This is a genomic window from uncultured Amphritea sp., from assembly GCF_937127095.1.
Lineage (GTDB): Bacteria > Pseudomonadota > Gammaproteobacteria > Pseudomonadales > Balneatricaceae > Amphritea.
Map to the genome: position 1 here is coordinate 1 of NZ_CAKZLP010000002.1, position 48,314 is coordinate 48,314.

46 protein-coding genes are annotated in these 48,314 nt (G+C 51.2%); 16 read left to right on the top strand and 30 right to left on the bottom strand.

Annotated features, from left to right (window positions below; genetic code table 11):
- The first annotated feature begins 817 nt into the window (after nt 1-817).
- The 8 genes from Q0499_RS00030 to Q0499_RS00065 all read left to right on the top strand — a co-directional run bounded on the left by Q0499_RS00030 (nt 818) and on the right by Q0499_RS00065 (nt 11,397).
- A complete protein-coding gene (locus tag Q0499_RS00030; protein ID WP_299194403.1) occupies nt 818-4,294 on the top strand; it encodes an indolepyruvate ferredoxin oxidoreductase family protein in 3,477 nt (1,158 codons plus the stop codon).
- Nucleotides 4,295-4,367: 73 nt separating this feature from the next.
- A complete protein-coding gene (locus tag Q0499_RS00035; protein WP_299194405.1) occupies nt 4,368-5,420 on the top strand; it encodes a Glu/Leu/Phe/Val dehydrogenase dimerization domain-containing protein in 1,053 nt (350 codons plus the stop codon).
- Nucleotides 5,421-5,565: 145 nt separating this feature from the next.
- The gene (locus Q0499_RS00040; protein WP_299194516.1) at nt 5,566-6,912 is read left to right on the top strand and encodes a sodium-dependent transporter; all 1,347 of its coding nucleotides are present in this window, start codon (nt 5,566-5,568) and stop codon (nt 6,910-6,912) included.
- Between the two features lie 202 nt (nt 6,913-7,114).
- Nucleotides 7,115-7,813, top strand: coding sequence for a thermostable hemolysin (locus Q0499_RS00045; RefSeq protein WP_299194408.1), 699 nt, complete (start codon nt 7,115-7,117; stop codon nt 7,811-7,813).
- A 3-nt stretch (nt 7,814-7,816) separates the two neighbouring features.
- Entirely contained in the window at nt 7,817-9,145 is a 1,329-nt protein-coding gene (locus Q0499_RS00050; protein WP_299194411.1) for an AMP-binding protein, read from the top strand.
- 77 nt (nt 9,146-9,222) lie between these two features.
- Nucleotides 9,223-9,894, top strand: coding sequence for an iron-containing redox enzyme family protein (locus tag Q0499_RS00055; protein WP_299194414.1), 672 nt, complete (start codon nt 9,223-9,225; stop codon nt 9,892-9,894).
- Nucleotides 9,884-10,651, top strand: coding sequence for an SDR family NAD(P)-dependent oxidoreductase (locus Q0499_RS00060; protein WP_299194417.1), 768 nt, complete (start codon nt 9,884-9,886; stop codon nt 10,649-10,651). The genes Q0499_RS00055 and Q0499_RS00060 overlap by 11 nt, the downstream gene beginning before the upstream one ends.
- A gap of 74 nt (nt 10,652-10,725) precedes the next feature.
- A complete protein-coding gene (locus Q0499_RS00065) occupies nt 10,726-11,397 on the top strand; it encodes a tetratricopeptide repeat protein (protein ID WP_299194420.1) in 672 nt (223 codons plus the stop codon).
- A gap of 117 nt (nt 11,398-11,514) precedes the next feature.
- Here Q0499_RS00065 and Q0499_RS00070 read toward each other — a convergent pair whose 3' ends face one another.
- Entirely contained in the window at nt 11,515-12,846 is a 1,332-nt protein-coding gene (locus Q0499_RS00070) for an ATP-binding protein (RefSeq protein WP_299194422.1), read from the bottom strand.
- Between the two features lie 4 nt (nt 12,847-12,850).
- Complete coding sequence (locus Q0499_RS00075; RefSeq protein ID WP_299194425.1) at nt 12,851-13,534, bottom strand: response regulator transcription factor; 684 nt, start codon at nt 13,532-13,534, stop codon at nt 12,851-12,853.
- A 331-nt stretch (nt 13,535-13,865) separates the two neighbouring features.
- On the opposite strand from Q0499_RS00075, the gene Q0499_RS00080 reads away from it, so the two are divergent.
- Nucleotides 13,866-14,630 (top strand): hypothetical protein, encoded by a 765-nt coding sequence (locus tag Q0499_RS00080; protein WP_299194428.1) that lies wholly within the window; start codon nt 13,866-13,868, stop codon nt 14,628-14,630.
- Between the two features lie 112 nt (nt 14,631-14,742).
- Here Q0499_RS00080 and Q0499_RS00085 read toward each other — a convergent pair whose 3' ends face one another.
- Entirely contained in the window at nt 14,743-15,351 is a 609-nt protein-coding gene (locus Q0499_RS00085; RefSeq protein WP_299194431.1) for a hypothetical protein, read from the bottom strand.
- A gap of 444 nt (nt 15,352-15,795) precedes the next feature.
- Here Q0499_RS00085 and Q0499_RS00090 point away from each other — a divergent pair, with 444 nt between their 5' ends.
- Nucleotides 15,796-17,949 carry a glutamine synthetase III gene (locus Q0499_RS00090; protein ID WP_299194433.1) on the top strand — a complete coding sequence of 718 codons (2,154 nt, stop codon included), beginning with the start codon at nt 15,796-15,798 and terminating at the stop codon, nt 17,947-17,949.
- A gap of 119 nt (nt 17,950-18,068) precedes the next feature.
- On the opposite strand, the gene Q0499_RS00095 is transcribed toward Q0499_RS00090, so the two are convergent.
- The 8 genes from Q0499_RS00095 to bioB form a co-directional block, all read right to left on the bottom strand.
- A complete protein-coding gene (locus Q0499_RS00095; RefSeq protein ID WP_299194436.1) occupies nt 18,069-18,674 on the bottom strand; it encodes a glutathione S-transferase family protein in 606 nt (201 codons plus the stop codon).
- 265 nt (nt 18,675-18,939) lie between these two features.
- Nucleotides 18,940-19,851: a putative metalloprotease CJM1_0395 family protein gene (locus Q0499_RS00100; protein ID WP_299194439.1), complete on the bottom strand. Its 912-nt coding sequence runs from the start codon at nt 19,849-19,851 to the stop codon at nt 18,940-18,942.
- Between the two features lie 172 nt (nt 19,852-20,023).
- Complete coding sequence (locus tag Q0499_RS00105; protein WP_299194442.1) at nt 20,024-20,269, bottom strand: hypothetical protein; 246 nt, start codon at nt 20,267-20,269, stop codon at nt 20,024-20,026.
- 129 nt (nt 20,270-20,398) lie between these two features.
- Complete coding sequence (bioD, locus tag Q0499_RS00110; protein WP_299194445.1) at nt 20,399-21,091, bottom strand: dethiobiotin synthase; 693 nt, start codon at nt 21,089-21,091, stop codon at nt 20,399-20,401.
- A gap of 5 nt (nt 21,092-21,096) precedes the next feature.
- Complete coding sequence (bioC, locus tag Q0499_RS00115) at nt 21,097-21,882, bottom strand: malonyl-ACP O-methyltransferase BioC (protein ID WP_299194449.1); 786 nt, start codon at nt 21,880-21,882, stop codon at nt 21,097-21,099.
- Nucleotides 21,879-22,643: an alpha/beta fold hydrolase gene (locus tag Q0499_RS00120; protein ID WP_299194452.1), complete on the bottom strand. Its 765-nt coding sequence runs from the start codon at nt 22,641-22,643 to the stop codon at nt 21,879-21,881. Before Q0499_RS00120 ends, bioC begins: the two co-directional genes overlap by 4 nt.
- Nucleotides 22,643-23,812: an 8-amino-7-oxononanoate synthase gene (gene bioF / locus Q0499_RS00125; protein ID WP_299194455.1), complete on the bottom strand. Its 1,170-nt coding sequence runs from the start codon at nt 23,810-23,812 to the stop codon at nt 22,643-22,645. Before bioF ends, Q0499_RS00120 begins: the two co-directional genes overlap by 1 nt.
- Before the next feature lie 48 nt (nt 23,813-23,860).
- The gene (gene bioB / locus Q0499_RS00130) at nt 23,861-24,907 is read right to left on the bottom strand and encodes a biotin synthase BioB (protein WP_299194518.1); all 1,047 of its coding nucleotides are present in this window, start codon (nt 24,905-24,907) and stop codon (nt 23,861-23,863) included.
- Nucleotides 24,908-24,991: 84 nt separating this feature from the next.
- Between bioB and Q0499_RS00135 the strand changes: the two genes are divergently transcribed.
- From Q0499_RS00135 to tsaA, 3 genes are all read left to right on the top strand, one after another.
- The gene (locus Q0499_RS00135; RefSeq protein WP_299194457.1) at nt 24,992-25,708 is read left to right on the top strand and encodes a ComF family protein; all 717 of its coding nucleotides are present in this window, start codon (nt 24,992-24,994) and stop codon (nt 25,706-25,708) included.
- A 119-nt stretch (nt 25,709-25,827) separates the two neighbouring features.
- Complete coding sequence (locus tag Q0499_RS00140) at nt 25,828-27,627, top strand: Na/Pi symporter (RefSeq protein ID WP_299194459.1); 1,800 nt, start codon at nt 25,828-25,830, stop codon at nt 27,625-27,627.
- 46 nt (nt 27,628-27,673) lie between these two features.
- A complete protein-coding gene (gene tsaA / locus Q0499_RS00145; protein ID WP_299194461.1) occupies nt 27,674-28,393 on the top strand; it encodes a tRNA (N6-threonylcarbamoyladenosine(37)-N6)-methyltransferase TrmO in 720 nt (239 codons plus the stop codon).
- A gap of 111 nt (nt 28,394-28,504) precedes the next feature.
- Here the strand turns inward: tsaA and Q0499_RS00150 are convergent, their stop codons facing one another.
- The 4 genes from Q0499_RS00150 to Q0499_RS00165 all read right to left on the bottom strand — a co-directional run bounded on the left by Q0499_RS00150 (nt 28,505) and on the right by Q0499_RS00165 (nt 31,244).
- Complete coding sequence (locus tag Q0499_RS00150; protein ID WP_299194463.1) at nt 28,505-29,122, bottom strand: DoxX family protein; 618 nt, start codon at nt 29,120-29,122, stop codon at nt 28,505-28,507.
- A 24-nt stretch (nt 29,123-29,146) separates the two neighbouring features.
- A complete protein-coding gene (locus tag Q0499_RS00155; protein ID WP_299194465.1) occupies nt 29,147-29,929 on the bottom strand; it encodes a putative DNA-binding domain-containing protein in 783 nt (260 codons plus the stop codon).
- Nucleotides 29,916-30,779 (bottom strand): DUF692 domain-containing protein, encoded by an 864-nt coding sequence (locus tag Q0499_RS00160; protein ID WP_299194468.1) that lies wholly within the window; start codon nt 30,777-30,779, stop codon nt 29,916-29,918. The genes Q0499_RS00155 and Q0499_RS00160 overlap by 14 nt, the downstream gene beginning before the upstream one ends.
- 75 nt (nt 30,780-30,854) lie before the next feature.
- A complete protein-coding gene (locus tag Q0499_RS00165) occupies nt 30,855-31,244 on the bottom strand; it encodes a hypothetical protein (RefSeq protein ID WP_363317754.1) in 390 nt (129 codons plus the stop codon).
- 234 nt (nt 31,245-31,478) lie between these two features.
- Here Q0499_RS00165 and Q0499_RS00170 point away from each other — a divergent pair, with 234 nt between their 5' ends.
- Both Q0499_RS00170 and bioA read left to right on the top strand, forming a co-directional pair.
- A complete protein-coding gene (locus Q0499_RS00170; RefSeq protein WP_299194470.1) occupies nt 31,479-32,453 on the top strand; it encodes an SLAC1 anion channel family protein in 975 nt (324 codons plus the stop codon).
- A gap of 98 nt (nt 32,454-32,551) precedes the next feature.
- Nucleotides 32,552-33,841, top strand: coding sequence for an adenosylmethionine--8-amino-7-oxononanoate transaminase (bioA, locus tag Q0499_RS00175; protein ID WP_299194473.1), 1,290 nt, complete (start codon nt 32,552-32,554; stop codon nt 33,839-33,841).
- Nucleotides 33,842-33,974: 133 nt separating this feature from the next.
- Here the strand turns inward: bioA and cysM are convergent, their stop codons facing one another.
- From cysM to rpoE, 13 genes are all read right to left on the bottom strand, one after another.
- Entirely contained in the window at nt 33,975-34,871 is an 897-nt protein-coding gene (gene cysM / locus Q0499_RS00180) for a cysteine synthase CysM (RefSeq protein WP_299194476.1), read from the bottom strand.
- Between the two features lie 170 nt (nt 34,872-35,041).
- Nucleotides 35,042-35,416 carry a holo-ACP synthase gene (gene acpS / locus Q0499_RS00185; protein ID WP_299194478.1) on the bottom strand — a complete coding sequence of 125 codons (375 nt, stop codon included), beginning with the start codon at nt 35,414-35,416 and terminating at the stop codon, nt 35,042-35,044.
- On the bottom strand, nt 35,413-36,186 hold the full coding sequence (pdxJ, locus tag Q0499_RS00190; RefSeq protein ID WP_299194481.1) for a pyridoxine 5'-phosphate synthase: 774 nt from the start codon (nt 36,184-36,186) through the stop codon (nt 35,413-35,415). Before pdxJ ends, acpS begins: the two co-directional genes overlap by 4 nt.
- Nucleotides 36,187-36,341: 155 nt before the next feature.
- Nucleotides 36,342-37,061 (bottom strand): DNA repair protein RecO, encoded by a 720-nt coding sequence (recO, locus tag Q0499_RS00195; RefSeq protein ID WP_299194484.1) that lies wholly within the window; start codon nt 37,059-37,061, stop codon nt 36,342-36,344.
- A gap of 13 nt (nt 37,062-37,074) precedes the next feature.
- Nucleotides 37,075-38,010, bottom strand: a complete 936-nt coding sequence (gene era, locus Q0499_RS00200) for a GTPase Era (RefSeq protein ID WP_299194487.1) — start codon at nt 38,008-38,010, stop codon at nt 37,075-37,077.
- On the bottom strand, nt 38,007-38,693 hold the full coding sequence (gene rnc / locus Q0499_RS00205) for a ribonuclease III (RefSeq protein WP_299194490.1): 687 nt from the start codon (nt 38,691-38,693) through the stop codon (nt 38,007-38,009). The genes era and rnc overlap by 4 nt, the downstream gene beginning before the upstream one ends.
- The gene (locus Q0499_RS00210) at nt 38,690-39,064 is read right to left on the bottom strand and encodes a DUF4845 domain-containing protein (protein ID WP_299194492.1); all 375 of its coding nucleotides are present in this window, start codon (nt 39,062-39,064) and stop codon (nt 38,690-38,692) included. Before Q0499_RS00210 ends, rnc begins: the two co-directional genes overlap by 4 nt.
- Before the next feature lie 20 nt (nt 39,065-39,084).
- Nucleotides 39,085-39,894, bottom strand: coding sequence for a signal peptidase I (gene lepB, locus Q0499_RS00215; RefSeq protein WP_299194495.1), 810 nt, complete (start codon nt 39,892-39,894; stop codon nt 39,085-39,087).
- An 11-nt stretch (nt 39,895-39,905) separates the two neighbouring features.
- A complete protein-coding gene (gene lepA, locus Q0499_RS00220) occupies nt 39,906-41,705 on the bottom strand; it encodes a translation elongation factor 4 (protein ID WP_299194497.1) in 1,800 nt (599 codons plus the stop codon).
- A 159-nt stretch (nt 41,706-41,864) separates the two neighbouring features.
- A complete protein-coding gene (locus Q0499_RS00225; protein WP_299194500.1) occupies nt 41,865-43,268 on the bottom strand; it encodes a DegQ family serine endoprotease in 1,404 nt (467 codons plus the stop codon).
- 38 nt (nt 43,269-43,306) lie between these two features.
- Nucleotides 43,307-43,741, bottom strand: a complete 435-nt coding sequence (locus tag Q0499_RS00230; RefSeq protein ID WP_299194502.1) for a SoxR reducing system RseC family protein — start codon at nt 43,739-43,741, stop codon at nt 43,307-43,309.
- A 5-nt stretch (nt 43,742-43,746) separates the two neighbouring features.
- Nucleotides 43,747-44,595, bottom strand: coding sequence for a MucB/RseB C-terminal domain-containing protein (locus Q0499_RS00235; protein WP_299194505.1), 849 nt, complete (start codon nt 44,593-44,595; stop codon nt 43,747-43,749).
- Nucleotides 44,596-44,709: 114 nt separating this feature from the next.
- Complete coding sequence (rpoE, locus tag Q0499_RS00240; protein WP_299194508.1) at nt 44,710-45,294, bottom strand: RNA polymerase sigma factor RpoE; 585 nt, start codon at nt 45,292-45,294, stop codon at nt 44,710-44,712.
- A gap of 251 nt (nt 45,295-45,545) precedes the next feature.
- Between rpoE and nadB the strand changes: the two genes are divergently transcribed.
- On the top strand, nt 45,546-47,141 hold the full coding sequence (gene nadB / locus Q0499_RS00245; RefSeq protein ID WP_299194511.1) for an L-aspartate oxidase: 1,596 nt from the start codon (nt 45,546-45,548) through the stop codon (nt 47,139-47,141).
- On the opposite strand, the gene Q0499_RS23630 is transcribed toward nadB, so the two are convergent.
- Both Q0499_RS23630 and Q0499_RS00250 read right to left on the bottom strand, forming a co-directional pair.
- The gene (locus tag Q0499_RS23630; protein WP_363317755.1) at nt 47,122-47,547 is read right to left on the bottom strand and encodes a protein YgfX; all 426 of its coding nucleotides are present in this window, start codon (nt 47,545-47,547) and stop codon (nt 47,122-47,124) included. The genes nadB and Q0499_RS23630 overlap by 20 nt on opposite strands.
- A 4-nt stretch (nt 47,548-47,551) precedes the next feature.
- A complete protein-coding gene (locus tag Q0499_RS00250) occupies nt 47,552-47,812 on the bottom strand; it encodes a succinate dehydrogenase assembly factor 2 (protein WP_299194513.1) in 261 nt (86 codons plus the stop codon).
- Between the last annotated feature and the right edge of the window lie 502 nt (nt 47,813-48,314).

Here is a 48,314-nt window from a genome sequence, read left to right on the forward strand (position 1 = left end):
GGGCCAGATTTGAACTGACGACCTTCGGGTTATGAGCCCGACGAGCTACCAGGCTGCTCCACCCCGCATCAACGTGGGGCGTATACTACATACGTAGTATCCACTTGGCAAACGTTTTATTAAATTAATTACAATAGTTCACCTGACAGCCTGTTTTCAGCTAAGAAAACAGTACCCCACTGAACGTTACACCCCCTTGTACAGGCCTTCTCGCCCACTAACACCAGCCACATCTAAAAATGAATATCCTCTGAAAACATAAAATCTTCAGTCGAAAATGCTGACGATGAAATCTGTGGCTGATCAGGGATCTCTGTTGAATTCAAAAGAAATGCGGGTATCTACCTATAAAATCCCAATAGAAAAATCCTCTGTCTGAATAAATATATGCCACAAAAAACAGTCATATTTAGCCCGTCACTATCGGTTTCCCTGGTTGACTTGGCCTATTACCGCGACTAATGTTGACCGTCAGCACGCCCCAAAAAGGTATCGCTGAAAGGATAAAAATCCCGGCCTATCCGCCGGAACAATAACAACAATATATTCGCACCTGGCTGTGATCCGGCTGAGGTGAAAGGTAATCATCATGACCGACCACGTTTCCCTGTGGCGCACTCCCCTGTGCCGATCTCTCCTGTCTGGCTCTGCATCTCATGGCGGCCAACCTGTATCACCCTATCTGATAGCTCGCTCCCCAACGGTTTCGATTATTTCGCCACACGGCGTCTGAACCTCCGTTACCTGTCGTTTATTGTCTGATTCGTTCTGAACCGGAGCGCATAACTGATGCCGTTCAGAACCGGGAGCTATCAACATGAAAAATACCGTTTCTCTGCAGGATAAGTGGGAAAAGCAGTCTGGCAGGGTTTACCTGACCGGCAGCCAGGCACTGGCTCGCCTGCCAATGTTACAAGCCGCACGGGATAAAAAAGCGGGTTTACATACCGCCGGTTTTATCTCCGGTTACCGGGGATCTCCTCTGGGTAACTTCGACAAAACCCTGTGGCAGATCCGTGACCATCTGCAAGCGGCCAATATCGTTTTTCAGCCGGGCGTCAATGAAGACCTCGGCGCGACGGCCGTCTGGGGATCGCAACAGGTTAACGTCTTTGAGGGTGCCCGCTACGATGGCGTCTTTGGCCTCTGGTACGGCAAAGGACCGGGCGTGGACCGCACCGGTGATGTGCTGAAACATGCTAACGCTTTCGGTACGTCCCAATATGGCGGAGTACTGGCCATTGCTGGTGATGACCATGCCTGCAAATCATCAACCCTGCCGCATCAAAGCGATTACGCCTTTATGGATGCGATGATTCCGGTGCTCTACCCCTCCGGTATTCAGGAGATGCTCGATTATGGTCTGTATGGCTGGGCAATGTCCCGCTACAGCGGCTGCTGGGTTGCCCTGAAAGCACTGGCCGAAGTGATGGATTCAGCAATCTCTGCCAACCTTGATCATGAACGGCTGGCAATCAGCATCCCGAACAACTTCGAGCTGCCCGCGGATGGTCTGAACGCCCGCTGGCCGGATAAACCGCTACAGCAGGAGGAGCGCCTGCACCGTTATAAAATCCGCGCGGCTCAGGCATTCTGCCGGGACAACCGCTTAGACAAAATCATCATCAACCCGACACAGCCACGCTTTGGTATCGTCACCACCGGCAAGTCTTATCTTGATGTGCTGCAGGCACTGGAAGATCTGGGCATCAGCCATCAGCAAGCCGCAGACCTCGGTATCCGGCTATACAAAGTCGCGATGCCCTGGCCGCTGGAACCGGAAGGGATCTATGAGTTTGCTGAAGGCCTGGAAGAGATTCTGGTGATCGAGGAAAAACGCGGTCTGATCGAAGATCAATTGAAGGAACAACTCTACAGCTGGCAGGATCGCCATCAGGGCAGCCATCCCCGGGTGGTGGGTAAAAAAGATCATCTGGGCAGTGAACTGCTGACCAGCCTGAGCGAACTCACCCCGGCGATGATCGCCAGGGCAATTGCCGCACGTATCGCACCGTTTCACACCAGTCAGCAGATCAGTGAACGGCTCGCCTTCCTCAGCGAAAAAGAGTATGAACTGGCGCAGCCCCGCGCACTGTTAGAACGTACGCCGCATTTCTGTTCCGGCTGTCCCCACAACACCTCTACCGTGGTCCCGGAGGGCAGTCGGGCACTGGGCGGCATCGGTTGTCACTATATGGCCACCTGGATGGATCGCGGCACCGACACCTTTACCCAGATGGGAGGTGAAGGCGCCACCTGGATCGGTCAGGCACCGTTTACCGATAACAACCATGTGTTCCAGAATCTGGGCGATGGTACCTACTTTCACTCCGGCCTGCTGGCGATCCGTGCTGCTATCGCCTCCGGTGCCAATATCACTTACAAAGTGCTGTACAACGATGCCGTGGCAATGACTGGCGGCCAGCCCATTGATGGTCAGCTGACCGTACAGCAGATCACCCATCAGCTTTATGGTGAAGGGGTTCACCGTATCGCCGTGGTGAGCGATGAACCCAACAAATACCCCAGCCGCTCGGCATTTGCAGATGGGGTCACCTTCCATCACCGGAATGACCTGCAGGCGGTACAGATCGAACTGCGGGAGATTCCAGGCTGCACGGCAATGGTATATGACCAGACCTGCGCGGCCGAGAAGCGGCGTCGGCGCAAGCGCAGCGAGATGAACGATCCGCAAAAACGGGTGGTTATCAATCAGGAGATCTGTGAAGGCTGCGGCGACTGCGGTGTACAGTCCAACTGTTTATCCCTACTGCCCAAAGAGACTGATCGCGGCCGTAAACGCGACATCGATCAGTCCGCCTGCAACAAAGATTTCAGCTGCATCCGGGGTTTCTGCCCCAGTTTTGTCACCGTCAAAGGGGGCAAACTGCGTAAGCCTGCCCCTCTGGGCAAAGTGAGTCAGTTTCCAGAACTACCCATGCCGCAGTTACCCGGCTGTGCCACGCCTTACAATATTCTGCTGACCGGCGTTGGTGGCACCGGGGTCGTGACCGTCAGCGCCCTGCTGGGGATGGCAGCTCATATCGAAGGCAAAGGTGCCGGAGTGTTGGATCAGATCGGTCTGGCGCAGAAGTTTGGTGCCGTAATGAGTCATATCCGTATTGCCGAAACCCAGGATCAGATCCACACCGTGCGTATTCCTGCAGGTGAAACCGATCTGATGATCGGCTTTGATCTGATGGTCGGTGCCAGTGAAGAGGCGCTGGGCAAGCTGGATCGGCAGCGCAGTCAGGTGGTGATCAATAACCATGAAACCATGCCGGCGGCCTTCACCCGCGATCCTGATCTGCAGGTACCCACTGCCGAGATGGAACAGGTGATCCGCGATACCGCAAAACCGCAGAGCAGTTTCTGCCTCGATGCCACCACGCTGGCGACGAATCTGCTCGGTGATGGCATGGCGGTTAACCTGTTCTGCATCGGCTATGCCTGGCAGAAGGGGCTGATCCCACTGGAGATGGCATCCATTGAAGAAGCAATCACGCTAAATGGTGTGGCGGTTGAGGCCAACAAACAGGCGTTTCTCTGGGGTCGCCGTGCCGCACACAACCTGCAGCAGGTCGAACAGATCGTCACACCTGCCAGTGATATTCAGCCGGTCAGAGTTATGCCCGGACTGGATGAAGTTGTCCAGCGTGAAATGGATCACCTGACACAGTATCAGGGAGCGGCACTGGCACAACGCTATCAATCGCTGGTCAACAAGGTTGCAGAAAGTGAAAAGCAGCTCGGCAAAGGGGTCGCCCTGAGTCTGGCGGTTGCGGAAAACTACAGCAAAGTGCTGGCCTATAAGGACGAGTATGAAGTGGCCCGGCAACTGACATCCGCCAGCTTCCGACAGCAACTGGAAAGTCAGTTTGAAGGTGAGTTTGAACTTGAATTCAACCTCGCCCCGCCACTGATCTCACGCATCAACAGCACCACCGGTCGCCCGGTAAAACGCCGTTTCAGTGAGAAAATCATGCCGCTGTTCCGTCTGCTGGCGGGTCTTAAATCCCTGCGAGGAACGCCGCTGGACCTGTTTAGCTACAGCGCTGACCGTCGACTGGAACGCCGTCTGATCCGTGAATACGAGCAGGATATTCAGGCAATTCTGGATAACCTGAACCAGGCGAATCTGCAGGATGCACTGGCGCTGGCACGGCTGCCATCCACTATTCGGGGGTACGGTCCGGTCAAAGAGGCTGCTTATGAGAAAGCCCAACAGCAGCGGCAGCAACTGTCAGACCGAATCCGCCAACCCCGGGACGAAGCGCAACCCGCTACCGTTTAATAACAGACAAAAAAGCGCTTCCTCCGAAGCGCTTCAATAAAACAATAAAAGTTAACGAGTCAGGAAACCCCTTATGTCCGTTTTTAGTCATGCCGAATTTGATAACCATGAACAGGTTGTCTTCTGTCACGATGAGATCACTGGTCTGAAAGCCATTATTGCTATCCACAACACCAACCGCGGCCCGTCACTGGGCGGTTGTCGAATGTGGAACTACAGCAGCGATGCAGAAGCGCTCAATGATGTACTGCGTCTGTCCAAAGGGATGACCTATAAGTCAGCCCTGGCTAATCTCGATCTGGGCGGCGGAAAGTCGGTGATCATCGGCGACCCGCGCCAACATAAAACTGCTGATCTGCTGGCGGCGATGGGCCGCTTTCTGGAACGCACCGGCAACCAGTACATTGCAGCAGAAGATTCCGGCACCTCAGTGCCCGACCTGCAGGTGATGGCGCAGCATACCGACAACGTCGCCGGCATCACCGAGCGCACCGGCATTGATGGGCTGCCCTGCAACGGTGATCCCTCCCCGGCCACCGCCTATGGCACCTTTATCGGTTTAAAAACCGCCGTACAGTATCAACTGGACCGCACCGATCTGAAGGGTCTTAAAGTGGCGATTCAGGGAGTTGGCAATGTTGGTTACCGGCTAGCCGAACACCTGCATCAGGCGGGCGCTCAACTGTTTGTTACTGATATCCATCAGGAACAGGTGCAACGGGCGGTCAGCGAACTGGGGGCCACTGCGGTCGGCCAGAATGAGATTTTGTCACTGGATGTGGATGTCATCGCCCCCTGCGCACTGGGAGCGGTGCTTAATGATGAGTCTATCCCGCTGATCAAAGCAAAAGTCGTTGCCGGAGCGGCCAATAACCAACTGGCCTCGCAACGCCATGATCGGATGTTGCGCGAACGCGGCATTCTCTATGCTCCGGACTATGTCCTCAATGCCGGTGGCATTATCGATATCTACTATGAACGTATCGGCCACGAGCACACTAAAGTTCGCGCCCATATCGAAACCATCGCCGACACTCTGAGTGAGATTTTCCGCCGGGCCGATGCACAGGATCGCCCTACCGGCGAAATTGCGAACGCACTGGCTGAAGAACGCTTCAAACAGTGAGTTAACTCAACACTTCAAATAAGCCCATCGCCGATGGGCGGCTTCTCTGTGAAATAAAAATAACATCTGGAGATAACAAATGACTGAACTGGTTCAGAAACCGACTGTGGCTGACACTTCTGTCAACGCCCGTAAAGACCACCCCATGTGGTCATCACGTATGGCCTTTATTCTGGCCGCCAGCGGCTCGGCCGTGGGACTGGGAAATATATGGAAGTTTCCCTATATCACCGGTGAGAATGGTGGTGGGGCTTTCGTTCTGGTTTACCTGCTCTGTATCGCCCTGATCGGCATACCGATAATGATCGCCGAGGTGATGATCGGTCGTCGCGGTGGCTGCAGCCCGATCAACAGCATGCGAAAACTGACACAGCGGGATGGCCTCTCTAGCCGCTGGGCCTGGATCGGCGGCATGGGAATGCTGGCTTCCATTCTGATCCTGTCGTTCTACTCGGTGATCGGCGGCTGGGCACTCTCTTACGTCGGAAACTCCGCCAGTGGACTGTTTGTCGGTGCCAGCACCGAAGCGATTGGGACGATGTTTGGTAACCTGCTGGCCGATCCCTATACCCTGCTCCTGTGGCATTCGGTGTTTATGCTGCTGGTGATTATGATTGTCGCCCGGGGGCTCAGTTCAGGTATGGAGAAAGCGATTAATATTCTCATGCCTCTGCTGTTTGTCTTGCTACTGGTGATGGTGGGCTATGCCATGAGCAGCAACAGTTTTGCCGAGGGCTTCGTCTTTCTGTTTCAGCCGGACTTTTCCAAACTGACGACCGCCGGTGTGCTCACTGCACTGGGTCACGCCTTCTTTACCCTCAGCCTGGGTATGGGGGTGATGATGGCGTATGGCTCTTATCTGCCAAAACAGGTATCCATTGTTAAAACCGCCATTACCGTATCCGTTGTCGATACCGTCGTAGCACTGCTGGCAGGTCTGGCGATCTTTCCGCTGGTGTTTGCCAACGGGCTTGAAGCAGGTGCAGGCCCGGGACTGATTTTCCAGACCCTGCCAATCGCCTTTGGCCAGATGAGTGGTGGCGTACTGTTCGGCAGCCTGTTCTTTCTTTTGCTGGTTGTGGCGGCCGTGACTTCGGCAATTTCATTGCTGGAACCGCTGGTTGAGTGGTTTGAAGAGCAGCAAGGGGTCAGTCGTCTGGGTGGCACCCTGATTGGCGGCATCAGCATCTGGGCCCTGGGAATTCTGACGATTCTGTCACTGAATGTCTGGGCCGACGTTCATCCACTGGGAATGTTTGAACGCTTTGCCGGTAAAACCTTCTTTGACCTGTTCGACTATGCCACCGCCAACCTGATTATGCCGCTGGTCGGTCTTGCGACCGCGCTGTTTGTCGGCTGGTTTATGTCAAAGCAGGCCGCCGAAAACGAATTCGATATGGGCAGCGGGCTGGCATACAACAGCTTTATGTTTGTCATCCGCTTTATTACCCCGGCAGCGGTATTGGTAGTATTTATCTATAACCTGACCTGACCACTGAGCTTATTGTCGCTACAAGCCCTGCCTTTGCAGGGCTTTCCTATTAAGGCCGGGATAAAAATGACTGCAGTATTCTGAGACTTAGCGCTCGCTCGAAACAATAACCCTAAAATAACTATTGAATTATTTCCCTTCGTTCAGATTCATGTCAGCTTCGTCAGTAAGAATGCCCCTGACACTTAAACAGGGACCGCTAATGTTTATCTTGCGCTACAAAGAGAACGATCTGAATACAGCGAATCTGTATCTGAATCAGCAGATGATCTCAAAGATCAGCTCACTGACCCCCTCTGTTATCAATATTACCGGCGCCTTTGAACCGGAAAGGCAGCGCGTCACCGACTTTATTAAGCACATCTATAAAGAGAGCTATAACGCCGATATCGAGGTTACCTATCCGATAATCATGTCTGTACGTAATGCCGATGATGAGATTCTTGCCGCGGTGGGCATTCGCTATGCGGGTAAAGAAGCGCTGTTTCTTGAGCAATATCTGGATCAGCCGATTGAAACCGTACTCGATTGTGAGCGTTCGCAAGTCATCGAGATAGGCAACCTGGCGTCTGCCGGAAAAGGTGCATCGGCCTTTCTGTTTGCAGCACTGGCATCCTACCTTGAAAACCAGAAAATCCGCTATGCCACGATTACCGGGACACAGTTTCTCCATCGTTATTTCAAACGCACCGGACTTAACCCAAAAGAGATCTGTCGGGCGCAGTTTTCAGCCATCAGTGAACAGGATACCAACTGGGGTACTTACTACGATACTGAACCCCGGGTATTGGTGGGCAATGTTGACACCGGTGTCGCCCGGCTAAAAGCCCTCTTCGGTGCTGATTTCCGGGAGTGCAGACCGCGTTTGTTTCCCCGTCTCCACTTCAAAGCGGAGCACTAAGCCATGATCTTCGCTAGCATCAACCACCATGCGCCAGAAAAAATCGCCCTGCAGGACCGGCTACAGACCGTCTGTTACGGTGATCTGAACGCTGAGATAGCCAACCGGGCAGAACAACTAAGCAAGGTTTCAACCCTGGCTATCGCCCTGGATAACAGTGTCGAATGGGTGCTGTGGGACCTGGCCGCAATGCAGGCCGGGGTTGTCTGTATACCACTTCCACCGTTTTTTAGTCCGCAACAGACTGCCCATACCCTTTCCCATGCCGCGGTCTCACATATCGTTTCAGCGGAAGGACTGCTTGCCACCGGGATACAACAACCGGTTACCTTGCCGGAAACCACGGCCAAAGTAACCTTCACGTCAGGTACTACAGGACAGCCCAAAGGCGTCTGCCTGCCGCAATCGGCAATGGAAAATGTTGCCCACAGTATTGAACAGGTACTGGGGCCAGATTTTGTTGGCACCCATATGTGCATTCTGCCGCTGGCGGTGTTATTGGAAAATGTTGCCGGTGTTTACGCCGCGCTGATCGCCGGATGCAGCATCAGGCTCACATCATTGACCGAGTTTGGCCAGAACTATGAACAGATTCATGCACTGATCGCTGAAAACCAACCGACATCAATCATTCTGGTGCCGGAAGTGCTGCGCATCCTGTTGGCACAGATTGCCCAAAAAGGCCCTCTTCAGTCGCTTAAATTTATCGCTGTCGGCGGATCAAAAACCGATGCCAACCTGATTCTGCTGGCCCGAAAGATGGGCCTGCCAGTGTATGAGGGTTACGGACTGTCAGAATGTGCCTCGGTGGTTTCACTGAATACCCCTGATAACGACCAGCCTGGCAGCGTCGGTAAGTTGCTGCCCCATGTACAGGCAACCGTTGAGGATGGCGAAATCAGGATTCAAGACCCCGGATTTCTCGGATATATCGGCCAGAGCAGTGCTAGCAGCTTTAACACTGAAGACCTGGGAGCATTGGATGAAAACGGTTTTCTCTCGATCACCGGGCGCAAAAAGAACGTTCTGATCACCTCCTATGGCCGCAATATTTCTCCGGAATGGGTGGAAGCGTCGCTGCTATGCCAGCCGGAGATCGCTCAGGCGGTTGTTTATGGTGATGCACAACCTCACCTGAGCGCGCTGATTGTTCCCGTTTCTGAGACCGCAAATATCCAGCAGAGCATCATTAAAGCCAATCAGGGACTGCCTGAATATGCACATATCATGGATATCCGCGTGGTTGAGCCGTTCACCCTGAGCAACGGCCTGCTCACCGGTACCGGACGTCCCCGACGAGAAAAAATATTAGAACGGTTTAACAGCCTTTGAATTCACACCAGCTTATGCACCCAGAAACGTATTCCCGGAAAAATTTTCGTACGAAAAAACGTACAAGGAGATATTACATGACATTCTTTGACCTGCTGATTCAGGAAACCGAAACCGAACGTGCCGATCTTTATCAGGTACCCCAGTTAGCCAGTGCACTGCAAGGTAAGATCACGCAGGAAGCCTATCTCGCCTACCTGACTGAAGCGTTCCATCATGTTTCGCATACCGTGCCATTTCTAATGTCGATGGGGGCTAAACTGCCCGCCAATAAACTCTTTCTGCAAAAAGTGATCGCAGAATACATCGAAGAGGAGATCGGTCACGAAGAGTGGATTCTCAACGATATTGAAGCGATCGGTGGTGACCGGGAAGTGATTCGCAACAGCACCCCGGCCCTGCAAACTCAGGTGCTGATTGCCTACAACTACGATTATATCAATCGTAAAAATCCAGTTGGTTTTCTGGGCATGGTGTTCATGCTGGAAAGCACTTCAATCGCGATTGCCAATAAAGGGGCTGATGCGGTTAAACAATCGCTAAACTTGCCGGAACAGGCATTTTCCTATCTGCACTCCCACGGTGATCTGGATATCAGCCATATGCAGTTCTTTGAAAAAACACTGGAAAAAATAACTGATCCGAAAGATCAGGCAGCTATCATCGAAGTCGCCAAAAACACCTTCCGCCTGTTTGCTAACGTGCTGCGTACCATTCCGGGGGAAGGAGCCATTCGTAATGTCGCTTAAAGGTAAAAGCATATTTATTACCGGAGGCACAGGCGGTATCGGTGCACCCCTGGTGGAACTGCTGCGCGATGCCGGCGGAGATGTGATTGTCTTTAACCGCAAAGAGTCCGGTGACCTGGCAGAAAACATCGATGCGATTAGCCAGATGCTGTCACACCTGGCCCCGGATATCCTCATCAATATGGCCGGTTATAACGAGTGCGCCCACTGTGAGGACCAGCACCTGAATGATCTTATCGCCCTCAACCTGACAGTGCCTATGCGCCTGTCACAGGCGGTTTTGCCTGCTATGAAGCAACGCAACTCAGGCCAGATCATCAATATAGGTTCGATGATGGGGATCATTCCCCTGCCCTATTACTCCGGCTATGTCGCAGCCAAAGCCGGTATTAAGGCGTTTTCCGATTGTCTGCGACGGGAACTGTGTGACACCGCGATCAGGGTCACTCTGATTGCTCCGAGGGCAGTACAAACCAGGATGAACCAGGGTATCAGTCACGAGATCAACAGCCAGACCGGCACCGCCTATGATGCACCGGAGATAGTCGCTAAGCGGATCGTGGATGCTATCGTACTCGGAGAAAAAGAGGTTCGTTTTGGTAAGTCTGAGCGCTTCTTCGCGTTTATGAATGCCAACTTTCCTTCGGTTGTGGATAGCGGCCTGCGGAAAAACGTTAAGGTCGGCGAAGCGGTCTTTAACAGTCATAAAGCGCTGTTAACACAAGTTCCAGCCACTGAGCTGAATAACGCAACCTGATTCTGCCTGTCGGGTCGGTATCAGTAATAAGCGCGACCTGATAGTCCAGTCAGAAAACCTTTGAGGTCAATATGATGAAAAACAAACTCCTGATATCGGTTGCGGTGATGAGCCTCTACCTGCCACTCTCCAGCTCTTTTGCAGCCCAGGCCAGCCAGAGTGAGATGCTCAAAGATGTGGCGGTGCTGCAATCCGAATGGGCCAAAATCAAATACCAGATGAGCGATGAAAAACTCCAGCTCTCGGCTATTGAAAAGCTTGAACAGCAAGCAGCGCTAACCTCGGCTAAATATTCTGACTTTGCCGAACCCAAAATCTGGCAGGGCATTATTCTGTCGACCGATGCGGGCATCGTCAAAGGCCTGTCAGCACTGGGTAAAGTGAAAGAAGCTAAAAAACTCTTCGAGACCTCTCTGGAACAAAACCCAACCGCCTTGAACGCATCGGCCCATACCTCTCTCGGCTCACTCTATTATCAGGTGCCAGGCTGGCCTATCGCGTTTGGTAACGATGAGAAAGCGGAGCAACATCTTAAGGCAGCACTTGCAGTGAACCCGGATGGTATTGATGCCAACTATTTTTACGCTGACTTCCTCATGGAAAGCAAACGCTATGATGAAGCCAGAGTCCACTTTGAGAAGGCCCTGAAAGCGCAGGTTCGTCCCGACCGGCCGATTGCCGACGCCGGACGCCGCCATGAGATTGAAACAGCGCTGCTGAAGTTGTCAGCACTGAGTAAAAAATAGAGGAATTACCTCCCCTTCATTCCGCTTCTGTTTACTCAAAAAAATTCCCGGTACCTCCCGGGAATTTCTTTTTGCACTCTGTGAAAACCGTCATTTTTATGGGCTATCTTCCTCTGATCAGGAAAAGCGGATCACCACTTCAAAACCGTCTGTACGATCATGTGCCGGTGAATAAAACGCCAGTGTTCCTGCGCTGTGCTTAACAAAAGTATCGACTATCGCCAGGCCCAGCCCCGCACCTTCAGACTGATAACTTCCCCGTTCAAAACGGTTGGTTAAGCGCTGCAGTTTATCAGCCGGTATAACGTCACAACTATTAACCACATGAAGGGCATCATCGCCATCGTTGTAGATCAGAATTGGCTGATCCTGATGACCATATCGCAACGCATTTTCGATCAGGTTTCGCAGAATAATAGCCGCGGCATCCATATCCATCGGCCAGACCAGGTGTTCCAGACTGTCGTTGTCACAGTTAATCGGCGTGTGGATTTTCGCGCCCCGCTGATACTCCTCAATCAAAAAGGGGAGCAGAGTCATCACACTGGAGGTTTTACCACTGCGAAGCACAGACGCATCCGCCCGGGACAGTTGCAGCAGCTTCTCTGATAATCGTTGTAGCCGTTTTAAGCCCAGTTCCAGATCAGCAGCCCGCTGCTGCGTATCAGCATCATCCGACACCGCGATAAGACGCTGGGTCTGAGCCAGCAATGAAGCCACAGGGGTGCGCAACTCATGAGCACTGTTGGAGGCAAACTCCCGCTCGGCATAGATCGCCTGAGATATCTTTTGCATCAGGTCGTTCAGCGATGAAGTAATTGGAAGTAGCTCAACAGGCTGATGGCTATGATCAAACAGGGTCAGGTTGTCACTGCCCCGCTCACTGATATCACTATTGAGTTTAAACAGTGGCATTAATGAGTTACCCACCAGCCACCAGACCATAAAGCCAATCACCGGTATCACCAGCAACAGCGGGACGAGAAATCCCCACAGACTTTCAACAACCGCTTCAGCACGATGATCCAACGGCTCAGCGACCTGAACAAAAAAATCACCATTATGGATGCTCTCGGTATACACCCGGAACCCTTCCAGATTTTGAAAACCATCCACCAGCAACTCACTAAAGGGACGTTTGACAATGTCATGGGAGAAATGGGTTACATAACCATCTTTGGTGCGGATCTGATAGAGAAAATAGCTTTCATTCTCAGCCTCAGCAACGGGAGGGGTATGATCACTTTTTTTAGTTTCATCGCCATCGCTGTAATCATGGAGAGCCAGCGGAATCAGACGTTTGGCATTCTGAATCAGGCCATCATCTAAAACTTCATTTATCTCATCATTGAACACATAGGCCGAATAGCCGCTTGAAGCCAACCAGATCAGTGTCACAATAGACACGATAGAAACGACCAGCTGACGTTTAATACTGCGGTGTCTCATCAGCTTAAACCTTCATCCGATAGCCGATACCACGGATGGTTTCGATACTGGTTTTGCCAATCTTTTTCCTCAACCGGCTGATATAGACTTCAACAGTATTACTTTCGACCTCGGCGCCATATTCGTAAAGCGCATCTTCGATCACTGATTTAGCGACAATTGAGTTTTTATGCCGCAGCAAACGTTCCAGTACGGCCCACTCTCTGGAACTCAGGTTAGCAGGCTCGCCGGCATTAAGAATGATCTTATTGGTCAGATCAATACTCAGATCCCCAATCGCCAGCACCCCGGAACCATCCGCATAAAGACGCCGCTGTATAGCGATAATTCGCGCGGTTAACTCCCCCAGATCGAACGGTTTAACCAGGTAATCGTCGGCGCCGGCATTCAGCCCTTTTATCCGGTCAGATATCTGGTCCAGCGCGGTGAGAATAATCACCGCAACACTGTTTTTCGCTGCCCGAATCCGGGTCAGCAGATCCAGTCCCATGCCATCGGGCAGCAACAGATCCAGCAGAATCAAATCATAGGCGGTAGTATTCAGGCTGGCAGAGGCTTCTGATAACGTCTGGAACCAATCCACCGCATGCCCTTCGCTGGCGATATGTTCCCGTATCGCCTCACCTAAACCCCGTTCATCTTCAACCAGTAAAATTCGCACCCGCTCTCTCCACAGTTTTCCCTCCATTAAAAAATATGAACCTGACAGGGGCCTGAACAACCCTTGCCATACACGGGTAATCGACGCTGTTTACAGTATTTATCGAAGCATAGAGTTAAACACAAGCATCCTGCTTTTCAAAACAGTATATAAACCGGAAGTCAGTTGCCTCGCTAACGGCAAGGCATTGCCCATCAAAACAGTATTCAATGTGTTAATTCGCAGCCAAGCAACTGTTTTTTAAGCCTTTATACTCATCGATAATCGCTGGCACGAAATCCGCTTATAAAATTAATTACCCATTGAATCAACACTGTTTTGAAACGGCCCCACACAAGGGATTACCCGGGAGACTATAATGCAGACCCCTTCAGTTAACCCTCTTTCAGTACCCTATTCAGCCTCATCCTCCCCCTTCAGCCCGGTTCAGACTGATCTTTCTGGCGGCTTTGATACAGTCATCAGCGATGCGATGCAACGCGGCGCCAGTGATGATTATGTCAGTCGCCTTTTTAAAAATCAGGAACGGTTTGTACAACTGGCAGAGATGGCGGCGCAACAGCAACCCATCAATAGTAAAACGTTTCTGCAAAGCCTCAGCTATGAAGACCGGGAGGTGCTCAGAGAGGTTCATAGCCTGGCTGACTTTATTAATGACAGCAGGATCGGGCAGATGAGCAGTGAAGGCGCGAATAACCTGCTTCGGCTACCTCACACAGGACTGGATGCTGACAACGATGGATTTACCGATGTTGGGATAGGTAGAACCTTTATGTTCCCCAACTCCAATACGCCGGCAGAGGTTGCAGACGCCTGGAATAAAACCACAGAAGGGATGAGCTTTAAGGATAAAATGATGGCAGAAGGCCATCTGATGTCATCGCTGACCATGGCTAATATCGAAGTGGATGAAAATGGTCGTTTTGTGGCCCGCCATGAACCCGGCGATCCCGGCTATGTTAACCCGTTAGCCTCTCCAGACTTTTCCTATAAGGCGTGGTCAACTGACTGGCTGCGCTACCTGGAGGATTTCAAACTGCAGATGAGTAGCGATCAATACAGCAGAGGCAAACAGTTCTTTGAACGCTTTCTGCAGAATTTGCAGCAAACCGGAGCGGTTTAACCGGGCCATTGAAATAGTTCGGATAACGCAAAAAGGGGCTGAACAGTAAACGACAAAACTGCCGTACTTTTCCAGCCCCTCTGCTAAGTCAGTTTTAACGGATCACTCCGGATTATGGATTACGCTGTTGCATCTGATGCTGGCTGAACTCGTCGGTATCGAGCATCCCGTCCTGGTTCATATCCATATCTCCGAATGACTTCATATTGGCAAGATTACGCATGGGATATCCTGCCTGCACCCGCTCAGTGATGCGTGCATTACGGAAGGTGTTCATCTCGTCCTGACTGATGAAACCGTCGCCGTCCTGATCAACCTCGTTAAAGGAGGGCTGATTACGGCCTCCGCCCATCATCCCGTTCCCTGGTCCCATCTGTTGATTCTGACTCTTCATATTTCGCTGTGCAGCCTGAGCGGTCTGCAACTCAGCAGCACTCAGCTGGCCATCGCCGTTGCTATCCAGATCGCTGAACGCTGGCGCATTCGCCATACCCCGCATCGGAGCCCCTGCCGCAGCATTGTTTTGAATCCGCATATTACGGATATCATCAAACTCTTCCTGACTAATAACGCCGTTTCCATCCTGGTCATAAATCGCAAAGGGAATCGGCCCCTGTGCCGGGATATCAGCTGCCTGTGCAGCGAATGCAAACAAACAACCAGTTGCAATCGACAGTAGGGCGGATACAGGGAACAGCTTGACTCTGAGTCGTGTTTTCATGATAAGCCTCTACATGGTGAAAAATATGTTAAATGAGCTCATTAATACCCGCTCATGAATAAAAGCGCTTTGAGAAGCACTCTTCTAATCTACTCTCTTTAGATTACGGCCAGACCGCAACAGATCAATAAATAGTCAAAGAAGATAAGCACGCACCACTTTAGTGCAATAAACCAGACTATTGTGGTTTTCAAAACGCTCAATTAACCATCCACTCCGGACCATCGCCTGCTCCTATAAAGCCAGCCATGCCGATTCAGCCTCACTTATCCAGAGAAATACACCACAGAAAAAATTTATTGGCACAACCCTTCACCAAATATAAAAATGGTTCAATTATTGCTAAGTAAAACACAATAGCTTATCAGCTAGTGGTTAACTGGGTTATCACAACCCGCAGTAACCAAAGTCCACCAGAATATTTTGCATATACAGAGGTAGTCCATGAGCGGAAATGAATCACGTGTTAAAGCGGTTTACGAAATCACCACTGCAAAGCCGTTTGAAACCAAAATGACTGAGCCACTGAAAAAAATCTGGGCCTCTGATGTCTTTGGCTTACAGCAAATGGAAGAGTCTCTTTCAAAATCTGCGTTTAAAGCGATTAAGAAGACCGTTCAAAACGGCGCAGAGTTAGATACTGCGGTGGCTGATGTTGTTGCTGCGGCGATGAAAGACTGGGCGATGTCTCGAGGCGCTAAGTTCTTTTCTCACATCTTCTACCCGATGACCAATGCGACTGCAGAGAAACACGATGGTTTTGTTGTAACCAACTCAGATGGCGGCGCAATCACCGAATTTACCGGCAGCTTGCTGATCAAAGGCGAGCCTGACGGTTCTTCATTCCCGAACGGCAGCCTGCGTATGACCAATGCTGCCCGCGGCTATACTGCCTGGGATCCAACCAGCCCTGCCTATATCATGCACACCGCTAATGGCGCTGTGCTGATGATTCCAAGCGTCTTTATGTCATGGACTGGCGAAGCGCTGGATAAGAAAATCCCGCTACTGCGCTCTAATGCAGCAATGGATAAAGCCGCCAGGAAAGTACTCTCCCTGATGGGCGAAACTGAGATCGCAACCCTGAACTCCAGCTGTGGTGCAGAGCAGGAATACTTCCTGGTTGATGAACTATTTGCCAATACCCGCCCCGACCTGCTGTTAGCTGGCAGAACCCTGTTTGGTGCTTCCCCTGCTAAGGGTCAGCAGTTCGATGATCACTATTTTGGTGCAATCCCCGAACGTGTTCAGGTATTTATGCAAGACCTGGAGGACAAACTCTACCGTCTGGGCATCCCGGCTAAAACTCACCACAATGAAGTAGCACCCGGACAGTTTGAAATTGCGCCCTACTTTGAAGCCGCTAACGTTGCCTCTGACCACCAGCAACTGCTGATGACGCTGCTGAAGAAAACCGCTAAAGAACATGGCTTTGCCTGCCTGTTACACGAAAAACCATTTGCCGGTGTGAATGGTTCCGGTAAGCATGTTAACTGGTCTGTCGGTAACGCCACTCAGGGTAACCTGCTGGACCCAGGCTGCACACCGAATGAGAACCTGAACTTCCTGCTCTTTTGTGGTGCAGTAATCCGCGGCGTGCACAAATTTGGACCACTGCTGCGTGCAGCGATCGCATCTGCAGCCAACGACCACCGTTTAGGGGCTAACGAAGCACCTCCGGCAATCCTGTCAGTCTATCTGGGCAGTCAGCTGGAAAAAGTATTCGACGACATTAAAACCGGCGAACTGCATGTTCCAACCACTGGCGGCCTGATGGATCTGGGTCTGTCACAAATTCTGAAATTTGAACGCGATCCAGGCGACCGTAACCGTACCTCTCCATTCGCATTTACCGGTAACCGTTTCGAGTTCCGTGCGGTGGGTTCTTCTCAGTCTGTTTCCGGACCGCTGGTCGCAATGAACACCATGCTGGCGGACTCTCTGGAGTGGATTGCTGAGAAACTGGAAGCTGAACTGGCAAAAGATTCTGACAAAGCAGCGGCAGTATTCGCAGTACTGCAAGAACTGATGCAGCTGCATGGTAATGTTGTCTTTGGCGGCGACGGTTACTCTGCTGAATGGCACAAAGCGGCGGTCGAAGAACGCGGCCTACAAAACATTCCAACGACAGCAGATGCGCTGCCAGCGTTCAAATCACCTGAAGTCATTGAACTGTTTGCTAAGACCGGCGTTCTGACTCCAGTAGAACTGGCCAGCCGTTTTGAGGTATATGCCGAGCAGTATGTGCTGTCAATTGAGGTTGAAGCTAAGCTGGTTTCAGAAATGGCGACTACCATTATCTATCCAGCTGCTATCAACTACCTGTCCAGCATCGCCTCTACCGGTATTAAGCTGGATTACTCACCTGCCGGTGCTGTCGCTGAAACCGCGAGTGCGATGATGGCTTCCGTTGAAAAGCTGAACACGGCACTGGAATCAGAACACTTTGAGTCCACCGAAGCGCATATGAGCTTCCTGGCTTCAACCGTTCGCGGCCTGATGGATGAGGTGCGAGCTTCAGCTGACAAGCTGGAAACACTGGTTGCCGATGACCTGTGGCCGCTGCCAAAATACCGTGAGATGCTATTTATTAAGTAATAGCGTTTAAGATCTCACTCGCCCTTTCGGGGGCATCAAAAAAGCACTGACCGCGAGGCCAGTGCTTTTTTATTATTGGCGCTACCAATGTCAACAAACCCTAAGGAGGTGACTACAGCCTATGCGTAATACGATTTTATCTTCGGATCACTGGTCACCCTATCAAGATGAGCAAGCAGTTCCGGGGCGCAGTCTTGTACCAGAGTTGCCGGAAGATGATCCAGCATGCCAGAACCCAACCACTGAACCACAACAAACACTTTCAGATCAGCGATGGTTAAGCGGTTTTCGGCAAAATATTCCCCACCCTGTTTTATCAGACGCGCACCCAGCCATTTGAGGTAGGTAGTCAGCGGTCCGACTAACTGTTCGCGAGCGTTTCTCAGTGCTTCTCCGGTCATAGTCATTGTGGCCGATAGCTTATGACTGATATCTTCAACCACATCCATCACCTCGTCACACAATAGTGCCTGATAATCATCCTCAGGATAGAGGCCCGCCTGCTTACCGAAATAGCGGCACAGGGCGTTGGACTGGGTAATCTGTTCACCATTCAGCTCAACAACAGGTACCTGTCCAAAAGGTGTCCCCTTGCGCACCTCTGCAAACTCACTGAACTGAAAACGATAATCTTCAAAATCCTGACCAAGGCAGTGCAATGCCAGACGGATCGGCTCAGCCCGACCGCCATCAATGTCAAAATAGGTCACCTTAATCTTTTTCATGGGGAAACATCCTGATGTTTAACGGTGTGGTTTCGAACCCTCACAACAGAGAGGCCGGACTGCTCTTATAAAGCACTCTTACAAAGTACTTTTATAAAGTGCTCTGATGAACTCTTCTCATAGTCTATACAGCTGAAAACATCGATGGCCTGTTGCTGTCACCGCGATTATCGGGGGGGCTTGACTGAAAAGCCGTTAATAAAATGAGATCGGTTGCTGAGCTTTACGGAAACAGCCGAGTAGATTGTTATTATAACAGCCCTTATCAAGCCCGCTCATCAAAGAGAAACCCTTCGCTGAAGAGCTTCTTAAATACACCCGCATCAATCAATCGTTGGTTAATCTCTGCAAGTTTCTGATTCACTTCCGCAAGCTGCTTGTTGAAGTCCTGCATTTTTTCAGCCTGACCATCACTCTGCTCCTGCTGATCTTTAATACGATTTTGCAATTCCTCTGAACGACGCTCTTGCCTCAGCTTATCAGCTTCTTGCAAACTGCCGTTACCGCTTTCTGAGACCTGATTTTGTTGTGCTATATCTGCCCGTGCTTCAGCAGCCATTGCCGCTGCCCGGGCCGCTACCGCGCGATCCTGGGGTGAGGGTTCTGCAACAACAAGTGCAGCGCGAAGGATGACTGTAGCCTTCTCCAGAGTTGCTTGAGGGTCATTAGGCACCGGAGATGTATCGATACTGACTTCGCCACCCACCGCGTAGAGCCGGCCATCAGGTCCCCGCTGATACTCGAAGGTTGGCGCACCGGCATACTGCCCCCCTGCTGCAGCATGACTCAGTTCGTGCTGACGCACCTCCCGGTCACGGGCTGACAGCTCTTGCAACATCTGCTGCTCGTTACTCTGAAGATCTTGACTCTGTGCCTCTGTATTCCGGGGGGCTGTATTTTGGGAACCAGTGGCAGATGAATCATTGCTCGCGTCACGATTGAGTTTCTGTTCATCAGTATAGGATTCGGCTGAAACGCCTGCTGCTGGCGCATCAACGGGTTTTATTGAAGAGTTTTGCAGTGTTACGGTTGTGGTAATGGATGGTGTAGCGGAAGAGCCGGTTGAGAGTGAAGAGGGCAAAGAAACACCCGATACCGCGGGTTGGTTTTTGCCGGCAGTATAGCTGGATTGGTATGTATTCAGCGCAAGTGAATTGGCAGCTAACGATAACTGCATCACCCTCACCTCCTGTAAGTTATCTCCGACTCCTTACTTCTGAAAACTGAGCTCAGAAACCAATGCTTTAGAAACCAATGCTCTAGAAACCAACGCTTTAGAAAACCGATTGTTACAGCCCGCCTATTAAAGCACTTCGGTTCTTCAAACAATTGTCTAAAAACGCTGCAACTCAGGCCCGAACATCAATCAGAGTGCCCAAATTCCCATCCACAGACTGAACCACTTTAGTGGATGCAGCAACTGCGTTTTTTTCTACCGCCAGTTCAGCAATAGACTCGTTCATATCTCTGCCAGTGGCTTCTTCCGGAGTATTCGTTTTGCCTGAGCCGGCAATATCAGACGCCGCTTTTTGAACCCCATCCAGACCCCGATTGATGCCGAGGACCCCAGTACTCAGTGCTGAAGTAACATTCATAAACACACCTACTTTATTCACGCCTGCCTGCTGAACTGTTGCAGCAAGACTGACAAACGTTAACGGTATAAAACATCGTATCAAAAACTCATCAGACACCATTATAGCTCAGATAGGCATACAGGTCATTTATTGAACAATCAGTAATGGTTCTAAATCGATATATTTAGCTATATTCACGGCAGAATACTCCTCAATATGGGGTATCTCGCCCAATAATGGCGCCGACAGCATCGATTTAAGGGTTTCCAGATTTTCGTTATAACAACTCATTTCAGGTTCAGCCCGATTAGCAACCCAGCCTGCCAACCGTAGCCCGTCTTTGACAATCGCTTCAACAGTCAGCAGTGTATGACTGATACAGCCCAGCTTCATCCCCACCACCAGAATCACCGGGGTACGCAACAATTTTGGTATATCCGCCAGGGTCTGGCGGTTATTCAGCGGCACCCGCCAGCCACCAGCACCCTCAATAATCATAAAATCCGCGGGCTGCATCATCACGCCCCGGCAGAGTGCCGCTATGCGGTCTGCATCCAGACGACGCCCTGCCTGCTGTGCAGCAATATGGGGGGCGATGGGCGGTTCCAGCGCGATGGGATTTACCTGTTCATAACTCAGTTTTATGGATGCAGTCTGCTGCAGTATCAGCGCATCACTGTTGCGTAATCCTGCTTCGGTCTGTTCGCATCCAGCAGCGATCGGTTTCACCGCGACAGTAGAGAAGCCGCGCTGATTAGCCGCTTCCAGCAACCCAGCCGAAACAACGGTTTTGCCGACATCAGTATCGGTTCCTGCAACAAAGAAAGTGCGCTTAGCCATTTAGCCTATCCATTAATAAAGTCTCCGTAAAATACCTGGTAGGTCGCCGGCAGCATACCATCTGGCCGTCGAAACTGCTCATACGCCTGCTTAAAAGCGATCACTCGTGCTTTGCCGGTCAGGCCGTTCTGCCGGCCGGCACTGATATTGTGGGCACCAATCCCCTTTAGCTCAGCGGTCAGTTCACGCAATTGGTCGTACAGCAGCAATTCTTCTGTTTCTATCAGACTGACTTTTTGCAGATGACGAGCTGCACAGGTCTGCAAGGCGGTATAACTGATAAAACGATTCACATGCTGATAGCTATCTACTACTGACCAGGCGTCACGCAGTTCATGAAGGGTATTCGGTCCCAGCGTACTGAAAAGAAAACGCCCGCCAGGCTTCAATACCCGCGCAGCCTCACTAAACAACGCCGCAAGATCTTCACACCATTGAATCGCCAGAGAGGAGAAGATCAGATCAACAGAGTTATCCGCCAGCGGCAGACTCTCAGCATCACCGCAGAGCCACAGCGTGTTCGGGGTTTCGCGTGTTTGACGGGCATACCTGAGCATCCCCTGAGCCAGATCGAGGCAGACCAGCTGCTGTGGTTTCACCTGTTCAGTCAGTAGCGGCGCAAAATAGCCGGTACCACACCCCAGGTCCATCACCACGTCGGCAGAGGATGGGGATATTTGAGCCAGCAGATTATGACCGATTCTGCGCTGCAACTGGGCAACGCTGTCATAACTCACCGCAGCACGGCTGAATGATTCTGCAATTTGAGGTTTGAGGAACTGAGCACTCATAGACAGAACGTCCGGATCCTCTCTGCCAAACACTGCGGCGCAGACAGAAAGCCGACATGGGACTGGCCCGCTAAAACATTAACGTCGGCCTTCGGCTGCAGCAGTGAGAGCGCACCCGCCATCGCTGCCGGGGCAAGCATGTCCTGATCACAGAGCAGGTGCAGCGAGGGATGTTCGGTGGCGTTATAAATGCTGCGGTAATCATCACGTAACAGCGCCAGACTGTCGACCAGCGCAGGTGGCGTCGGCGCGACCTCAGAGAGTATCTGCTTCAATGATTTCAGATCGGCACGAGCAGTGGAGCTACCCTGCACCTGGAGCATATTAAAACGTTGCAGGGTTTTAGCCGGATTCGCTGCCAGATCATCTTCAAACTGGCTATAGGTTGCCTCGTCCATACCAAAACACCAGTCAGGCCGCTCGACAAAGCAGGGGCTGGTGCCCAGAGTAATAAGCCCGCTGACCCGCTCAGGGTAACGCTGGGCGAACTCCATGGCGATAATGCCACCCAGAGACCAGCCAAGCCAGACCGCGGATGCAGGCGCAACCTCAGCGAGCAACCGGGTAACCGACGCCAGATCATAGCAACCGGGCAGACTCGCTGCGCTGCGGCCCAGTCCGGGGAGATCAATCAGGATGATGTGGAAATCCTGTTGCAGCTCGGGCAGCAGTGTGTACCAAACCCCGCTGTGCATACCCCAGCCATGCAAGAGTACCAGTGGTTGTCCCTGTGGATTACCCTGTTGCTGAGAATAAAGCATCAATCCGTCATTCCTGTCATCACCTCACCAAGCGCTTCCAGCAATCTATCTAACTGCTCATCAGTATGAGTCGCGCTGATGGTGACCCTTAAGCGGGCCGCACCCTGCGGCACGGTCGGTGGCCGAATAGCACCGATAAAGATCCCTTTCGCTTCCAGTGCCGCGCTAATCGCCATCGCCCGGTCAGCTTCGCCCACCAGAATCGGCTGTATCGGTGTCGGTGATGCCATCAGCGGCAACCCCAGCTGTTCGCAGCCGTTGCGGAAACGTTGAATCAGATGGCTGAGTTTTTCCCGGCGCCACTCCTCCTGTTGTAACAGCTTCAGGCTGACACGGGTTGCTGACGCGATAGCAGGCGACATGCTGGTGGTATAGATATAGGTGCGGGCATGCTGAATCAGGGTTTCAATCAGCTCTTCAGAACCGGCGACAAATGCGCCTGAGGTACCAAAGGACTTACCCAATGTACCAACTAAGATCTGCACCTGATCATTCCCCAGGCCAAAATGATCAACCGTCCCGCGCCCCTGCTTACCGATACAACCAAAACCGTGGGCATCATCGACCATCACCCAGGCATTGTGGGCCGCAGAGGTTTTACAGATCGCAGGCAACTCAGCCAGATCGCCATCCATACTGAATACGCCGTCACAGACCACCAGCTTACGCCTGGCTTCGGTACGTTGCAGACGGGTATTGAGATTGCCCGCATCATTATGCAGAAAGCGCTGAAAACGGGCCCCGCTGAGCAGCCCAGCATCCAGCAATGAAGCATGATTGACCCGGTCCTGAAACACCGCATCACGCTTATCCAGCAGGGCATTAACCGCACCAATATTGGCCATATAACCGGTGGAAAACAGCAATGCCCGGGGACGACCGGTAAACTCGGCTAGCTCCTCTTCAAGCGCGTGATGTGCCTGACTGTGGCCATTCACCAGATGTGAAGCGCCACCACCGACACCATAGCTATCGGCCCCCCGTTTCAGGTCGGCGATCACGTCGGGATGGTTTGCCAGACCGAGATAATCGTTGGAACAGAATGCCAGACAGGCTTTGCCATCGACAATCACTTCAGGTGCCTGAGGGCTTTGTAAGATACGTCGCTGACGGTACAGCGACTGCTCTTTACGCGCCTGTAGTTCAGCGCTCAGCTGATCAAAAGACATGGTCAGATCCTATATGGGTTGCCTTTGACAGCCCGGCGGGAAGATTAATCAGGCTTCGTAAAAGAACGACTCATCCTGCTGCTTGTGCAGAGTACTGATAATCGCCTGTTCCTGCGTTTCATCCGCTTCAGAGATCCGTTGCTCAGGGTTAATACCCAGACGCTTGAACAGCTGCAGGTCACGATGGGTTTCAGGGTTTGGCGTAGTCAGCAAACACTCACCATAGAATATTGAATTGGCCCCAGCCATAAAGGTCAGCGCCTGCATCTCATCACTCATGCTTTCACGACCGGCAGAGAGGCGCACATGAGACTGTGGCATCATGATCCGGGCCACCGCGATGGTACGGATAAAGTCCAGATTATCCAGATCTTCAGCATTTTCCAGCGGCGTGCCTTTCACTTTAACCAGCATGTTAATGGGTACACTTTCCGGCTGTTGTGGCAGGTTTGCCAGTTGGCGCAACAGACCGATACGGTCGTTGGCCGTTTCACCCATACCCAGAATACCGCCGGAACAGATTTTCATGCCGGATTCCCGCACGTTGTGCAGGGTATCCAGACGATCCTGGTAGGTACGGGTAGTGATAATTTTGTCGTAAAACTCAGGCGAGGTATCGAGGTTATGGTTGTAATAATCCAGACCGGCATCGGCCAGTTGATTCGCTTTATCCTCATCCAGCATCCCCAGGGTCATACAGGTTTCCAGACCCAGGGCCTTAACCCCTTTAACCATTTCGACAACATAAGGCATATCTTTATCCGCCGGATGCTTCCAGGCCGCGCCCATGCAGAAACGGGTTGAGCCGCTCTGTTTGGCTTTCTTCGCCTTTTCCAGCACCGCGTCAACCTGCATCAGACGCTCTTTCTCAAGGCCGGTATTGTAGTGTCCACTCTGCGGGCAGTACTTACAGTCCTCCGGACAAGCACCGGTTTTAATCGACAACAGGGTGCTGACCTGAACTTCATTCGGATTAAAGAACTGGCGATGCACCAGCTGGGCCTTAAACAACAGGTCATTAAATGGCAGACTGAATAGTGCCTGTACTTCCTGCTCGCTCCAGTCGTGTCGAATCTCTGTCTGGTGTTGTTGCATCGCCATGTATATCCTGTATTAGGTCGAAAGATAAAGATTTTAGGGAAAGGCTAATTTTAATCTGACAGAAGGATCTGTCAACCTATGTTCACAAAAAATAAAAACAGATGGTTATTATTTAATCAAATCAGACTTTGTATACTATGCGGTTTACACCCCGCATCCGCCACTCAGGTGTGTAACGCCTGTATCGATGACCTGCCCTGGATCACTAACGCCTGCCAACGCTGCGCCAATCCACTTATAACCGGCAAACAATCTCAGGTTATCTGTCCTACGTGTCAGAAAAAGTCACCGCCGTTTACCCAGGTGATTGCGCCCTTTGAGTACCGGTTTCCGATTGATCAGCTGATTCAACTGGCTAAATTTAATGGCCAGGCCCACTATCTCAACCCGATGGCAGACCTACTCAGTGATCACCTGCACGATAAACCGATGCCCGAGTTGATTATCCCTGTACCTCTGCATCGAAAACGACTGCAGGAGCGCCAGTACAATCAGGCTGCACTGCTGGCACACAGAGTTGCACGCAACCTGGGCGTTCCCTTTAGTAACCGCCTGCTGATCAAAACAGAAAACACACCACACCAGGCAGAACTGGACCGCAAAGCTCGCAGCAAAAATCTACGCAACAGTTTTCACTGTGTCGGTTCGCCGCCGGCGTCCGTCGCGGTGGTAGATGATGTGATGACCACCGGCACCACTGCAGCAGAAATTAGCAAGGTTCTCAAAGCAGCGGGCTGTCAGCAGGTTTATATCTGGATCGTCGCGCGCACGCCAAAAGAGTTGCATTTATTCTGATTTGGCGCTCTTATTACTGTGTAATCAGAAAGTTAACTTTTTCTGTTATGAGCTTATTTCAGTTCTGAGATTGAAAAAAATAATAAACCTTCCTGCTATACCTCAGTAAGGAGTCCGCAATGGATCTGAGCAATATTGGTGACCTGATTGGCGGCCTGGGCCTCTTCCTGCTCGGCATGCAGCTAATGACCGATGGCTTAAAACGTGCTGCCGGCCAGACATTACGTAAAGTTCTTGAAGCCGCCACCCGGTCCAGACTGCGAGGCTTGTTATCCGGCACAGCGATAACCGCATTAGTTAATTCATCCAGTGCCGTCACTGTCGCCACCATCGGTTTTGTTAATGCGGGCCTGCTGAATCTGGGGCAATCGGTGGCCGTCATTTATGGCTGCAATATCGGCAGCACCATGACTGGCTGGCTGGTTGCGACTATCGGTTTCAATTTCAATATCAATGCGTTTGCACTGCCAATGATCGGGGCAGGCATGACAATGCGCCTCGTCGGTGGGGAAAAACGTTACGCCCACCTGGGCACTACACTGACCGGGTTTGGGCTTTTCTTTATCGGCTTGTCATTTCTTAAAGATACCTTTAACGGACTCGAGAACAGCATCCCGTTTGAGGCCATTAGTCAGACAAGCTATGGCCTGGCTCTGTTTGTACTGGCGGGATTCATTCTGACCGTTCTCATTCAGTCTTCCGGTGCAGCCATGGCGATCACGCTATCGATGGCGTCAACCGGAGCAATTCCTTTAGCGACAGCAGGCGCTTTGGTTATTGGTGCTAATCTGGGCACTACCTCCACCGCAGCACTATCCGTCATCGGCGCTACATCAAATGCCAAACGGATCGCCTGCGCTCATGTGTTCTTCAACCTGATTACCGGTACAGTCGGGTTGCTCCTGCTGATAGGGCTGGCGGGAATAATAAACCGATCAAATCTTCAGCAGAGCGTCGACATGGTTATTCTGCTGGCTCTGTTTCACACCCTGTTTAATGTTGTCGGGGTGCTTATCATGTGGCCAATTACGGCACCGATGGTTGCATTTTTAAAGACTCGGTTCCGTCGTGAAGATGAAGATCTTGCTAAGGTCCGCTTTCTGGACAAAAACATTCTCGAAACCCCGCCTCTGGCAGTTGATGCGATGACCCGGGAACTGGGCAGGGTCAGCCGGATGGCCTCAACCCTGGCAAAAGAAGCGCTCAGTGCTGAAACAAGCGACGTCCATCATGTCCAGACACAGGTGCAAATCATCAATAAACTGGTCATTGAGATCGGCAAGTTCAATCAAAAGCTGGCACAACAGCAGATTGGTGAAGAGATCTCACAGATTCTCCCCAGCGCGATGCGGGTAGCCCGTTACTTTAATGAGATGGCGAGACTCTCTGGCCTTATTGTCCAGTACAGTGAACGGTTTCATCAGATTAACGACAGTAATACCCAGCAGGATATCTATGAGCTGAAAAAAATCACCACAAAGATGCTTGATGCTTCGGTGATTAATGATGAAGAGGTCAATGCGGCGTCTGACAGCCGTGCGATATTGCATAAGCTGGAGAAGAAATACCAGAAGATCAAACAGCATGTGCTTGATGCGATGATCGCCGGCCGCCTCAGCCCCGATGAAGGTACCGAGCTACTGGATTCACTTAGCCATATTCATCGACTGGGAGAACAGGCGGAGAAAAGCACCCGTTACTGGAGCAGCCTGATGCCAGTTGAACATCGCGCACCGATTACATCTGATACAGAAGCGACAAAGCCCCTGGAAACTGAGAGCCTTCAGCTTACGGACAGCCCTGAGCCAACCGAGAGCCTTCAGCCAACCGAAAGCCCTCAGGGGTCTGATGATACGGTGGACAGTGACGTCGTAAATAGCGAGGCTGATCACGCAGCCGCCCGAAAAGTCAGCGGATGATAGACTGACAGTAAACTGAACTCATACAATAAACTGATCTTTGATAATGAACTCAACTTTTACATTTGCACCGATAGCCGTTATTCATAGCGGCTATAAAGAAAAGTTTGGTATTCCCCGACAACCGGGACTGGCCGGTTCGATGACCGCCACGGTCGAGCTTTTACCACCCTATAACAGTGCTGATGCGGTGCGCGGACTGGAGCAGTGCAGCCATATCTGGCTGCTGTTTATTTTCAGCGCCTGCGTGGGTAAAGGCTGGTCACCCCTAGTGCGTCCGCCAAGGCTCGGCGGCAATGAAAAGCTGGGCGTGCTGGCCTCCAGATCCCCTTTCCGGCCCAACCCGGTGGGCTTATCGCCGGTGAAGTTAGATGGGATACGTATTGAAGAGTGTCACGTGTACCTCGATGTCAGCGGGGCTGATCTGCTGGATCAGACACCGATCATTGATATTAAGCCCTACCTGCCCTACTCCGACATCATCGGAGAAGCCAGCTTCGAACTGGCCAGCCAGATCGAGACCCTCGATCTGCCAGTGACATTTTCCGACGAAGCGAATCGTGCGCTGGAGCAACATAGCGCCCGGTTAAACCAGCCGTTGCGACAACAGATTAAAGAGGTGTTGCTGTGTGACCCCCGCCCGGCCTATCACAAAAACAACCCGCAACAACGGGAATATGGCATCCGCCTGCACGACCTCAATATTCGCTGGACCATCAGTGACACTGAGGTTCAGGTGAGCGACATCTCGATTGATCAATCATAGTGCACCGACCAGATAAGCGACGAAAAAAAGCAGCGCTAAGCGCTGCTGAAAAGAGGGTACTGAATGAAAGTACCTGAGAGCCTTACTGAGAAAACCTTTCAGATAAACCGGTTACCCCTTAGCAACCGTACGAAATTTACGCGCCAGCCAATAGTCGATGCTGAAATAGCGACCGCCACCGGTAAAGAACAGACTCAGAAGCATAACGAAGTACGTGGCCGCAAACTCGATACCGTTATTCAGTATCACCACCGACCCTTTGCCCGTCAGCCAGTCGTAGTTGCCATGCTCCTTCAGAATCTCTTTAACCCGGCCCAGGCGCTCACTCGCTTCCATAACCTGATCATTTGCCAGCCAGCTGGTACGGTCGGCGATCGCCAGCCAGCCATTATCAATATGCACCGTCAGCGCTGCCACGATCATCGTGATCATCAGTGGAATAGAGATCCAGCGGGTTGCCAGACCAACGATCAACAACATGCCGCCAAAGAACTCTGTACCTGACGCCAGAGCTGCCAACACTTCCGGCATCGGCAGACCCAACCCCCAGTCAGGATTACCAAACCAGGCAGCAGTATCTTCAAAGTGCGAAAGCTTATTGTAGCCAGCCTGCATCAGGACCGGTGCGAGATATAAACGCAATAACAGCGGGGCAATGCCCTCGAACATGCGGGTTTTATCCAGCAGGTCATGCAGTGAGTTGGTATGTTTTACTATTAAATTAGCCATTTTCAGTCCTATACCCCGCAGCAATTATTGCAACGTTCCCAAAATTATCTCTTTATCCCGAAGCTGCTGCAGCACACTCAAGCCACCCGCAACAATCTGCTCGGGCTGAGGGTGCTGCATCTCTTCAGCTATCTGTTGTAACGCCTGCGCACCACTCAGATCGTTATCTTCACTGAGGATATAGAGCAACCGGGCGGTAAGTTGATTGGTTTCCATAAACTTCACCCGATCTTCGCTGTTGCGGTACACCATGAGAAACGTGGCTTGTTCAGGTGGTTGTTCCGGCAAATAATGCTTGCCGATCCGGTGTACTGGATATTGGTACATCAGTGACCAGGCCAGTGGCGACTGCTGCGGATGCCCCTTCAACAGATCACCGCTGCCATCCACGGCAACGTCACTCTGCCTGGCCTCCGATGTATCCAGTGCCAGCTCAACCCATTCATAATGGGCAAGCTCCTGCATAAACGGATGATCCCATGCTTGCGGCTCACGCTGATTGTTCAGCCAGGTCAGAAACGCTTCCGCTATCTCCAGAAAATAGGGGGTTTGGCAGTGACAGTGAGCAAAAAAACTACGCACCATCTGCAGCCAGTCCTCCTCCCGGGTAATCGATCTGAGTACCGGGAATCCACCGCTGATAAAACCTTCAATATTGTTAAAGAACAGTTCCCGATAGATCGCCATACGCCGCTCTTCGACCCCTTCGGGTTTTGGGTGCTTATCCGGATTACGAATATGCGCGGTAAATTGACGTTGCAGTTCGCTAAAGCTAGCGTCAGGTTTTCCGCTTTCAGATAGGTGCATGACGATACTCCTCTGCGGTTACCGGCAGCGCCCGGCGCTGGTGATCACGAATGGTATGCAGTTCCTGTAATAGCTGCGCCATCGGCGGAATATTGAAATCCCGTTCCAACAGGGTTGGCTTAACGCCAAACAGATCGTAGCTCTGCTGCAACAGCGCCCAGACCGGATCGATAACGTCTGCGCCGTGGGTATCCACCAGCAGATCTTCCGCTTCGGTGTAGTGTCCGGCGACGTGGATATAGCTGATCCGCTCACCCGGAATCTGCGTCAGAAATCTGGCTGCATCGTAGTTATGATTCACGCTATTAACATAGATATTGTTCACATCCAGCAACAGATCGCAGTCCGCCTCTTTCAGCACGGCTAGGAGAAACTCGATCTCCGTCATTTCTGAACCGGGAGCCGCATAGTAGGAAACATTCTCAATCGCGATGCGCTGCTGCAAGATATCCTGTGTCTGATGGATACGGCTAACCACATGGTTAACCGCCGCTTCGGTAAAGGGGATCGGCATCAGGTCATACAGATGTCCATCATCGGTACAGTAGCTGAGATGCTCGGAGTAACCCTGAACATTGTGCAACGCCATGAAACCCTTCAGGTTACGCAGAAATTCAGTATCCAGTGGCGAAGAACCGCCCAGTGAAAGAGACAAACCATGAGCAACAAAAGGGAAACGTTCGGTATATTCACGAAACGCCCGACCAAAACGGCCACCTAATCCCATCCAGTTTTCCGGGGCGACTTCCAGAAAATCGATCTGAGAAGCATCGACCTCAGCCAGCGTTTCAGTCATACAACGACGAAAGCCAAGGCCTGCTCCGGATACCTGAAAGGTCTCATTACTCATGGTTTATCCCTTCTTTCTGTTCTCTGTTAATAAAAGCCCCTCAGCAGAGGGGCTTGAGAGCCTGCAGACCAGTGATCAACCCTGAGCTGGTTTTTTATCAGCACCGCATTTGGCTTCACCACATTTGCCTTCGCCGTCCGCTTTGGTTTTTTTATCAGCGCCGCATTTCGCTTCACCACATTTACCTTCACCATCCGCTTTGGCTTTTTTATCAGCGCCACATTTTGCTTCGCCACATTTGCCTTCACCGTCCGCTTTGGCTTTTTTATCAGCACCGCATTTCGCTTCGCCGCATTTGCCTTCAGCGCTTTTGTCGTTACCGGCGACTTCATATCCGGAAGTCAGATCCTGCGCCGCAAACGGGTTATAGGAGGCTGCATTAGCCACCGGCATCATGGTCATGCCGGTCAGCAGAACAACACCTACAGCAGCGGTCATCGGTTTAATTGAAGTCTTGATATTCATGGTTCACCTCGGTTAAATCACATTAATTTAGTGTTAAATAATTATCAGGTTGCCTCACTGGGGTCTGGTCATGCGGACCTCAATTTGCGTTCCCTCTGAAGTTGTATCCACTATAAAATTGCAATCTGAAACAAAGCTGAAAGCATGAAAATAAATTAAGTTCGATTTATCTTTATGAATAAATTAGTATATTAGCCATTTCTAATTTTAAGTCAGTCATCGAGACATAATTCTATGAGCAACTTGCCAGAGCAGACCTCCGCATCAAAGCTGGAGCACTTTCCTATCACCTTCTTTGCAATGATCATGGGTATGACCGGTTTAACCCTGGTATGGGAAAAAGCGACCACCGTGTTTGCCGCGCCCCCTATCATCGGCCATATACTGCTGACACTCACCGCCTGCCTGTTTCTGATTCTGGCATTGATATATCTGATGAAAATCATGCTAAAAACATCTGCCGTCGTAGAAGAGTTTCAGCACCCGATTAAGCTCAGCTTCTTCCCTGCCTTCAGCATTAATATGATCCTGCTGAGTATCGCCACCCTGTCTATATCCGAACAGTTGTCATTTATCCTCTGGAGCGTCGGTACAGCTCTGCACCTGATGCTGACGATCTATGTCTTGAATCAATGGATCCACCACATCAAGTTTCAGGTAATCCATATGACGCCCTCCTGGTTCATTCCTATCGTCGGTAATATTCTGGTGCCCATTGCAGGGGTCGAACATGGCTATACCGAACTCAGCTGGTTCTTTTTCTCGATCGGTATCATCTATTGGATTGTGCTGAAGACGCTGGTACTGAACCGCATGATGTTCCATGATCCGATGCCGCAAAAGCTGTTACCCACAATGTTTATACTGATTGCGCCCCCCGCTGTCGGGTTTGTCTCTTATATGAAACTCAACGGTGAACTGGATAACTTTGCCCGTATCCTCTTCTATGCAGCGATGTTTCTTCTCATACTATTAATGAGTCAGCTGCCGCGCTTTACCCGGATAAAATTCTTTCTTTCCTGGTGGGCGTACTCTTTCCCGCTGGCGGCATCCGCAATTGCCGCTCAGCTAATGTATGTCACCCTGGGGCAACCCTTTTACTACTACCTGGCACTGGGTCTGATCAGCCTTGCAACCGTGGTCATCACTCTGCTCTTTTTCCGTACCCTGCTGGCAGTGATCCGCAATGAGATCTGTGTGCCGGAATAAACGCGTTGCCGATTTGCTTTCTTAATAAAACCGGGCTGTAATAGCCCGGTTTTTCATTAAGATAACGTTCTTCAGGGCGTCATGAACAGGGCACATGCATGAGTATCTCCAGCGAACAGATCCGTTTTGATCAGCAACATATCTGGCACCCCTACTCGTCGATGATCAACCCACCCGCTGCTTATCCGGTGGTTTCTGCAGAAGGCGTCCGACTGACACTGGCTGACGATACTCAACTGATCGATGGGATGGCATCCTGGTGGTCGGTAATTCACGGCTATAACAACCCCTCGCTGAATGCAGCGGCTCATGCTCAGATCGATAGCGTCTCCCATGTGATGTTTGGCGGGCTGACTCACGAGCCTGCCATTGAGCTGTGTAAACAGCTGGTCGAGATGACCGCTGAACCACTACAGAAAGTCTTTCTGGCGGATTCAGGTTCCGTAGCCGTTGAGGTTGCTCTGAAGATGGCGATCCAGTACTGGCACGCTAAAGGCCAGCCGGAGAAACACCGGCTAATCACCATCCGTAATGGCTATCACGGCGACACTTTCGGTGCGATGTCGGTGTGTGACCCGGTGACCGGGATGCATGAGATCTTCAGCGGAGTCCTGCCACAGCAGTTCTTTGCCCCGGCGCCGCAGGTTAAGTATGGCCAGCCCTGGGACGCCAGTGATTGCACAGAGCTGGAAAGACTGATTGTTGAACATCATGGGGAGATCGCCGCGCTGATACTGGAGCCGATTGTTCAGGGCGCAGGCGGAATGCGCTTTTATCACCCCGAATACCTGAAAAAGGCACGTCAGCTCTGTGATGATTATAATCTGCTGTTGATCGCTGATGAGATCGCTACCGGCTTTGGCCGCAGCGGCAAGCTGTTTGCCTGTGACCACGCTGGCATTTCGCCTGATATCCTCTGTCTGGGTAAAGCGATCACCGGCGGTTATATGACGCTGGCCGCCACCCTTACCACCACCGAGATTGGCGAGACGATCTCCGCCGGTGGCGCGGGCTGCTTTATGCATGGCCCCACCTTTATGGGTAACCCTCTGGCCTGTGCAGTAGCTAACGCCAGCCTGAAGCTACTGCGCGAATCCGACTGGCAAAGCAATATTGCCCGGATCGAACAGCAACTGAAACAGGGGCTGGCGCCCTGCGCTGAGCTGAGCTCAGTCGCCGAAGTTCGCTGTCTTGGGGCTATCGGTGTCGTGGAGATGAAACAGCCGGTGGTCACCGCCGATATCCAGCCATTGTTTGTTGAACGGGGCATCTGGATACGCCCCTTCGGTAAACTGGTCTACGTGATGCCACCCTATGTGATGTCCGATGAAGACCTGCAGACACTGACTTCGGGGATCTGTGAGGTGATTCGGCAGTATTCAGAGTAGTCGTTCTGAATACCCTTATTGGCAGGGGAGTCACTGCTGGCCTGATCAATGACCCGGAAAACGCGCGAGTGGATAAAAAAGCTCCGACAATTGCCAGAGCTTATCAGAACCGATGAAGTTGAAAATGATAGGCTTAACGACTGAACACCCCGGTCGACAGATAGCGATCACCGCGGTCACAGATAATACAGACGATAATGGCGTTTTCCACTTCACGAGCTAAACGTAACGCCCCCGACACAGAGCCACCGGATGATACACCACAAAAGATACCTTCCTGACGAGCCAGTGCACGCATCGTTTGTTCCGCTTCATCCTGAGTAATATCAATCACCCGATCAACCCGGGAGGCATCGAAGATCTTCGGCAGGTACGCTTCTGGCCAGCGCCGGATACCAGGAATCGCCGCGCCCTCTGCCGGCTGCAGGCCGACAATCTGAACATTCGGATTCTGCTCTTTAAGATAACGGGAGGTGCCCATAATCGTTCCGGTGGTGCCCATAGCGCTGACAAAATGGGTGATGCGTCCATCGGTCTGTTGCCAGAGTTCCGGCCCGGTACCCCGATAATGCGCCTCGGGATTATCCATATTAGCAAACTGATCAAGCACGATACCTTTGCCCTCCGCCTGCATCTGCAGCGCCAGGTCACGGGCACCTTCCATCCCCTGCTCTTTGGTTACCGGGATCAGCTGGGCACCGTAGGCGGTCATCGAGGTTTTTCGCTCCTCACTGCTGTTATCCGGCATGATCAGCGTCATGTTGTAGCCTTTGATCGCCGCCGCCATCGCCAGGGCGATGCCGGTATTTCCGGAGGTCGCTTCGATCAGGGTATCGCCGGGCTTTATCAGGCCCCGTTGTTCTGCCAGCTGAATCATGCTGATCGCCGGACGATCTTTTACCGACCCGGCCGGATTATTACCCTCCAGCTTGCAGAGCACGGTATTGCCGCGCCCAACATCAAGTCGCTGCAGGCGAACCAGCGGTGTATTACCGACATAATCTTCAATGGTTGGAAAGTTCATACTCATAAGCCTGCGCACCAGCCGGTCTTCGATCAGAACATATAGTTATAACCGAAGAGAATTAAAAAAGGATTTTATATACCAAAAACAATAAAAGAAATAGTACCGGGGGATGCAACAAAGCTCAATAAAAATAGATAGCCGGACAGATCAGCGGGATAAAATAGAGATTTACGTCAGGATTCGGCAACGGCAAAAGCAACAATATGATCGGTTTCATCGCTGTAAGAGATGTGAATCTGCCGAATGCCCAGCAGGTCGGCTTTCTCCAGCGCACCACCGTTCAGTTCCAGCAATGGACGACCTAAGGAATCGTAGGTAATGTTAAAATGTTGCCAGCTGATCCCCCGGCCAATACCGGTGCCCAGTGCTTTTACCGCCGCCTCTTTTGCCGCAAAGCGTTTAGCCAGAAAATTAATCGGCTGGGTGCTGCTGTGGAACTGCTCCAACTCCTGCGCAGTCAGAATCCGCTCGGCAAGTCTCGGAGTGCGCTCCAGGGCCTTGCCGATACGGCGGATATCCAGCAGATCGGTGCCAACACCAACGATCATTGGCGCACAGCGTCCCGCAACGATTGCACCCGCACCTGAGTTTCCATCATCAGCCGGCGCATCTCGGCAATCGCCTCTTTCAAGCCAACAAAGACCGCCCGGGCAATAATACCATGACCAATGTTCAGCTCGTTGATCTCTGGTATCTCCGCGATCTGCTCAACATTATGATAGTTAAGGCCATGACCAGCATTGACGATCAACCCTTTTCTGAAAGCATAGGCCGCGGCCTCTTTGATTCGCGCCAGTTCAGCTTTTTGTTCAGCTGCATTCTCAGCATCGGCGTAGCCACCGGTATGCAGCTCGATAACCGGCGCACCGCACTCGACGGTGGCATCAATCTGCTTCTTATCCGGATCGATAAACAAAGACACTTCGATACCTGCTGCCGCCAGCCGATCACAGGCCGCTTTCACCTTAGCTTTCTGACCAACCACATCCAGGCCACCCTCAGTGGTCAGCTCTTCGCGTTTTTCCGGCACCAGACAGGTATGCCCCGGCTTTACTTTTTCCGCGATACCGACCATCTCATCGGTGACGGCCATCTCAAAGTTCATCCGCGTCTGCAACGTCTCAGCCAGCAGATAGATATCACGGTCCTGAATGTGCCGACGGTCTTCCCGCAGGTGGACGGTGATGCCATCGGCACCAGCCTCTTCTGCCAGAGCAGCAGCCTGCACCGGATCAGGATAACGGGTGCCCCGTGCCTGACGCAGTGTGGCGATGTGATCGATATTAACACCCAGTAGTAAACGGCTTGGCTCTACCACGGTAAACCTCTTCTAAGACAACAATGAAAATAACAGAAACAGAGCTTACTAGAATCACACCCGGAGAAATAGTCTGGCTCTGTGTTTCAGACGCTATTGCTTTCAAATCAACTATTTTCAAGCACAGGCGATTTCGAACAATTCACCGTCACGGGTTATAACTGCGGCAGAATACTCTTTGGAGTGTATCCCTGTAACAGCTCGCGGCTGCGCAGAGGCCTGCTACCCAGCTGAGTTTCCAGTGCCAACCGCATCAAACGCTTGGCAGCCCGGCGTATCTCCGGACGATGGTATGCTTCCGCAACTATGCCCTGTAGCTGATCTCCGCTAAAACAGAAGGGTTTGAGACTCTCAGTCACCTGGCTTACCGGGATAAACCCTTGTGATGGCTCATAGCGGTAGATCAACGCTGGCTGGCACTGCTGAACATCGAACTGATAACCCAGCTGTTGCAGCAGATGCTGTTCAAAGGTTCGCAACGCCAGTTCGATATCGGTGGCCGCGCGCAGCTCATTCAACACGTACTGATAATAAACATACAATTGGGGATGTGGATCAGAGGGTTGCAGCAGACGCTCAAGTAGCTCATTGACATAGAGGCCGCAGATCAGCGCACTGCCTTTGAGGAACAACGGCGCGGCGACCGCTTCCGCCTGAATCAGGGTTTTCAGTTCGTGACGACCGCGCCAGCTGACCTGTAACGGGGTAAACGGTTGCATCATGGCGCGCATTCGGGAACGGGGGCTACGAGCCCCTTTGACAACGGCGCTGACTTTACCCTGTTCCAGGGTGAAAAGATCAACCAGCAGACTGGTTTCCCGGTAAGGGCGGGTATGCAGGACATAAGCAGCCTGAGCTTCAACCTGATAACTCATTGGCTGCCTTTAATCACTCGATATCGTTATATCCGAGGCTACGCAGCGCACGTTCGTCATCCGACCAGTTACTGCGCACTTTCACCCAGAGGTTAAGCATCACTTTGGAATCAAACATCTTTTCCATATCGAGACGAGCATCGCGGCCGATCCCTTTGATCTTGTCACCCTTGTCGCCGATAACGATCCGCTTTTGTCCTTCACGCTCAACCAGAATCAGTGCGCTGATAATCAGAATGCCCCGCTCATTGCGTTTAAACTCTTCAATCTCGACGGTGGTTCCATAAGGTACTTCGTCGCCAAGATTGCGCATCAGCTTCTCGCGCACCAGCTCGGACGCCAGAAAACGTGAGCTTCGATCGGTAATCTGATCATCCGGGTAAAAGTGCATGCTTTTCGGCAGCTGTTCATTGATCACCACCTCGAGGCGATCAACACTGGTGCCGTTTTTAGCCGAGATAGGGATAATCTCCAGAAACTCCATCTTGCTGGACAACTTTTCCAGATGCGGCAGCAACGATTCTTTATCGTCCAGCTGGTCGATCTTGTTGATCACCAGAATCACCGGGCACTTAATCCCTCCCAGTTTTTCAAAAACGATCTCATCCTCTTCTGTCCAGGCAGTCCGGTCGATAATAAACACCACCACATCAACATCGCGCAGGGCTGAACTGGCGGCTTTGTTCATATAACGGTTGATCGCTTTGTCCTGATCTTTATGCAGTCCGGGAGTATCAACATAGACCGCTTGAACATCACCCTCGGTTTTTATACCGACAATCTGGTGACGGGTGGTCTGCGGCTTTCGCGAAGTAATACTAAGCTTCTGCCCCAGAATTTTGTTCATCAGCGTCGATTTACCCACATTCGGGCGACCCACAATGGCCACAAAGCCACAGCGCTCATTTTCGTTGGGCTGATCTAACAGATAACTCAGGTCGCGACTCATGATTTAACTACCTTCAGTTTATCCAGCGCCTTTTTGGCAGCGTTCTGTTCAGCCTGACGCCGACTGCTACCTTTGCCTTCCGTAGGCTGGTCCAGCAATGTCACAGCACAACGAATTTCAAAGGTCTGTTTGTGGGCTTCACCGCTAACAGACAGCAATTCATAATCGGGCAACGGTGCCCGACGTGACTGCAGAAACTCCTGCAGCCGCGTTTTAGAGTCTTTCTGAGTATCCTCCAGCGAGGTTTGCTCCAGACGGGAGTGGTACCAGCCGAGAATATAGGGCCTGCACCGGTCCATATTACTATCAAGATAGATAGCACCGATGATCGCCTCGACGGTATCCGCGAGGATAGAATCGCGTCGGTATCCACCGCTTTTCAGCTCACCAGAGCCAAGCCGCAGATAATCACCCAGCTTCATCTCCCGTGCCAGTTCGGCCAGGGTTTCCCCTTTAACCAACTGCGCCCGCAACCGACTCAACTGGCCCTCCTTTGCTTCAGGAAAACGCCGGTAGAGCGCTTCAGCAATGACGAAGTTCAGTATCGAGTCCCCAAGAAACTCTAACCGTTCATTATTGCGCTTCCCGTGGCTACGGTGAGTGAGAGCTAACTCGATCATGCTCTCATCTTTAAACTGATAACCCAGCTTTTTAGCCAGGTCGGTGGCAGGCTTAATAATCAACGGACAATCACTTCATATTGCTCATGGAATTTCACCACAGCATCAACATTATAGAACATAGGTACGGTGATATCGTATTGCAGAGTCAGGGTTTTCACTCCCTCTTTAATATCAATCTGAATAGCGTCCTGAACCGGCAGATGCACCTGATTGATACGCAGCCGTTTAGAGATTTTCATTCGGGTCTCTGTCGGTGAGTCCTTTTTAGTTTCAGGCTCATCAACCAGCTCCTCCATCATCGAGGTCACCAGACTGTGATCCCAGTAGACCGGAAACAACTTCATTCCGACGGCAAAGAAAACTCCCGCAACGATCAGAATGATCATCAGAGAGAAAAATGACACGCCCCGCTGTTTATTTCGTATTGACATAACTTACCCCAATTTTCCTTTTAACGGATAGTTCGTACATCACTGAAGTCAGGCAGCGTAAAGAACCCCTGCCAATGCATCCAGACCGCGAAAGCTTTACCAACCAGCAACTCATCAGGTACAAAGCCCCAAAAACGACTATCGTTACTGTTGTCACGGTTATCACCCATAACAAAATACTGCCCTTCAGGTACTACCCATTCGGCAGGCCTGCGTGGCGGAGCGATATCGCGGTAGATCTGATGATTTACATCCCCCAGCATCTCGTCAATCAGCAGTAACCGGGGATTCTGCGGAGGCAATTGCTCCAGCAATACCTGAGTCTGAGGCTGACCATTGATATAAATCGTTTTATCCTGGTAGGTCACCTGGTCGCCCGGTAGCCCAACAACCCGCTTAATGTAATTCACGCCAGGATCTTTGGGGTACTTAAACACCACTACATCGCCCCGTTGTGGGTCATTCATCGGCAGAATTTTAGTACCGATCACCGGCAAGCGAAAGCCGTAGTGCCACTTGCTAACCAGAATAAAGTCACCGATTTTAAGCGTCGGTTTCATCGAGCCGGAAGGGATCTGAAACGGCTCAACAATGAATGAACGCAGAATCAGCACCACCAGCAAGACCGGAAACAAGGAGCGGCACAGGTCAACAACGCCATTCTCTTTACTCAGCTGTTCCAGCGTTGCCACAGGCAGATCACCGTTTGCCTGCTGTGCGGCTGCCAGCCTTGCCTTACGAGGCCCTGCCAGTAGCACCCGGTCATACACCCAACCCAGCGCGGTCAAAAAGGTAAGTATCACCAATATCAGTGCAAAATCAAAATCCATGCGAATACGTCCTAGCTATCAACTTTCAAAACTGCAAGGAAGGCATCCTGAGGTATCTCAACCCTTCCCACCTGCTTCATCCGTTTCTTACCTTCTTTCTGTTTCTGCAACAGTTTCTTCTTACGGCTGACATCACCACCATAACATTTAGCGATTACGTTTTTACGCAGCGCCTTAACATTGGTCCGGGAGATAATTTTACCACCGATAGCCGCCTGAATGGCGACATCGAACATCTGTCGGGGGATCAGCTCTTTCATTTTTTCACACAGCAGACGCCCCCGGTAAGGCGCATTATCTTTATGCAGAATCACTGCCAGGGCATCTACCTTTTCACCGTTAATCAGGATATCCAGGCGCACCAACTGAGCCGGCTCAAAGCGAACAAAGTTATACTCGAGTGACGCATAACCCCGACTGACCGATTTCAGGCGGTCGAAAAAGTCCAGTACAACCTCAGCCATCGGCAGTTCATAGGAAACCTGAACCTGATTACCGACGAAATTCATATTTTTCTGCATACCCCGTTTTTCAACGCAGAGTCCGATTACCTGCCCCAGATATTCCTGAGGTACCAGAATATTGGCCTCAACAATCGGTTCACGCATCTCTTTGACTGATCCAGGATCCGGCAGTTTTGACGGGCTATCAATCTTCACCACTTCGCCATTGGTCAGCAACAGCTCATAGATTACCGTTGGCGCAGTAGTGACCAGATCCAGGTCGTATTCCCGTTCCAGACGCTCCTGAATGATCTCCATATGCAGCATCCCGAGGAAGCCACAACGGAAACCGAAGCCCAGGGCATCAGATGATTCAGGTTCAAAAAACAGGGACGCATCATTCAGGGTCAGTTTGTCCAGCGCCTCACGAAAATCTTCATAATCATCGGAACTGGTCGGGAAAAGACCGGCATAAACCTGCGGCTGAACCCGTTTAAAACCGGGCAGCGTTTCTACATCAGGCGTTTTGGCATGGGTGATGGTATCGCCCACCGGCGCACCATGAATATCTTTGATCCCGGCTACCACATAACCCACTTCACCGGCTCGTAACACGCCGGTTTCTGTGCGTTTAGGGGTAAAGATGCCAACACCCTCAACCGGTTGGACCTGGCGGTTAGATTTGATCAGAATTTTATCTTTCTTACGCAGCGTGCCCTGTTTTACCCGCACCAGAGAGACAACACCCAGATAGTTATCGAACCAGGAGTCAATAATCAGCGCCTGCAACGGAGCATCAGGATCACCTTCCGGTGGCGGGATGTATTTAACCAGTGCTTCGAGTACATCATCGATACCCAGACCGCTTTTGGCACTACAGGCAACCGCATTGTCCGCATCAATACCGATCACTTCCTCAATCTCCTGGCGTACCCGGTCAGGCTCGGCTTGTGGCAGGTCCATCTTATTGAGGATAGGCAGCACTTCAAGCCCCTGTTCCAGCGCGGTATAACAGTTTGCAACCGACTGGGCTTCAACACCCTGTGCCGCATCGACAACCAGTAATGCGCCTTCACACGCAGCCAGAGAACGAGACACCTCGTAGCTAAAGTCGACATGTCCAGGGGTATCGATAAAGTTAAGCTGGTAAATCTTGCCATCTTTGGCGGTATAGTTCAGCGTAACGCTCTGCGCCTTGATCGTGATTCCGCGCTCTCGCTCAATATCCATAGAGTCAAGAACCTGCTGCTCCATTTCACGGGCTTCCAACCCCCCACAGGTCTGAATAAAGCGATCAGCCAGGGTAGACTTACCATGGTCAATATGGGCAATAATCGAAAAGTTACGGATGTGTTCGAGCTTACTCACTACGGAATCACCAGCTAATAAAAGGAACCATGCAACCCCATTGTTAGGGCGCAATTCTGAAGCGGGCAAGTGTACCGTATTTCATCTGTTTCGACCATCAAAGAGAAACACAGCTGAAAATAAACAGAGGGGCTGAAAGCCCCTCTGAATCACACTGATCTATTTGAGTTTAAGGGGGATAAACATCGGACTACCACGACGGACTATTCTCATCGGCACCGCTTTGTTCTCCGGCAAAACATCCACCACGCTGGCAAATTTATCGATCGAATCAATCTCTTCACCGTTAAGCATGGTAATCACATCACCCACCATCAAACCGGAGTCCGCACCCGCGCCCTCATCAACCTGACGCACCACAACACCATCGGTCACGCTCAACCGCTCACGCAGCTGATCGTCCAGTGCACTGAGTTTTATATTCAGTCGGTTAGTTGATGCTTTTTCCTCACTTTTGGCCGATGCTTTTAACTCTTCACCCTGAGCCGGCAGCAAACCAATCGTCACCGTAATTGTCTGTTTCTTGCCATTGCGGACAACGCCAACCTTCGCATCGGTTTCCGGAGGGATACGTCCAACCTGGTGAGGTAAGTCTCCAGAGCGGTCAATCGGAACACCATTGAAACTATAGATAATATCGCCCTCCTGCAGGGCTGCAGCTTCTGCAGGGCTATCTGGCAGAACTTTGGCAACCAAAGCGCCTTCAGGCTTGTCCAGACCAAAAGATTCAGCCAGATCCCGGCTGACTTCCTGAATAATTACGCCCAGCCAGCCCCGGCTGACTTTACCGTTATCTTTGAGCTGATCAACCACCTCCATCGCAACATTCATCGGGATAGAGAAAGACAACCCCATAAACCCACCGGATCGTGTATAGATCTGGGAGTTGATACCGATCACCTCGCCATCCATGTTGAACAGCGGGCCTCCTGAGTTACCCGGGTTGATGGCAACATCGGTTTGAATAAACGGCACATAGGTTTCGTTTGCCAGGCTTCTGTCTGTGGCACTGATAATTCCGGCAGTCACTGAATGATCAAATCCGAATGGTGAACCAATAGCGAGCACCCACTCACCAACTTCAGCTTTGTCGGAATCACCAATCTTCACTACAGGAAGATCTGTCGCATTAATTTTTAACAACGCGACATCAGAGCGCTTATCCGAGCCAATGATCTGCGCTTCCAGCTCCCGCCGATCGCTCAGGCGAACAATCACTTTATCGGCATCAGCAATAACATGGTGATTAGTCAGAATATAGCCATCTTCCGAAATAATAAATCCAGACCCTAATGACTGCGGAGCTTTATGCCGGGGGGCGTTACCATAACCTTCAGGAATGCGGAAAAAATGCTTAAAAATATCCGGGATCTCCTGCCCGTCAGGAAGCTGCATATCCGGCGCCCCGCGTACCTGACTATGGATCTGCTGGACTGTACTAATATTGACGACTGAAGGGGAGGTCTGCTTAACCAGATATTTAAACTCTGGCAACGCAGCATGCACACTACTCACACACAACCAGAAAAGAACCAGACTAAAAGTCGCTCTGACTAGTTTCATATCGTTTGTCCTGTATATCAGTTATTACTACAAATAGATCAGACTCTGCGAAGCAGCACCGGTCGGTAACTGCAGTTCCGGCTTATCAGGCCGGATATAAAGCGGGTTAGCAAAAATCCGCCTGCCAACCCTAAAGCAGCACTTAAAATCACTTTAGGTTCAGAAAAACCCAAAACCTGCACCGTCACTGAAAAGATAAACATCACCAGCAAAGGCAGTAAATAAACAAGAAATGAAGCAGTTATAAACGAACGTTCGCCAACGCCCAGAGTAACCTCATCATCCACCCCTACCTCAAGGTGTTGCGGGTTATCAACCTGAATTTCCATCCGTTTACCGTCACCCACCTTGGCTAACAAACTTTGTCCGCAGCCCTTTTGCGCGCTACAGCTGGAACAGGCACTCTGTTTAACCGTTTCGACCCATACCGATTCTGAATCGATACGTACAACACGTCCATTCTCTTCAAGCATCTTACTTACTGTATTTTTTCAATTGAGTTAGCGACACGGTCAGCAACCATCAGCGGAACATCGCCGACAACAGTTACAAAGAACTGATCTACTTTCTTGCCAATCGCAACCATATTGCCCATCTGGGTAGCACCCTCTGGGACCGCTGCGTCTTCAGTACGCTCAATACTCAGCGTAAAAGAGTTTACACCATTACTGAAAACGGTCAGTTCTGCACCCGGGGCCATCGCGTTCTTCACCGCGGAATACCCTTCCGGAATCCAGCCAGGCGTAGAACTGACCAGTTTTCCCTGACGCAATACATTATGCTGACGGATATAACTGTTCAAGCCGGCGTTAAAGCGAATGATGTTATCATTGCCATTATCGCTTTGATGCGAGATACGCGGCGCACCGAACTGAGCTCTCATCAAATCACGAGACGGAGCAAAGCTAGGCTGAACATTGGTTGTAGCAGGCTGAGGTGCCTGTGCAAGCCCGGTGTCTACAGACTGCTGTGGATTCAGCGTGAAATTCTGCCCTCCCAGAATAACGATCGCGGTAACCGACGCAGCAACAGCCATACTGATCAGCGGCTTAAAGAAGCTTTTGCCTGACGGGCCAGTTTTTTCAGCGGCGTTCGCTGAACTAACCTCAAACGCTGGCTCAGCGTCAATCGCATTCATAATTGATGCACTTATATCACCCGCACCCAGCTGCTCATTTTTCAGCAGCGAACTGGCTACATGGTAGCGCCGCCACTGACCTGAGAGCTCTTTATTGTCAGCACTCTGCTTTAACAGGCTGCGTAACTCAAAGTCACCAACTTCATTATCCATCAATGCAGAAAGAGCTTCTTTGGGTTGTTCGCTCATTGGCCAACTCCTAACGGATTAAGTATCTGTTTAACAGCTATCGGCAAAACCGCTTCACCGACTATAATTATAAAAATTAGCTGCCTGATGTAACATTCTTTCTAAACGGGCTGACTAATCCAGTAATGGAGCAATCTCTTTATCAATCGCTTCCCGCGCCCGGAATATGCGCGATCGCACAGTACCAACCGGACAATCCATAATCTGAGCTATATCTTCATAACTCAGGCCATCAAACTCCCGCAGAGACAACGCAGCCCGAAGATCCTGAGGCAGTTTATCCATCGCCTCTCTGACCACCCGTGCCAGCTCATCCCGATACAAACTATTTTCAGGGGTCTCAATATCTTTTAACCCGCTATCACCCTCAAAATGATGTGCATCATCTACATCGACATCCATATCGGGCGGTCTGCGACCTTTTGCGACCAAATGATTCTTGGCCGTATTGATCGCAATCCGATATAGCCACGTATAGAAAGCACTATCACCGCGAAAATTGGGTAGTGCCCGATAGGCTTTAATAAAAGCCTCCTGAGACACATCCATCGCTTCGTGATGGTCATATACATACCGACCAATCAGGCCAATAATTTTATGCTGGTATTTCTTAACCAACAGATCAAAGGCAGTTTTATCACCTTCCTGAACACGCCTGACCAGCTTATGATCTATCGATGCTTGGCTCTCGCTGGACATTCGATTCCTTATTGTATGAACAGTTCCAAACTAATGTAGCTGCTTACAGCTTCAAGGAAGTATGAATGCCACCCCCTATTTAGTGCAACCCTTTACCTGAGCTGAACTTAAAGTTATATCGTAAGAGCACTATGCCGTAACTAAGTTCCATAAACCTTAAAAAAAAATCAATAATTATCCCCTCGCTATGGCTCCTGACACGGGTTCAGGCAATAATTAGCGACTAATTGATAGCAGTTGAGAATCCGCAGATGAGTAATGAGTTTCAGTACGATGTCTTAATTATTGGCAGCGGAGCATCTGGGCTGGGGCTTGCCCTGCAACTACCTGACACATGCAAAATTGCGGTACTCAGCAAAGCCAGCCTGACCAGCGGATCCACATATCAGGCCCAGGGCGGTGTCGCCGCGGTACTTGATGATACCGACAGCACCCAGGCGCATATTCAGGACACCATCACCGCCGGCGCCAACCTGAGCCGCAGAGATGCTGTTGCGTTTACGGTTGAGCACGGAAAAGAGAGTATCGACTGGCTTATTCAACAAGGTGTACCTTTTACCCGGGAAGGCAATGAATATCACCTCACCAAAGAGGGTGGTCATAGTCATCGTCGTATTATTCACTCAGCCGATGCTACCGGCCAGGCGATTCAGCATACACTCATCGAGCGAGCCCGCGCGTGCAGCAACATTGACCTGTTTGAAGATCGCATCGCGGTAGACCTGATCACCCGCCATAAATTAAACCTCGCCGACAACCGCTGTATCGGTGCATACGTACTAAACCACAACACAGGCCATGTCGACGTGTTTAAAGCCGGGTCAACGGTTCTGGCTACCGGTGGTGTCAGCAAAGCCTATCTCTACACCAGCAATCCAGACGGAGCCTCAGGAGACGGCATCGCAATGGCGTGGCGGGCAGGCTGCAGAGTGGGCAATCTGGAATTTAATCAGTTTCACCCAACCTGCCTTTACCACCCCCAGGCAAAATCATTTCTGATATCTGAAGCCGTGCGCGGCGAAGGTGGAAAGCTGCGGTTACCCGATGGTAGCCGCTTTATGGATAAGTTTGATGAACGTGGCGAACTGGCACCCCGGGACATTGTAGCCAGAGCAATTGACCATGAGATGAAACGACTCGGCTGTGATTGCCTGTTTCTGGACATCTCTCATAAGCCTGCAGAATTTATCAAACAACACTTCCCAACAATCTATGAACGCTGTCTTAAATACGGTATTGATATTACCAAAGAAGCCATCCCCGTCGTCCCTGCAGCCCACTACACATGTGGCGGAGTAATGACCAACCAGCATGGTATGAGCGATGTTGACGGACTTTATGCCATCGGCGAGACATCATTTACCGGACTCCACGGCGCCAACAGACTTGCCAGTAACTCTCTTCTTGAATGTATTGTCTATGCATCATCAGCGGCAAAACACATTGTCAGCCACAACCACCCACTTGGGGAGTTACCCGAGATTCCCGCCTGGGATGAAAGCCAGGTAACCAACTCAGATGAAGACGTTATTATCGCGCACAACTGGGACGAGCTACGCCGTTTCATGTGGGATTACGTCGGCATCGTAAGAACCAATAAGCGGTTACAGCGGGCCAAACACAGAGTCGACCTGTTACAACAGGAGATCAGTGAGTATTACAGTAACTACAAAGTCAGCCGTGACCTGCTGGAACTGCGAAATCTCGCGGTTGTATCTGACCTGATTATACGCTCAGCGATGCAACGCCAGGAAAGCCGTGGCCTGCACTATACACTGGATTATCCGGAAACAGGTGCAGAAGCAAGAGACACCATCCTGACACCGGTTAACTATGACTGGCGCTAACCGGTGGCGGCGCAAATCGCAATAAAACCCTGAGTTTTCTAAAATGATCAGCCGTCACACTATCACGCCAGATAACCACCGATACAGAACGACTCTGTCCCCGCAATTTCAGCTTTAACCCCAGCAACAGAGGATAATTAAGCCTCTGTTGTATCACTTCCACTTCTCTCCAGTCACCCTCTCCCAGACAGACGACTACCGTTTTTCGTTCAGCAAGCCAGCGTATGCCGGTCACACAGCGAGGATGCGTCAGCGTAATAACACGAGGCCAGCAAAAGGCTAAGTAACAGATACAAAGAATTGAAAGAATAAACTGAAAAGTAACACTCAGGCCCGAGGTCCAGAGCGAAAAAAATGATAAAGCAGTGAGCAGCAGAAATACCCCCCGCGCCACAACAGAGGGCATTACATTAATTTGCAGTGGGCTGAACACGATCCAGAATAATCCGCACGATACGTTGCATATCAGGATCTTCAGCCTCTTCCCGCTCCATCAGCCAGACAAACAGATCGGTATCTTCACAGGCCAGAAGTTTCACAAAACGGTCCTGATCATCCTCCGCCAGGTCCTTAAAAGCGTCTTCAATGAATGGTACAAACAACACATCCAGTTCCAGCATACCTCTTCGGCTTTGCCAGCGTAAACGGCGAATATCTTCTTCGGTGTACATGATCGACCTGCTTAATAATAAAGAACGAATTATCGCGGTTATCGCGCCAAGGATTAAAACAAGGTACGCAATATATAAAACAATCGACCCTCCTAGCAAGTCAAACAAGGGGCAGTTCCGGTTAATAATGACAGGAATCATATAAGATCAGTCGCCAGACGTGAAAAGTCAGCAGCTAGACCGCTGCTTCGCAGCTCGCTAGAACGGAGCCTGCGGCTCCTGCTAGAAAAAGCCGGGAGCCAGAGAGGCTGGATTGTAAAACATCGCGACGAGGTACCCGCTTACGAAGCATCTTTCCCTGAGGATGACACTCACCCCCGCTAGGAAGGCTCTTACGCTTGTTCTAACCACTAGCAGGCGCGCAGCGTCGTTCTAGCAAGCGACGCAGTCGCGTCTCGACACGTCTTTGTTTCAATCCGCGTAGTGGCGTCTAAACGAAAAAAGCCCCGATCATGTTAATGATCGGGGCTGTTTCGTAATTAGGTGCTTGGCGATGACCTAC

Excerpts from the sequence above, each read along its gene's own strand:
- Q0499_RS00030 (WP_299194403.1), top strand. The coding sequence starts at position 818 with ATGAAAAATACCGTTTCTCTGCAGGATAAGTGGGAAAAGCAGTCTGGC.
- Q0499_RS00035 (WP_299194405.1), top strand. The coding sequence starts at position 4,368 with ATGTCCGTTTTTAGTCATGCCGAATTTGATAACCATGAACAGGTTGTC.
- Q0499_RS00040 (WP_299194516.1), top strand. The coding sequence starts at position 5,566 with ATGTGGTCATCACGTATGGCCTTTATTCTGGCCGCCAGCGGCTCGGCC.
- Q0499_RS00045 (WP_299194408.1), top strand. The coding sequence starts at position 7,115 with ATGTTTATCTTGCGCTACAAAGAGAACGATCTGAATACAGCGAATCTG.
- Q0499_RS00050 (WP_299194411.1), top strand. The coding sequence starts at position 7,817 with ATGATCTTCGCTAGCATCAACCACCATGCGCCAGAAAAAATCGCCCTG.
- Q0499_RS00055 (WP_299194414.1), top strand. The coding sequence starts at position 9,223 with ATGACATTCTTTGACCTGCTGATTCAGGAAACCGAAACCGAACGTGCC.
- Q0499_RS00060 (WP_299194417.1), top strand. The coding sequence starts at position 9,884 with ATGTCGCTTAAAGGTAAAAGCATATTTATTACCGGAGGCACAGGCGGT.
- Q0499_RS00065 (WP_299194420.1), top strand. The coding sequence starts at position 10,726 with ATGAAAAACAAACTCCTGATATCGGTTGCGGTGATGAGCCTCTACCTG.
- Q0499_RS00070 (WP_299194422.1), bottom strand. The coding sequence starts at position 12,846 with ATGAGACACCGCAGTATTAAACGTCAGCTGGTCGTTTCTATCGTGTCT.
- Q0499_RS00075 (WP_299194425.1), bottom strand. The coding sequence starts at position 13,534 with ATGGAGGGAAAACTGTGGAGAGAGCGGGTGCGAATTTTACTGGTTGAA.
- Q0499_RS00080 (WP_299194428.1), top strand. The coding sequence starts at position 13,866 with ATGCAGACCCCTTCAGTTAACCCTCTTTCAGTACCCTATTCAGCCTCA.
- Q0499_RS00085 (WP_299194431.1), bottom strand. The coding sequence starts at position 15,351 with ATGAAAACACGACTCAGAGTCAAGCTGTTCCCTGTATCCGCCCTACTG.
- Q0499_RS00090 (WP_299194433.1), top strand. The coding sequence starts at position 15,796 with ATGAGCGGAAATGAATCACGTGTTAAAGCGGTTTACGAAATCACCACT.
- Q0499_RS00095 (WP_299194436.1), bottom strand. The coding sequence starts at position 18,674 with ATGAAAAAGATTAAGGTGACCTATTTTGACATTGATGGCGGTCGGGCT.
- Q0499_RS00100 (WP_299194439.1), bottom strand. The coding sequence starts at position 19,851 with ATGCAGTTATCGTTAGCTGCCAATTCACTTGCGCTGAATACATACCAA.
- Q0499_RS00105 (WP_299194442.1), bottom strand. The coding sequence starts at position 20,269 with ATGAATGTTACTTCAGCACTGAGTACTGGGGTCCTCGGCATCAATCGG.
- bioD (WP_299194445.1), bottom strand. The coding sequence starts at position 21,091 with ATGGCTAAGCGCACTTTCTTTGTTGCAGGAACCGATACTGATGTCGGC.
- bioC (WP_299194449.1), bottom strand. The coding sequence starts at position 21,882 with ATGAGTGCTCAGTTCCTCAAACCTCAAATTGCAGAATCATTCAGCCGT.
- Q0499_RS00120 (WP_299194452.1), bottom strand. The coding sequence starts at position 22,643 with ATGCTTTATTCTCAGCAACAGGGTAATCCACAGGGACAACCACTGGTA.
- bioF (WP_299194455.1), bottom strand. The coding sequence starts at position 23,812 with ATGTCTTTTGATCAGCTGAGCGCTGAACTACAGGCGCGTAAAGAGCAG.
- bioB (WP_299194518.1), bottom strand. The coding sequence starts at position 24,907 with ATGCAACAACACCAGACAGAGATTCGACACGACTGGAGCGAGCAGGAA.
- Q0499_RS00135 (WP_299194457.1), top strand. The coding sequence starts at position 24,992 with ATGTTCACAAAAAATAAAAACAGATGGTTATTATTTAATCAAATCAGA.
- Q0499_RS00140 (WP_299194459.1), top strand. The coding sequence starts at position 25,828 with ATGGATCTGAGCAATATTGGTGACCTGATTGGCGGCCTGGGCCTCTTC.
- tsaA (WP_299194461.1), top strand. The coding sequence starts at position 27,674 with ATGAACTCAACTTTTACATTTGCACCGATAGCCGTTATTCATAGCGGC.
- Q0499_RS00150 (WP_299194463.1), bottom strand. The coding sequence starts at position 29,122 with ATGGCTAATTTAATAGTAAAACATACCAACTCACTGCATGACCTGCTG.
- Q0499_RS00155 (WP_299194465.1), bottom strand. The coding sequence starts at position 29,929 with ATGCACCTATCTGAAAGCGGAAAACCTGACGCTAGCTTTAGCGAACTG.
- Q0499_RS00160 (WP_299194468.1), bottom strand. The coding sequence starts at position 30,779 with ATGAGTAATGAGACCTTTCAGGTATCCGGAGCAGGCCTTGGCTTTCGT.
- Q0499_RS00165 (WP_363317754.1), bottom strand. The coding sequence starts at position 31,244 with ATGAATATCAAGACTTCAATTAAACCGATGACCGCTGCTGTAGGTGTT.
- Q0499_RS00170 (WP_299194470.1), top strand. The coding sequence starts at position 31,479 with ATGAGCAACTTGCCAGAGCAGACCTCCGCATCAAAGCTGGAGCACTTT.
- bioA (WP_299194473.1), top strand. The coding sequence starts at position 32,552 with ATGAGTATCTCCAGCGAACAGATCCGTTTTGATCAGCAACATATCTGG.
- cysM (WP_299194476.1), bottom strand. The coding sequence starts at position 34,871 with ATGAGTATGAACTTTCCAACCATTGAAGATTATGTCGGTAATACACCG.
- acpS (WP_299194478.1), bottom strand. The coding sequence starts at position 35,416 with ATGATCGTTGGTGTTGGCACCGATCTGCTGGATATCCGCCGTATCGGC.
- recO (WP_299194484.1), bottom strand. The coding sequence starts at position 37,061 with ATGAGTTATCAGGTTGAAGCTCAGGCTGCTTATGTCCTGCATACCCGC.
- era (WP_299194487.1), bottom strand. The coding sequence starts at position 38,010 with ATGAGTCGCGACCTGAGTTATCTGTTAGATCAGCCCAACGAAAATGAG.
- Q0499_RS00210 (WP_299194492.1), bottom strand. The coding sequence starts at position 39,064 with ATGTCAATACGAAATAAACAGCGGGGCGTGTCATTTTTCTCTCTGATG.
- lepB (WP_299194495.1), bottom strand. The coding sequence starts at position 39,894 with ATGGATTTTGATTTTGCACTGATATTGGTGATACTTACCTTTTTGACC.
- Q0499_RS00225 (WP_299194500.1), bottom strand. The coding sequence starts at position 43,268 with ATGAAACTAGTCAGAGCGACTTTTAGTCTGGTTCTTTTCTGGTTGTGT.
- Q0499_RS00230 (WP_299194502.1), bottom strand. The coding sequence starts at position 43,741 with ATGCTTGAAGAGAATGGACGTGTTGTACGTATCGATTCAGAATCGGTA.
- Q0499_RS00235 (WP_299194505.1), bottom strand. The coding sequence starts at position 44,595 with ATGAGCGAACAACCCAAAGAAGCTCTTTCTGCATTGATGGATAATGAA.
- rpoE (WP_299194508.1), bottom strand. The coding sequence starts at position 45,294 with ATGTCCAGCGAGAGCCAAGCATCGATAGATCATAAGCTGGTCAGGCGT.
- nadB (WP_299194511.1), top strand. The coding sequence starts at position 45,546 with ATGAGTAATGAGTTTCAGTACGATGTCTTAATTATTGGCAGCGGAGCA.
- Q0499_RS23630 (WP_363317755.1), bottom strand. The coding sequence starts at position 47,547 with ATGCCCTCTGTTGTGGCGCGGGGGGTATTTCTGCTGCTCACTGCTTTA.
- Q0499_RS00250 (WP_299194513.1), bottom strand. The coding sequence starts at position 47,812 with ATGTACACCGAAGAAGATATTCGCCGTTTACGCTGGCAAAGCCGAAGA.